We start from the raw sequence: 56,455 nt of genomic DNA on the forward strand, positions 1-56,455 counted from the left end.
GAGCGGCGCACCCTCCACCTGTTCGACGTGCGCACGCCGGAGGAGTATGAGGCCGGCCATCTGCCGGGCTTCCACCACGCAGCGGGCGGCCAGCTCGTCCAGGCGACGGACGAGTATGTCGCGGTGCGCGGCGCCCGCATCGTGCTGGCCGACGACCCGGCGGGCGGCGGCGGCCCGCGCGCCGACATGACCGCCTCCTGGCTGGCGCAGCTCGGCTGGGAGGTGCATGTGCTGGAGGGCGACGTGGCGTCGCTGGGCCGCGAGAGCGGCCCCGACCGCCGCCGCCTGCCCCCGGTGCCGGAGGCCGGGGCGGAGGCCGTGGCGCCGCGCGACCTGCTGGCCCTGCTGGAGAACGGCGAGGCGGCGGTGATCGACATCGCCCGCAGCCCGCGCTACCGCGCCGGCCATATTCCGGGAGCGTATTTCTCGACCCGCGCGCGTCTGGGCGGCACCATCGCCCGCCTGCCGAAGGGCGTGCGCCCGGTGCTGACCTGCTGGGACGGCACGCTGACCCGCTACGCCGTCGCCGACTTCCCGCCCGGAGCGGTCCCGCTGCTGCTGGAGGGCGGCACGAAGGGCTGGGTGGCGGCCGGACTGCCGCTCAGCACCGGGCTGGAGCGCTTGGGGCCGGAGCCGGACGACGTCTACAAGCGTCCCTACGAGGGCACCGACAACAGTGCCGCCGCCATGCAGGGCTACATCGACTGGGAGCTTGAGCTGGTGGACCAGCTGAAGCGCGACGGCGCCCACAATTTCCGCGTCATCTGACGAACTCCGCAACGGGACACGCCATGACCATTTCCACGCGCTTCTCCGCGCTGGGCCGCCGAGCGCTGCTCGGCTCCGCGCTGCTGCTCGCCGTCGGCTTCACCGGCCTGACACCCGCTCCCGCGAAGGCGGAAGCTACGGAGGTCCGCTTCGCCCGCAACCTCGGCCTCGGCTACCTGCCGCTCTACGTCATGGAGGATAAGGGGCTGGTGGAGAAACACGCCCGCGCCGCCGGCCTGGGCACGGTGACGGTCCGCTACACCCCGCTCGGCAACCCGACGACGATCACCGAGGCCACCCTGTCCGGCAACGCCGATTTCGGGGCGGCGGGCGTGCCGGCCTTCATCATCGCCTGGGACAAGACGAAGGGAAACGCCAACCTGCGCGGGCTGGCCGCCCTGAACGCCCAGCCGGCCTACCTCAACACCAACCGGCCCGAGGTGAAGGGCCTGAAGGACTTCACCGAGACGGACCGCATCGTCGTGCCGTCGGTCCGCGCCTCCTATCAGGCCATCGTGCTGCAGATCGCCGCCGAGCAGGTCTTCGGCCCCGGCCAGCACGCGCGTCTGGACCCGCTGACCGTCTCGCTGGCCCATCCCGACGGCACCGCCGCCCTGCTGTCCGGCCGGACGGAGATCACCGCTCACTTCACCAGCCCGCCCTTCCAGGACCAGCAGCTCCGCGACCCGAAGATCCACAAGGTGCTGAGCAGCTACGACGTGCTGGGCGGGCCGGCGTCCTTCAGCGCGCTGTGGACCTCCGCCGCCTTCCACGAGGCCAACCCGCGGCTGACCAAGGCGGTGCTGGCGGCGCTGGAGGACGCGGTGGCCCTCATCAAGGCCGACCCCAGGGAGGCCGCCCGCGCCTACATCCGCATCGAAAAGTCCAAGCTGGGCGAGGAGGAGGTGGCGGCGATGATCGCCCATCCGGAGGTGTCCTACGACCTCGCTCCGCGCGGCATCGGCATCTTCACCGACTTCATGGCGCGCATCGGCTCGATCCGCAACCGGCCCGCCGACTGGCGCGACCTGTTCTTCGCCGACATCCACGACCGCATCGGAAGCTGAGGGCGTTCCCATGACCCACCCCGCCTTCACCGCCCATCCGGTCTCCCCGACGCTGGGGGCCGAGATCCGCGGGATCGACCTGTCGCGGCCGCTGGACGCGGCCACCGCCGCCGCGCTGGCCCAGGCGCTGGACCGCCATCTGGTGTTGGTGTTCCGCGGCCAGACGCTGTCCGACGCGGACCTCGTCCGGGTGTCCGGCCATTTCGGGCCGCTCGACAAGGCGCCGATCACCGAGCATGGCCGGTTGCACGCGCCGGGCTTCGAGGAGGTCTACGTTATCTCCAACGTCACGGAGCAGGGCCGCCCCATCGGCGCGCTGGGGGCGGGGGAGTCGGTCTGGCACGCCGATATGACCTATCTGGAGACCCCGCCCTACGCCAGCAGCCTCTACGCGCTGGAGGTGCCGGAGGAGGGTGGGGACACCGGATTCATCAGCATGTTCGCCGCCTACGACGCGCTGCCGGAGGATCTGAAGCGGCGGATCAACGGGCTGTCGATCAAGCACGACAGCACGACCAACAGCGGCGGCTATTTGCGGCAGGGCTTCGCGCCTCCGACCGACCTCGCCACCTCGCCAGGCACCGTACACCCGCTGGTCATCGCCCATCCGGTGACCGGGCGCAAGGCGCTGCTTTTGGGGCGCCGTCCGCACGCCTGCATCCCTGGCCTGCCGCCGACGGAGAGCGAAGCGCTGCTCGACGCGGTGTGGGAGGCGGCGGTGCGTCCGGAGCTGTCCTGGCACCACCAATGGCGGGTCAGCGATCTGGTGATGTGGGACAACCGCTGGACCATGCACCGCCGCGATCCCTTTCCCGAGGACCAGCGCCGCCGCATGCACCGCACCCAGATCGCCGTCCCCGCCCTTTCCTTCCGGCAGGGTTTCGCCAGGGGTGTCACGTTCGGGACTATCCCGTCAGAAAATGCTCCAGTCCGGTGATGGCCGCCCGATCGCGATGGACGGTGGGAAGCGCGGCGGTCTGGCGCGCCGTGCGGATGCTCCGCGCCGTGGCATCGCGCCCCAGGCGAACGGCGTCCTCGATGAAGTCGTCGGCACTCCGGGCGACGGCATCGGCCATGCCGAGGCGGTCCAGCAGGGCGGCGGCAAGCCGTCCGCGCATGAAGCGGCCACGCACGGTCACCACCGGAAGCCCGGCCTCCACCGCCTGCAGGGCCGTGTTGAATCCGGAAAAGCCGATGCTGTCGAGATAGACGTCCATCACCCGCAACGTGGCGAGATACGCGTCATGGTCGAGTTGATCGGCGAAGACGCAGTGTTCCCGGCTGTCGATGCCTTGCACGGCGAAGGCCCGTTCCAGCCGGTTCTCCATGCTGCGGCTGACGCTGTCCTGGCTGTGCCGGAAGAACAGGAACCGGCTGCCGGGCACGGCGGCGGCGATGGAGGGAAACACATGGTCGTGCTGGGGCAGGTATTTGAACAGGCTCTGGCTGCACAGGAACGCCGGAGCCCCGTCGGGCAGGCCGAACCGGCCGCGGGTGACCGACACGACGGGCCGCCGGGTGGGTTCCACGTGACAGCCCAGGTTGGGCAGCCGGACGAGGCGCTCGCTGTAGAAGGCGTCGCCGTCCGGCGGCTCCAGCAGGTCGCCCGACAGGTAATGGTCGAGCGTGGGAAGCCCCGTCGTGTCGGGATGTCCCCACGCCACGGCTTGCACCGGTGCGAGGCGTAGCGCCGCGAGCCGATAGGTCATGGGTTCCATGCCGACCTCGGGGAACAGCAGCGCGTCGGGCCGGTCGGCGAGGATGGTCTCCGCCCAGCGTTCCACGGCACCGAGTCCGCGCCGGAACACCGCGCAGCGCGATGCAGCCAGGGCGGTGCATGCGTCCTCTTCCCCGGTGACGTGGTATCCCAGGAGGGTGAAGCGCTCCGGATCGAGTTGGGTGAGCCAGCCGGCCAGGATCGCCCGCCACACCGAATGGTCGTGGAAATAGGACGAGACGACCCCGACCCGCAGTCGCGTGCGGGCCGTCCGGGGGCGGCTGGATGCGTTGGACGCCTTCGGGATGGTCGGGATGCGGTTCCCGAGGCGTGCCGCCATCAGACCGGCCATGATGCCGCCATGGGTCTCCTGCAAAGCCCGGTTGTCCATGCCCTGGTAAGCCAGCAGGAAGGGCAAATGCGCGCCCGCGAGGTCGGAGGCGTTCCGCCGCGCCTCGGCTGGCGCGGTGGGGCCGATCAGCCCGTCGAGCGCGGCGAGGTGGCGTGCGTAGGCTTCCCGTCGGGACGCCAGTTCCGCCTCGTCGACGTAGACATGGCGAAGCTGCCCGATGCACAAGGCCAGCCGGCACCCGGCGTCATCCGGTGCGACCTCCACGCCCCGGGTCAGGAAGCCGGTGGCCGCAACGTCATCGCCTCGGCCAGCGTGGAGCACACCCAACGCGTACAGCAGTCCCGGATGGTTCGGCGCGGCGCGCAACCCATGATCCAACACCCGCGCTCTGTCGGGAGGGCGATGTCCGGACGACGCGCTGCCGAGCCCGAAATAGGCGTCGCCGTCGTCAGGCTGGCAGGCGATCGCCCGACGGAATGCCTCCGTCGCCGCTTCGGTGCGCCCGAGATCGGCGAGTGCCGCGCCGAGATTGACCAGCATCATCGCGGAGCCGGGCGCGAGCCGCGCGGCGCGGCGGAAGGCGATGGACGCCTGCTCCACGGCACCGACGGCGCGCAGGAGGTTGCCAAGGTTGTTGCAGGCCGCGCCATGGGTGGGGTCGAGCGCGATGAGACGGCGATAGGCCGCCGCCGCTTCCGTCGCCTCTCCCCGCGCTCGCAGCATCCGCGCGAGGGAGAAGCACAGGCCGCCGTCCTCGGGCTTCAGGCGCAGGAATTGGCGGAGCACCGACACGGCCTCATCGGTCGGGGGGCCCTGGACCAGGATCGGGGCCAGACCGGCGAGTGTATCCGGGTGGCCGGGGCGCAGCATCAGCGCCCGGCGGTGGAGCGCGGTCGCCTCGTCCACCCGGCCCAGCGCCATGGCCAGCTTGCCGAAGTTGGCGTGGAAGTCGGCGACGTCCGGAGCACTGGCGATGGCGTGGCGGATCCGCGCCATCGCCTCCAACGGGCGGCCCTCCTGCCCGTGGAGCACGCCCAACAGGTGCAGCGCGTGCGGCTGGTCCGGCTCGACGGCAAGGACACGACCGTAAAGCTCCCTGGCCTCCGTCAGTCCGCCCTGGAGATGATACTCGACCGCAAGTTCCAGCGCTTCCTGTACCGTCGCCATGGGGAACTCCCGCCCGCCTCGTCGTTGATCGGAGCCCCCTGTCCGCCACGCCGGCGATCAGGACAGGCAGAATCCGTTCGTGCCGCCTGATGAGGTGCGAAACAGGCTGGGCTGCGCTCTCCCGCTTGCGCGCACCGGACCAGGGTTTGGCCTCATCGACCCGCAGAACGGGCCGCGGTTGTGCTTGCATGGCATCGTCTTAAACCACGAGGTCACAACGGCTGTCGAACGGATTCCGGCCGGTTGCGGTGGCTTTCGCCCCCGCTTGGTCAGGGGGCCGGCGGTTGAGGGCCATTGTCGGTCCGAAGGCGCAAGATGCGCTGTCCACACCATTCTGCGAGCGTCCGGAGAGGACCGTGCATGGCCATCTGACGCGGCGATGGGTTGGAAAAGCCCAATAAAACAATTTTATAATGTCAAAATACATTTCTTACATAAAAAATTCTCAGGCTGTTGACTCATAGACTACTTGTTAAGTAGGTTTATGAGGTCGGCATTAGACACCTCCGGGCGCGGCAATTTGAATCGCAGCTTGCGCCGCGTCATCAACCGCTAAAGCGCCACGATCACGGTCGTGTGTCCTCAAGGGAGTGACCGGACATGCCAATCGTAGCCGATCCCCGCGCCAACCTCCGGCCTTCGGCCGTATCCCGTCCTGCGGGCATGGACGGTTGCCGGAACGGCTGTCGGCGCTGCTGATCGCCGCATCGCCTTCACGAACAGTCCCGGATTGCCCAAGCGCCAGTGGCGGAAGGCCGTGCCTTGCCCGCTCGCTCGCCCACGGTCCGACCGGGACCACCGCCACGCGAATGCGGGGCAAGGAAAAACGGCCGGATCGCACAGACAGAAACGCGGCGGCCGGGCTATCGAAAGGGATGATACGATGACCCAGTTCGCATCCGCCGATGCCATCGGCACCTCCATCGCCCGTCTCGACATTCGTCCCGTCGCGGGGCGCATCGGGGCGGAAATCCACGGTGTCCGGCTGTCCGGCGACCTTTCGCCGGCGACCCTGCGGGCCATCCGGCAGGCGCTGGGCCGCTACAAGGTGCTGTTCTTCCGTGAACAGACCCATCTGGACGAGGCCGGGCAGGAGGCGTTCGGTCGCCAGTTCGGCAACCTCGTGCCGCACCCGACTGTGCCGTCCCTGCCGGGCACCGCCAACATCCTGGATGTGGACGGCAGCCGGGGCGAGCGCGCCAGCTCCTGGCACACCGACGTGACCTTCGTTCCCGGCTATCCCGCCATTTCCATCCTGCGCAGCGTCACCGCGCCGGAGCGCGGCGGCGACACGCTGTGGGCCAACACGGCCGCCGCCTATGCCGAGCTGTCGCCGCCCCTGCGCGATCTTGCGGACCGGCTGTGGGCGCTGCACTCCAACGTCTACGACTATGTCGGCGACCGTCAGAGCGCGTCGGAACAGGGGCTGCACCGCTACCAGACCGTCTTCACCTCCACCCGCTACGAGACGGAGCACCCACTCGTCCATGTCCATGCGGAAACCGGCGAGCGCTCGCTGATCCTCGGCCATTTCGTGCAGCGGATCGTCGGGTTGCCGAGCACCGACTCCCGCCTGCTGCTGGAGCTGTTCCAGAACCATGTCGTCCGCCCGGAGAATGTGGTGCGCTGGCGCTGGTCCGCGGGGGACGTCGCCGTGTGGGACAACCGGGCGACCCAGCACCGCGCCGTGGATGATTACGACGAGCAGCCGCGCATCGTCCGCCGCGTCACCGTCACCGGGGAACCGCCGGTCGCCGTGGACGGCCGGCGGAGCTTCCTGCGCTCGGTCACGCCGCCGCAGTCCGCCTCCTCGTCCATCGCCGCCGAATAACCGCTTCACCGGAACCCTCTCTCCTCAGGGGAGAGGGGGCTTCGACGCGATGGCTTTCCTTCATCCCATTCTTTGCTGCATTCGATACGGAGCATCCCCATGGCCCTGACGCATGAATTTTCCCGCCGCCGCCTTCTGGCAGGGGCCGCGGCCTTCGGCGGCGGCCTGCTGCTTCCGGGCAAGGCGCCGGCCTATGGCGGGGCCAAGCCATTCTCCGGCGTGACGCTCAACGTTTCCACCTTCAACGCGCCGTTTGCCCGCATCCTGACCAAATGGTTGCCGGAGTTCGAGGAGGCGACGGGCGCCAGGGTCGTCTACGACACGCCGGCTTTTCCGGTCTACAACCAGCGCGCGGATCTGGAGCTGTCCACGGGCGGTGCTGCCTACGACGTGCTGAACATCACCTTCATCTATTCCAGCCGCTGGATCGGAGCCGGCTGGTTCACGCCGCTCGACGACTACATCCGCGATGCGAACCGCACGCCCGCCGACTGGGACGTGGAGGATTTCCTGCCGGGCCTGCGGGCGCCGGAAAGCGACAAGGCCGGGCGGCTCTACGGCATTCCCTGGACCGTGGACACCTTCATCTCCGGGGCGTCGCGCTTCGACCTGTTCAAGAACGCCGGGCTCGGCCTGCCCGACACGACGGACGAACTGATCACCGCGCTGAAGGCCGTTCACGGGAAGGAGAAGGTGGCGGGGTTCGTCACCGACAACCATTACGGCTGGACCTTCGTGCCCTTCCTCCAGGCCTTCGGCGGCAACGTCTTCCGCAACCCGCCCGATGATCTGACACCGGTGCTCGACACGCCGGAAGTGGTCGCCGCCGCGGAGTATTTTGCACGGATCCTGAAGGAGTTCGGCCCCAACGGTGTGCTCTCCTACACGGAGGACCAAGCGCTCCAGGCGTTGCAGAACGGGCGGGCCAACTATTCGGCGATTGGACAGACCTACCTGTCGCAAGTCGGCGGGCCGAACAGCAGGACGGCCTCGACCGTCGCGTACAGCCCGGTGGTGCGTGGCCCCGCCGGACGCTTCCCCGGCGTCGCCACCCACGGGCTGGGTATTCCGGCGGCCTCGAAGAACAAGGACGCCGCCTGGGCCTTCATCCAATGGGCGCTGTCCAAGAAGAACACCCGCCGCGCCATCGTGGAGGAGCGCTACGCCTCGCCCACCCGCCGCTCGGACTTCGAATCCGCGGAGTTCAAGCGGATCGCCACGGTGAACGGCTACGACCTGTCGGAGATCATCGCCTCCGCCGTCGATCTGGCGGCCAGGCAGGGGCACATGAAGTACCGCACGGTGCCGGTCTATCCGCAGGTGGACCAGCAGTTGAACAAGGCCATCGCCAACATCGTCTCCGGCCAGCTGTCGCCGAAGCAGGCCATCGAGCAGGCGCAGGCCGGCTCGATCACCGACCTGCGGCGCGCGGGCGTCGCCATCTGACCGGCGGGATGCGGGGGAGGGCACGGCCATGGCCTTTCTGAATCCGGCGCGACCGAAGGCGGAGCGGGCACCCGCCGGCTGGGAACAGACCCGTCGCCGCGCCTATCTGGCGGGGCTTCTGCCGGCGCTGGTGGTGCTGGGAGTCATCACGCTGCTGCCGGGGCTGTTCCTGCTGGGGGTCAGCCTGACCCCGCTCAGCCTCGTCAACCCCGGCACGGTGTTCGACTTCTCCGACCCGCTCGGCAACTACCGGGAACTGCTGCGGGACGGGCGGTTCCACAACTCGGTCCTGCTGCAGCTCCACCTGTCGGCGACCAGCGTCGGGCTGCAGCTGGCGGTGGGGCTGGGCGTGGCCCTGCTGCTGAACGTCCGCGCTCGCTTCTTCGAGGCGATTCGCGCCGCCTTCCTGATCCCGATGGTGCTGCCGCCCATCGTCGTCGCGCTGATCTGGAAGATCCTCTACACGCCGGACGTCAGCCCGCTGCACCGGCTGCTGGAGGAGGCGGGGCTGCCCATCGATTCCCTGATCACCGATCCGACGCTGGCGATCTGGGCCATCGCGGTGGCCGAGACGTGGCAGTGGTTTCCTTTCACCATGCTGATGGTGCTGGCGACGCTGCAGCTGATCCCGGACGAGCCTTTGGAGGCGGCGCGGATCGACGGTGCCAACCGCTGGCAGGTGTTCCGCCACATCATCCTGGCCTATCTGCGCCCGGCGCTGGTCGTCTGCGGCCTGTTCCGGCTGATCGACAGCCTGAAGGCCTTTCCGCTGATCTACGTCCTGACCAACGGCGGGCCGGGCACCGCGACGGAGGTCACCAACTATTACGGCTTCATCGAGGCGTTCAACTTCTCCTATTGGGGCTACGCCAGCGCCATTGCCGTCCTGATGCTGGGCGGCGTCTTCGCGGTGAGCTGGCTGGTGGGCCGCCTGGGATGGAACGAGGTGCACCATGACTGACGCGACGCGGGCCGCCGCGCCTTCCCATCCCCCCCGGATCGCGGCATGGCCCGGACGGGTGCGGCCGCTGCGCTGGCGGCGGCACCGCATCGGCCTGCACGCGGCGGCGCTGGCGCTGCTGCTGCTGGTTCTGTTCCCCTTCGCCTGGATGGTCCAGATGGCATTGCGCCGCCGACGCGGTGCTGGGCGACGCGGTCCTCTTCCTGCCGACGCTGGAGAATTTCATGGCGCTCTGGCAGGGGCATTTCCCGAAATCCTTCCTGAACAGCGTCCTGGTCAGCAGCCTGTCCACCGCGGCGTCGCTGGCCTTGGGCGTGCCGGCGGCCTATGTGCTGACCCGCTGGCGCTTCCGGGCGCGCCGGCGGGTGGCGCTGTGGATTCTCGCCACGCGCATGGCCCCGCCCATCGCCCTGACGATCCCCTTCTTCCTGGCCTACCGCTGGGTGGGCTTGCAGGATTCCGTGGTCGGGCTGGCGCTGATCCACATGACCTTCAACATCTCCATCGTCGTCTGGTTCATGCAGACCTTCTTCGCGGCCATTCCCCGCTCGCTGGAGGAGGCCGCCTGGATCGACGGCTGCGGGGTGTGGCAGGCGTTCCGGCGGGTCACGCTGCCGCTGGCGGCGCCCGGTCTGGCGGCGACGGCGGTGTTCTGCTTCATCTTCTCCTGGAACGACTTCTTCTTCGCGCTGATCCTGACGCGCACCAACGCCGTCACCGCCCCGGTCGCCATCACCAACTTCCTCCAGTACGAGGGGTGGGAGTGGGGCAAGATCGCCGCCGCCGGCACGCTGGTGATGCTGCCGGTGCTGGCCTTCACGCTGCTGGTGCGCAAATACCTCGTCCGCGGGCTGACCGCGGGCGGCCTGAAGGATTGAAGGAGGGAAACGCCATGGCGTCCGTGATCATCCGGGACCTCCGCAAGTCCTACGGCGGCACGCCGGTCCTCCACGGCGTGTCGGTCGACATCGCCGACGGGGAGTTCGTGGCGCTGGTCGGGCCGAGCGGCTGCGGCAAGTCCACGCTGCTGCGCATGATCGCCGGGCTGGAGGAGGCCGGGGAGGGCGAGATCCGCATCGGCGGACGCCTCGTCAACGACGTGCCGCCGAAGGACCGGGACATCGCGATGGTGTTCCAGAACTACGCGCTCTACCCGCACATGACGGTGGCGCAGAATCTCGGCTTCGCGCTGACCCTGAAGGGCGTGGACCGGGGGGAGATCGCCGCCCGGGTGGCGCGCGCGGCTGAGGTGCTGGGGCTGTCGGCCCTGCTCGACCGCCGGCCGGGCCAGCTGTCGGGCGGGCAGCGGCAGCGCGTCGCCATGGGCCGGGCCATCGTGCGCGATCCCCGGCTCTTCCTGTTCGACGAGCCGCTGTCCAACCTGGACGCCAAGCTGCGCGTGCAGATGCGGGCGGAGATCAAGGCCCTGCACCAGCGCCTGCGGACCAGCGCCATCTACGTCACCCATGACCAGATCGAGGCGATGACCATGGCCGACCGCATCGTCGTCATGCGCGACGGGCGGGTGGAGCAGGCGGGGGCGCCGCTGGACCTCTACGACCGCCCGGCCAACCGCTTCGTTGCCGGCTTCATCGGCTCTCCGGCCATGAACTTTCTCACGGGGCGGATCGCGGTGAACGGCGGCGCCTCCTTCCGGCTGGACGGCGGCCCGGCCCTGCCGCTGCCCGCGGTTCCGCCGGAGGCGGACGGACGCCCGGCGGTGCTCGGTCTGCGCCCGGAGCACGCCCTCATCGACCCGGAGGAGGGCGTCCCGCTTCACGTCGCGGTGGTCGAGCCGACCGGTTCCGAAACGCAGGTGGTGGGGCAGCTTGCCGGGCAACCCTTCGTCGGGGTGTTCCGCGAGCGCGTGGCCGCGCGTCCCGGCGACGTCCTGCCGTTGCGCCTGCCGGCCGCCTCCGCCCATCTGTTCGACGCCGGCGAGGGGCGGAGGCTGACATAAGAACGTTGACCGGTTGATACGAAAACGCGGTCAGATGGCGGCGGCGGGGAACGCCTCGTCGCCGCTGATGCGATGGCGGAACGCCCGGCTGAGGTCAGCGAGCAGCCGGTTCTTCCAAAGCTCGAACAACGGGTCGGCGCGATCGCGCGGGCGCAGCAGCGGCGGTGCCGCGACGGTCAGGACGCGGCCCGGACGGGGCTGCATCACCACGACGCGGTCGGCCAGGACGAGAGCCTCCTCGATGTCGTGGGTGACCAGGATCAGCGTCGGGCGATCATAGGCCCACAGGCTCAGCAGATGGTCCTGCAGGTCGTAGCGGGTCAGCGCGTCCAGCGCCGAGAATGGCTCGTCGAGCAGCAGGACCGAAGGCCGCCCGACCAGCGCGCGGGCCAGCGCCGCGCGCTGGGCCATGCCGCCGGACAGCTCCCGTGGCCATGCTCCGGCGAAATCGCTGAGGCCGACGCGCGCCAGCGCCTGCGCCGTGCGGGCCTCCCGCTCCGCCTTCGGCAAGTGGCGGATTCCAAAGGCCACGTTGTCACGGATGCGCAGCCAGGGCATCAGCCGCGGTTCCTGGAAGACGAAACCGATCTCGTCGCGCGGGCCGCGCACCGGCTGGCCGTTCAGCACGACCTCCCCGGCGGTCGGCGCCTCCAGCCCGGCAATCAGCCGCAGCAGCGTGCTCTTGCCGCAGCCGGAACCGCCGACGACGCCGAGGATTTCCCCCGGCGCCACCTCCAGTCCAATCCCCTCCAGCGCCAGATGGCCGTTGGGGTAGCGCTTGCTCAATCCGTCGATGCGCAGCATCGGTTCAGCCCTCCGGCTTGAAGGAATCCTGCCAGCGCAGGAGCGGGCGGGACAGGGCGGCCAGCAGCCCGTCGGTCAGCTTGCCCAGCACAGCGAAGGCGACGATGGAAGCAAGGATGGTCGCCGGCTGGCCGGTCATCTGCCCATCGGTCAGCAGGAAGCCCAGCCCTTCGCTGGCTCCCATGAACTCCGCCGCCACCACGAACATCCAGCCGAGCCCCAGCCCGGCGCGCAGCGCCAGCACATAGGCGGGCAGCGTCGCCGGCAACAGGATGCGCCACACCAACGCCGTCCCCGAGAGGCGGAAGATACGCCCGACCTCCACCAGCTTGCGGTCCACGTCCAGGATAGCGCCGGACAGGGCCAGATAGATGGGGAAGAAGACGCCCACCGCGATCAGGATCACCTTCGAGGTTTCGAAGATGCCGAACCACAGGATGAACAGCGGCACCCAGGCGATCGATGGGATGGAACGCAGCGCCTGCAGGGTAGGGTCGAGCAAGCGACGCGCCCAGGTCAGATAGCCGGTAAGCGCCCCCAGCACCGTCCCCGCCAACACCCCGAACAGGAAGCCCAGCCCGACCCGCGCCAGTGTCGCCAGCACATGGGTGGTCAGGTCGCCGGATCGCCACAGGCCCCACAAGGTGGACAGGATGCGGCCGGGCGGCGGCAGCAGGCGCCCGTTGCCCCAGCCCTGCGCCACCGCAACTTCCCAGCCCAGCGCGAGGGTCAGCGGGGCGATCAGGCCGGCCAGCCAATCCAGCCAGCGGCGGCGGGGCACCGGACCGGGCGGTTCCGGAAGGACGCCGGACACGGCGTCCCGCCGGTCCAGCGCCGGTTCGATGACGGCCACGGAACCGCCCCCCTTTACTGTGTCAGCGCCTTGGAGAAGGACGGGTCGATCAGCGCGGCGACCGCCCCCCTCACGTCCACATCGGTGCCCAGCACGCCGCTCTCCTGAAGGGCCAGACCGGCCTGGAGGATGGTGTCGGCCTGCTCCGTCCCGATGGCGCCGTGGCTGAGGTCGGTGCGCTCCAATTGGCGGGCGGCCACCGGCTCCGACAGTTTCGCCGCGGTGGCGATGGTCGTCTTCAGCTCCGCCGGGTTGGCGAGCGCGTGGGCGCGGGACTTCTCATAGGCGCGCAGCACGCGGGCGACCAGCTCCGGCTGCTGTTTGGCGAACTCCTCCCGCACGTTCAGCACGCCCCATGTGTTGGCGGCGGCGTTGCGGTAGAACAGCCGGGCGCCGTTGTCGATCTCCGCCTGGGCCATCAGCGGATCGAGTCCGGCCCAGGCGTCCACGTCGCCCTTCTCCAGTGCCAGCCGGCCGTCCTGGTGCTGAAGCAGGACCAGCTTGATGTCCTTGTCGGTCAGCTTGTGCTGGGCGAGCGTGCGGACCAGGAAGATGTGCGGGTCGGTGCCGCGGGTGACGGCGACGCGCTTGCCCTTCAGGTCCTCGACCTTCGTGATGGCGCTGTTCGGGCCGGTGACCAGCGCGGTCCATTCCGGCTTGGAATAGACGTAGACCGACTTGATCGGATTGCCGTTGATGCGGGCGATCAGAGCCGCCGCCCCGGCGGTCGAGCCGAAATCCAGGCTGCCGGCGTTCAGGAACTCCAGCGCCTTGTTGGAGCCGAGGCTGAGCACCCAGCGGACGGCGATCCCGTCCTTCTTCAGATCCTCCTCCAGCCAGCCCTTCTCCTTCAGCACGAGGCTGACCGGGTTGTAATAGGCGTAGTCGAGGCGGATCTCCGTCACCTTGTCGGCGGCGCGGGCGGTGCCCGGCAGAAGGGTGGACAGGGCGGCGGCGAACAGGGCGCCGAACATGGCGCGGCGCGGGAACAGGCTCTTCACGGTTAAGATTCTCCCTAGTGGTTTGACATTGTTATGAGAAATTCGTTCAGGGGCCGACGGGCCGGTCGCCCAGAACGGTGGCGCGGTGCATGAGGCGGCGGTGCGGCAGATAGTCGTTCACCGCGTAATGCTGGGTGGAGCGGTTGTCCCACAGGACGAGGTCGTCCGCCTTCCAGCGCCAGCGCACGGTGAATTCCGGACGGCTGATGTGGTCGAACAGGAAATCGAGGATGGCGGCGCTTTCGCGGTCGCTCAGCCCGACGATGCGTGAGGTGAAATTCTCGTTCACGAACAGTGCCTTGGCGCCGCTCACCGGATGGACGCGGACCACCGGGTGGGTCACCGGCGGGTGGCGGTCGCGGGCCGCGCGCCAGCGGGCGTGGGTCTCCGGATCGCTGTTATGCCGCCATTCGGGGAAGGACTTGGTGAAGTCGTGCAGCGCGGTCAGCGGGTCGAGCAGATGGCGCAGCGGTTCCGACAGGCCGTTGTAGGCGGCGATGTTGCTGGCCCACACGGTGTCGCCACCGCTGGGCGGGATCAGCTTGCCCGACAGCGCCACGATGGCCGGCGGCGTCTCGATGCAGGTCACGTCGGTGTGCCAGACGTCGTTGTCCGTCACGTTGTGCGGCCCGGTGTCGAGCACCATGATCTCCGGCTGCTTGGGCACGTTGGGATAGACGGGGTGGACATGCAGGCTGCCGAAGCGGGCGGCGAAGGCGCGCTGTGCGGCGGGCGTCAGGGGTTGATTCTCGAAAAACAGCACCTGATGGGTGACCAGAGCGCGCTCCAGCGCGGCGGCCTCCGCGTCGCTCAGCGGGTTGGCGAGGTCCAGCCCCTCCACCCGCGCGCCGATGGCCGGGCTGACGGGGGTGATGGACAGGCTGGACAGAGAAATGTCGGGCATGGCGGTTCCCCGGATGGCAGAGATGGGAGAGGAAGAATCAGGCGTCGGGCGGCACCGGCTCCACCGCCGGCAGGCGGGCCAGCGCCTTCAGCGTGTCCTCGGCGACCCCGAAATTGCGGACATAGGAGGTGGCGGCGCTGCGGTGGGGTTGAAAATCCCAGGGCGTGTGGCGCCCGGTCAGCAGAACCTTGTGGACGAACAGCCGCCGGTTCTGGCTTTCGATCACCGCGCGGCGCAGGGCCGGCGCGTTCCAGCGCCGCGCGACGGATGCGGCCAGATCGGCCTTGATGGCGGCGAGATCGCGCGCGCCGGCGCGGTTGACCAGTTCCTTGGGGTCGGCCTCCAGATCGTAGAGCTGCGGCGGGTCGCCGTCACAGGCGATGTATTTGTAGCGACCGCGCCGCACCATGAAGGCGGGGTTCAGCGTCCCTTCCCCCAAATACTCCGCGAAGATGGTGCGGCCGGCGCCACGCGCCGAACCGGCGAGCAGGGGCAGCAGGCTTTCGCCGTAGAACGGGTCGACCGGCAGCGGCGCCCGGCTGTCGAGCAGGTCGAGGATGGTGGGGAACAGATCGACGTGCGACACCGGGGCCGACACCCGGCGCGCCGCCCAGCGTCCCGGAGCGTGCACCAGCAGCGGCACGCGGAACGACCATTCGAAGAAGGTCATCTTGTACCACATGCCCCGTTCGCCCAGCATCTCGCCATGGTCGCCGGTGAAGACGATGATGGTGTCTTCGGCCAGCCCGGCACGCTCCAGCGCCGTCAGCAGGCGCCCGACCAGTTCGTCCACATAGCTGATGGAGCCGTAATAGGCGTGGCGCGCGGTGCGCACCCGCTCCTCCGTCAGGTCGTAGCGGTGCAGCCCGTCCATGTAATGGAGCCGCCGGCTGTGCGGATCGAGCCGCTCCGGCGGGATGGGCGGCACCGACGGCAAGTCGATTTCCGCGTGGTCGTAAAGATTCCAGTGCTCCGGCAGGCAGTTGAAGGGGTCGTGCGGATGGGTGAAGGACACCGCCAGGAGGAAGGGGGCCTCGTCTGCCGTGCGGCCGTAATCGTAGATCTTCTGCACCGCCTGATGGGCGGTTTCCTCGTCGAAGTCGATTTGCAGGCTGCGATGGCAGGGGCCGGCCTCGACCACGCTCGTCATGTGATGCGACCAGTCGTAGGCCAGCGCCCCGTTCCCCCAATCGGGCGTCCAGCCGAAATCGGCGGGATAGACGTCGGTGGTCAGCCGCTCCTCGAAGCCGTGGAGCTGGTCGGCGCCGACGAAATGCATCTTGCCCGACAGACAGGTGCGGTAGCCGGCGGCGCGGGCGTAATGCACGAAGGTCGGCACCGAGGAGGCGAATTCCGCCGCGTTGTCGAAGGCGCCGATGGCCGAGGGCAGCCGCCCCGACAGCAGCGCGAAGCGCGACGGCGCGCAGAGCGGGTAAGCGCAGTAGGCGTTGTCGAACACCACGCCCTTCGCGGCCAGCCGCGACAGGTTTGGCGTTTTGACGACCGGATGGCCGTGGAAGGGCAGGGCGGGGGCCGCCATCTGGTCGGCCATGATGAACAGGATGTTGGGGGGCCGCGGCACGGTTAAGGCACTCCGGTTCTGAAGGGCGTCAGGTCTTGCCCTTCCACGGCACCAGCCAGGATTCCAGCAGGCGCATCCCGTAGGAGAAGGCGAAGGCCCAGGCGGCGATGATGCCGATGCCGACGAACACCACGTCGGTGGCCAGGAAATGCGAGGCGGACATGATCATGAAGCCGATGCCGCGCGTCGCCGCGATCAGCTCGGCGGCGACCAGCGTGCTCCAGCCGACGCCGATGGCGATGCGCAGGCCGGTCAGGATCTCCGGCAGGGCGCTGGGCAGCACGATGGCGCGGAAGAGCTGCCAGCGCGTGGCCCCCAGCGATAGGGCGGCGTTGACCCGCTCGATGGGCAGCGACCGCACGCCGGCCTGGGCCGACAGGCAGATCGGGGCGAACATCGCCAGCGTCAGCAGGGCGATTTTCGACACCTCCCCGATGCCCAGCCAGATGATCATCAGCGGCAGATAGGCCAGAGGCGGCAGCGGCCAGTAGAACTCGATGGGGGTGTCGAGAACGCCCTTGGCCCAGCGGTTCAGCCCCATCGCCAGCCCAAGCGGGATGCCGAGCGACGCGGCGATCAGCGCCGCCGCGAGGATGCGCAGCAGGCTGGCCGACACGTGCTCCCCCAGGGTGGCGCCGGCGTAGCCGTCCTCCAGGATGGCGAGGAACTGGGCGACCACCTCCCCCGGCGCGGGCAGAAACAGCGGCGTCACCAGCCGGTAGTGCGCGACCAGGAACCACGCGACGATCAGCAGAAGGCCGGTGACCGCGCTGATCGGACCGGTCCGCGCGCCGTCCAGTCCGAAGGGCCGCAGGGCGACGGTCCGGGGCCGGGCGGCGGGGACCGCAAGGGGTTCGGTCGTCGTGCGGGCGGCGTCGGTCATTGCAGCGTCTCCGCATGGCGGGCCGCCGTGTGGTGGGGGCGGTGGACGAGGTCGCGGATGCGGTTGTGCAGGTCCCCGAACTCCGGGTCGGACAGGATGGCGCGCACGTCTCGTTCGGCGGCAAAGCGCCGGACGAAATCGAGGTCGAAGCGCGCAACGATCCGGCCGGGGCGCGGCGACATCACCACCACCGTCGTGCCGAGGAACAGCGCCTCCTCGATGGAGTGGGTGATGAAGAAGATGCGCTTGCCGGTGCGCGCCCAGACGTCGATCAGCAGTTCCTGCATCTGCTCCCGCGTCAGGCTGTCGAGCGCGCCGAACGGCTCGTCCATCAGCAGGATTTTCGGGTCGGTGGCCAGCGCGCGGGCGATGCCGACGCGCTGGCGCATGCCACCGGACAGCTCGTGCGGGGCGGCCTTGGCGAAGCCCTCCAGCCCGACGAGGCGCAGCAGCTCCGCGGCACCGTCCCGCCGCTCCCGCAGGGGGAGGCCGGCGAAATCCAGGCCCAGCGCCACATTGTCCAGCACGCTCTTCCAGGGCAGCAGCGTGTCCTTCTGGAACACCACGCCGCGGTCGGCGCCGGGACGTTCCACCGGCCGGCCGTCCAGCGTGATGCTGCCGTCCGACAGGGGAAGGAAGCCGGCGATGGCGTTCAGCAGTGTGGACTTGCCGCAGCCCGACGCGCCGAGCGCGACGACGATGCTGTTGGCGTCGATGTCCAGCGACGCGCGGTCCAGCGCGTGGATCGTCCCGGCGTCACGGCCTGGAAAGAACACACTGGCGTTCTGCACCCGGAGCATGGCGCGCCTCCCGTCCGGCCGCGCTTCAGGGCAGTGCCTTGACGTAATCCGCCGTGACGAAGCCGCCGTAGCTGGGCAGCACGGTAGAGACCTTCTTCTGCTCCTTCAGGAATTCGGCGGTTTCCTTCAGGATTCGGGCGGTACCGCTGTTCTCCCCCCCGTCCAGCCAGTCCTTGGTGGCCTGCTGCCTCGCCGGGATCAGCGACAGGTTGTTCAGCGCCGCCGCCTGATCGGACGGCGTGCCACCAAGAAGCCCGGCTAGCGTCTTGGCGTTCTGCGACTCCGGCCCCCAGGCGGCCTTGTCGTCGCGGAAGGAGACGCTGTAGCGCTCCACCACACCGGCGAAGCTCTTCAGGAAGGCCGGGTTCTCCTTGGCGAAAGCGGCGGTGGCGACCCAGGCGGTGAAGGTCGGGGCGCCGCGGTCGGCCCACCTGCCGGGAAGTCAGCAGAACCTTGCCGGTCTTTTTCAACTCGGTCAGCGCCGGGTCCCAGACGAAGGCGCCGTCCAGGTCGCCGCGGTTCCAGGCCGCGACGATGTCAGGCTGCGGGATGGCGAAAACCTGGGCGTCGCGTTCGCTCAGCTTCTCCTGCTTCAGCACGGCGAGGAGCTGGTAATGGTCGGTCGAGACCGGGGCGGCGGCCAGCTTCTTGCCCTTCAGATCGGCGGGCTTTTCGATTCCGGAGCCGTTGCGGACCACCAGCGCCTCGTCGGTGCCGGAAGAGCTGGCGAGGTAGAAGGCCTTCACGTCCAGCCCGCGGCTGACCGCGGCGGCGAAGGGGCTGGAGCCGACATAGCCGACCTGGACGTCGCCCGACGCGATGGCGGCGAAGATGTCGGCGCCGGAGTTGAATTTGCGGAAATCGATCTCGGCGCCGGTCGCCTTGGCGAAGTCCCCGTTCGCGATGGCCACCGACGACGGCAGCGCGTCGGTCTGGTAGGCGACGACGACCTTGCCGGCGGCCTCGGCGGAAACCGGCGCCAGGGAGGCCAGCGCCAGCAGGGCGATGGAAGGCAGGAACTGTTTCATGGTCGCGTATCTCCCCCGTCTTCACCCGGCTGCGGGTTCGCGCGCCGGTGAGAAAACTCTACATATGAAGAAGGGAAACAAGCAACTCTAAATGTCATATTTGTGTGTTAGTTGCTATGTACAACATAATAAAAATGTTTAATATCACTGGGATGAAGGAAATGCCTATTTCCTTCCTGGGGCGGAAGGGGGCATCAACCCGCGTGGTACCCACCCTCGGACGCAAAGGCGGTCAGCGGTCAGCGGACTGCGGTCGTTCGTGGTTTCCTGCACCTGGAGTTCCTCGGCCAGCGTATCGACCGCCCCCTGCTGCGGCGCGGTCGAATCCGTCGATGGCGCGGGTGTGCCAAAGCGTTGCGGGCGGACGGCGCCCAGCGCTCCCGCTCAGAACGCCTTGTCCTCGCCGAAGGTGACCCGATGGAGCAGGCGGTACTCGGTGTAGTCGGTCACCGCGTAATGGACGGTGGCGCGGTTGTCCCAGATCGCCACGTCGCCGTTCCGCCAGTGCCAGCGCGCCTGGGCTTCGGGCTTCTCGAACAGCCCGAACAGGAAGGTCGGCAGCGCGTCGCTCTGCTGGCGCGACAAGCCGCGGATGCGCAGGGTGAAGTTCGGGCTGACATAGACCAGCTTGCGGCCCGTGACCGGATGGGTTTGGACGACCTTATGCACCACCGGCAGATGTTCGGCGCAGGTCGGCGCGGACCTCCTCGCCGGTGGTTTCCCTGAGGTCGATTCCGTCAACCACGGCACCGATAAAGGGGTTGTAGGGCGTCAGCGTGAAGCGGCGGAAGCCGTCGGCATGAGGGGTCTTCGTCGTCATTGGGTTGTCCTTTCGCTGAGGCAGCTGACGGGAACGTTCGCTCCGAATAAACCTATCTCAGAAATAGGCAATAACGCCCCTTTGCGTTGGGTCTGAGCAATGAATTGCGCAGTCTGTGTGTCTGGCGGGGCAATGCACGCCGATGACGTGTGGATGCCAGGGTGATCGCATTTGGCCTTCATAGCCCTCTCCCTAGAGGGGAGAGGGTGGCCCGAAGGGCCTGTGAGGGGGTTGCGCATGGCGATATGTCCGGCAAAAGCGCAACCCCCTCATCCTAACTCTCTCCCCAAAGGGGAGAGGGGATTTCAAATGCAATCACCTTGGTGTGAATGCGAAGACACCTTGACACATTGTTGTGTTAAATGGAACAAGATATCCACTAAATAGATAGGGAAATCGGCGATCCGAGCAGCGGCTCGGCAACGCACGTTCCAACCATCGAACCCCAGCTACAAAACCCGAGCATAAACGAGGCATCACCATGGCTGTTTCCAGGATTGTCGCCTTGGCCGTCGCGGCCGCCATCGGCATCGGGCTGGCCGGAACCGCCACCACCTCCGCTGCTGCCGACCTGCGCATCGCCGCGCAGCCCTTTCCCCTCTATGCGCCCCTGTTCGTCGCAAAGCAGAAGAAGTGGCTTGACGAGGAACTGGCCAAGGTGGCGCCGAACTCGGCCGTCAAATGGTCGCTCTTCCCTGCCGGTCCGCCGATCAACGAGTCCTTCGCCGCCGGACAGCAGGATGTGGGCTTCGTCGGGGATACCCCGGCGCTGGTCGGCAAGTCGGCGGGGCTGGACACCAGCGCGATCGCGCTGACCTCCGACGGCCCCAAGAGCCTGGCGGTCATTGTCGGCGGCAACTCTCCCATCACCGCACCGAAGGAGTTGAAGGGCAGGAAGGTGGCGGTGACCAAGGGGTCCTACGCCCACCATCTGCTGGCGCTGGTACTGGAGCAGGGCGGCCTGACGCTCAGCGACGTCGAGCTGATCAACCTGCCGGTGGCGGAGATCCCGCCGGCCATTGTCGCCGGCACCGTCGACGCCGGCGCGGTGTGGGAGCCGATCCTGACCCGCTTCGAATCGCAGAAGGCGGTCCGCGTGCTGGCCGACGGCACTGGCATCAAGAAGGGGCTGCTGCTGATCGTCGCCGACAACGGCTTCCTCAAGAACCGGCCCGAGCAGGCGAAGGCGCTGTTGACGGCGTACAAGCGCGCCTCGGAGTTCATCACCGCCAATCCCAAGGAGGCAGCCGAACTCATCAGCGGCGACGTCAATCTGGCCCCTGACCTGCTGGTTCAGGTTCTGCGGCGGATGAACTACGACCCGGCCATCCATGACGACGATGTGGCCGAGGTCAAGAAGACCGAGCAGTTCATGCGCGCCCACGGCCTGATCAAGACCGCGGTGGACGTGGACGCCTTCTTCAACCGCAAGCTGGCGGATGAGGCGGGGCTGAAATGAGCGCCCAACTGGCCTCCGATGCGCCTTCCGCGCAGCGGGCCGGGCTGACGGCGGGGGCCGCGCGCTCCCGCCTGGGCGCCCTGGCCGGCGTCTTGTCGGGCGTGCTGTGGCGGGCTGCGCTGTATGTGGCGCTTCCCGTGGCGCTGCTGGCGGCGTGGCAGGCCGCGTTCGAGCTGGGCTACATCCGCCCCATCCTGCTGCCGCCGCCGACCAAAGTGGGCAAGGCCTTCATCGATCTGGCGGCCAGCGGCGACCTGTTCCGCCACCTGGGCGTCAGCCTGCTGCGCGTTCTGGAGGGGTTCGCCATCGCCGCGCTGGTCGGTCTGCCGCTGGGCATCGGGATCGGCCTGTCGCGGACGCTGGACCGGCTGACCGACCTGATCATCCAGCTGACCAAGCCCATTCCGCCCATCGCCTGGATTCCGCTGGCCATCCTGTGGTTCGGCATCGGCGAGGCGGGGAAGGTCTACATTATCTTCCTCGGCGCCATCTTCCCCATCCTCGTCAACACCATCGACGGCATCCGCCAGACCGACCACCGCCATGTCGAACTGGCGCGCGTGCTGGAGGTGACTCGCCGCCGCTTCATTCTCCAGGTCGTCCTGCCGGGGGCGCTGCCGAACATCATGACGGGCCTGCGCGTCGGGCTGATGGTGGCCTGGATCTGCGTGGTCGCCGCCGAGCTGATCGCCGCCTCGTCGGGCCTCGGCTACCTCATCATGGACGCCCGGCAGATGAGCCAGACCGATCAGGTGCTGGTGGGCATGATCACCATCGGCGCCATGGGCAAGCTGCTGGACATCGTGCTGCGCGCCGCCGAACGCCGCCTGATCACCTGGAAATCCACCTTCTCGGGGAGCTGACCGCCATGGTTGCCACCGCTGTCCGCAAGACGGGCGCCGATCGGGCCGCTGAACGGGCCGCCGACCGCGCCGCCAGCCTGCGCATCGGCCCGCTGTCCAAGACCTTCACGCTGAAGACCGGCCCGCTCAGGACCGAAACGGTCCAGGCGCTCAGCGATATCCGGCTCGACATTCCGGGCGGGAGCTTCGTCAGCATCGTCGGCAGTTCCGGCTGCGGCAAGAGCACGCTTCTGCGCATCATCGCCGGTCTGGAGACCAGCTATGACGGGTCCGTCACGCTCGACGGGCGGCCCATCGGCGGTCCCGGCCTCGACCGCGGGGTGATCTTCCAGGAGCACCGCCTGCTGCCTTGGCTGACGGTCGAGCAGAACATCGCTTTCGGGCTGATGAACCTGCCCAGGGCGGAGGTCGCCCGGCGGGTGCGGGAGCATCTGGAACTGGTCGGGCTGGAGGGCTTCGCCAAGGCCCACCCGCACCAGCTCTCGGGCGGCATGGCCCAGCGCGTGGCGATCGCCCGCGCGCTCGTCAACCAGCCACGGGTGCTGCTGCTGGACGAACCGTTCGGCGCGCTGGACGCCCTGACCCGGATACAGATGCAGCAGGAGATCCTGCGCATCTGGGAGGCGCAGCGCACGACCATGGTCCTGGTCACCCACGACATCGACGAGGCCGTCTTCCTCGGCGACGAGGTGGTGGTCATGTCGTCGCGGCCCGGCACCATCCGCAAAAGGCTGTCGGTCGGGCTGCCGCGCCCGCGCGACCGGTCGAGCCCGGACTTCATCGCATTGCGCAAGGAAATCCACCGCGAGTTCTTCACCTCGGCGGAGCTTCCGTTCGCCTACGAAATTTAACGGCAAAATCTGAGGGGGAACCATCATGAGCTTCTACCGCGACTTCCACGACAAGACCGCCATCGCCGACTGGAGCCGCCGCGAACGGCCGAGCTACGACAGCATCGCGGTGCGCCCGCTGTCGCCCATCCTGGGCGCCGAGGTCGAAGGCGTGGACCTGTCCAAACCGCTGAGCGACGCGCAGTTGGCCGACATCCGCAAGGCCATCGCCGACCACCTGGTGCTGGTGTTCCGCGACCAGGACATCACCGCGGAGGACCACAAGCGCTTCGCCCGCCACTTTGGCACGCTGCACCGCCATGTGCTGGGGGGTGCCCGGCAATTGTCGTCGAACGACCACGACCCGGAGATCCTGGCCTGGCGCACCGGCCCCGAAGCCCGTTACACCGCTGGCGACGCGTGGCATTCCGACGTGACCTGCGATCCCGAACCCATCTGGGGCTCCTTCCTACGCGTCACCAAACAGCCGGAGATCGGTGGCGACACCGCCTTCGCCAACATGTACCTCGCCTATGATTCGCTGTCGGAGAGGGTCAAGGCGCTGCTCGACGGCCTGACCGCGGTTCATGACGGGGGCAAGGCCTGGACGGCGGGCTATGGCGCCACGCCGCAGCCGGGGCAGACCTTTCCGTCCACCGAGCATCCGGTGGTGGCGCGCCATCATCTGACCGGGCGCAAGTACCTGTTCGTCAACGAGGCCTTCTCCAGTCACATCGTCCAGCTGACGCGCGCCGAGAGCGACGCCATCCTGGGCCTGCTGTTTCGCCACATCGAAAAGAACCTGGCCTTCCAGACGCGCATCCACTGGCGCCCTAATTCCCTGGTCTTCTGGGACAACTGGGCCACCCAACACCATGCCGTCTGGGACTACTACCCGCATGAGCGGTGGGGCGAGCGCGCCTCGGCCTTCATCGGCTCGGCGCCGCAGCCCTGACGCCAGGGACGCGCCCATGCCGCCCGCCGGTCATTCCGCGAACACGCGCTCGCGGTTCCGGCGGACGGTGGGGAGGATGATGGCGGCCAGCAGCAGGCCGGTGAGGATCAGCAGCGCGAGGCTGATCGGCTCGCGCAGGAAGACGGTCGGATCGCCGCGCGACAGGATCATGGCGCGCCGAAGATTCTCCTCCATCATCGGCCCCAGCACGAATCCCAGGAGCAGCGGCGCCGGCTCGAAGCGCAGGGCCTGCAGGACCCAGCCGAGAAGCCCGAAGACGGCCGTCGTCACGAGGTCGAACGCGCTGTTCGACACGCCGTAGACGCCGATGCAGCTGACCAGCACGATGGTGGGGTAGAGGAAGCGGTAGGGCACGCGCAGCAGCCGCACCCACAGCCCGACCAGCGGCAGGTTCAGCACGATCAGCATGGCGTTGCCGATCCACATGCTGGCGACGACGCCCCAGAACAGGTCCGGCTCGGCCTGCATGATGCGGGGGCCGGGGGTGATGCCGTGCAGCATCAGCGCGCCGATCATCAGCGCCATAGGAGCACAGGTCCTGCCGGCTCGGCATCAGCGAGCCGTGCGGGATGACCCGCCCGCCGTCGCGCTCCTGCCCAATTAGGATGCGGATGATCTCGCCGATGCCGTCCGCCAAAGCCTGGATGCCGAAGGTCAGGCGCTACTCCCCGCTGTTGACTTCAGTGCCGACGAGGCTGAAGAGAAGCCCGAGGACGATCATCGCCAGCGCCTTGACGAAGGACCCCTGCGCCAGAACGATAGCTCCGACCAGCCCGAGGACCATCAGCGAGAAATAGTCGGCCGGACCGAAGCGGATGGCGACGCCGGCCAGGACCGGCGCGAAGAAGGCGACGATCCCGGTCGACAGCGTGCCCGCGATGAAGGAGCCGATGGCGGCCACCGCCTGGGCCGGACCGCTGCGCCCCTGGCGCGCCATGGTGTGCCCGTCGATGCAGGTCACCACCGACGAGGTCTCGCCCGGCATGTTGAGCAGGATCGACGTGGTCGATCCGCCATACTGGGCACCGTAATAGATGCCGGCCAGCATAATCAGCGCGCCGGTCGGCTCCAGCGAGAAGGTGAAGGGCAGCAGGAGCGCGATGGTCAGCAGCGGCCCTACCCCGGGCAGGAGGCCCACGAAGGTGCCGAGCAGCGCCCCGGCGAAGCAATACAGTAGGTTGGCGGGAGAGGCCGCGATTGACAGCCCGTGCGCGATCCCCCCGAGCGAATCCATCATGACGCCGGTCGATCCTCTTTTAATACAGCGTCGGCCAGATCTTCAGCGGCATGCCGAGGATCCCGACGAACCTTGCCGGTGCGCGGCGTGACGCCCGCCGACGATGAGGCGGCGGTGATCGCGAAGTTCCGCGCCAACGCCGCCCGCGCGCTGTCCGAACCGGCGATGGACCGGCTCCAGTCCAGGGTTCTTGCCATCCGCGGCGTCGAGGACGCGGCGTGTCTTCTGCGGGATTGCGTGGAAAGCCGGTCAGCGGGGTGACCCCGTCCGGGACGCCGGCGGCACGCTCACCGCTGCAGCCGGTGTTCCAGCCACAGGCTGTAGCGGGACGCGGCGACGCAGACCGTCAGATAGATCAACGCCACGAAGCCGAAGGCCTCGTCGTAGAAGCCGAGCCATGCCGGGTCCTTGGCCGCGGTGCGCGCGGTGTTCAGCAGGTCGAACAGGCCGACGACGATGATCAGCGTGGTGTCCTGGAACAGGCCGATCGCCAGATTGACGATGGAGGGGATCACCGTCCGCAGCGCCTGCGGCAGGATGACCAGCCGCATGGCTTGCCAGTAGCCGAGACCCAGGGCCTGGGCGGCCTCGTGCTGGCCGGCCGGAATGGCCTGGAGGCCGGCGCGGATGATCTCGGCCAGATAGGCGGAGACGAACAGGATGATGGCGATCTGCGCTCGCAGCAGCTTGTCGATGGCCGAGCCGGCGGGCAGCATCAGCGGCAGCAGCAGGGTCGCGACATAGAGCACCGCGATCAGCGGCACGCCGCGGGTCACCTCGATGAACAGGATGGCCAGCGTCCGCACCCCGCCCATGCGGCTGCGCCGGGCAAGCGCCAACAGCACCGCCAGGGGAAAGGCCCCGACCAGACCGGCGGCCGCGAGCAGCAGGCTGACCGGCAGGCCGCTCCAGCTTTCGGTCGGCACCGCCGGTCCGCCCGGTTCGCCGGTCAGCAGCAGCACCGCGACCGCGAGCCCGCAGACCCAGAGCCCCAGCGTCGCCCGCCGCCAGAACAGCGGCATGCCGCTGACGAGGGCGAGCGCCAGCAGGATGGCGCTGGCAACCGCAGGGCGCCAGTGCCGGTCCTGGTCATAGAGGCCGAAGAGGATGTAGCGCAGCTTCTCGCCGATGAACGCCCAGCAGGCGCCGGCCGCGTCGGCGCAGCGGTCGGCCGGCCCGACCCACACCGCGTCCAGCAGGCTCCAGCGTAGCAGCGGCGGCACCGCCCAGGCGAGCAGGACGAGACAGGCAAGCGTCACCGCAGCGTTCAGCGGGGTGCCGAACAGGCTGGTGCGCAGCCGCCGCCAGCGCGGCAGGGGGTGGTTTGCCGGCGGGGTGGCCTCCAGCACACCGTCGGTCATCGCCATCCCCGGATCGCCAGCCGGTGGTTGTACAGGTTCATCGCCGCCGACACCGCGAGGTTCACCGTCAGATAGGCGCCCATCATGATCGCCATGGTTTCCAGAACCTGTCCCGTCTGATTGGCGCTGGTGTTGATGACGCTGACCAGATCCGGGAAGCCGATCGCGACGGCAAGGCTCGAATTCTTGGTCAGGTTGAGATAGCTGGAGGTCAGCAGCGGCACGATCACCCGCATGGCCTGGGGCAGCACCACCAGCCGCATGGTCCGGCCGCGCGTCAGGCCGAGGGCGCGGGCCGCTTCCCATTGTCCGGCCGGCACCGCCTGGAGTCCGCTGCGCACGATCTCCGCGATCATGGCGGCGGCGTTGACCACCAGCCCGACCAGCAAGGCCGAGAATTCCGGGGACACCGTCGTTCCGCCGCTGAAGTTGAAACCGGACAGTTCCGGAACCTCGATCCGCAACGGCACGCCCGACGCCAGCAGCAGGGAGACGGGCAGGCCGCAGGCCACCGCCGCGACCGTCATCCCCGGCAGGCCCCCCCGGCGTCCGGCGCGCCGGTGCAGCGCGGTCCCGGCGAGGGCGAGCACTGTCCCGAGGACGGCGGCGGCGAGCACCCATCCCGCCGCCCGACCGTCGGCGAAGGCCGGCAACTGGATGCCGCGGTTGCACAGGAATACTCCGGGCAGCGGGTTCAGCGCCTGGCGTGGGGCGGGAAGGGCCTGGAAGGTGGCGCTCCAGAAGAACAGCTGCAACAGCAGCGGGGTGCTGCGGATCAGCTCGACATAGCCCTGGACCAGTCCGGACAGCAGCGCATTGCCCGACAGCCGCGCCACCCCGAGCAGCACGCCCAGGACGGTCGCCGCCAGGCAGCCGACCGCCGCGACCTTGACGGTGTTCAGCAACCCGGCCAACAGGGCCAGGGCGTAACTGTCCTGCGGCCGATAATCGATCGGCGCCTCCCCGATCTCGAATCCGGCCGGGTGTTCGAGAAAGGCGAAGCCCGGCGTGATGCCGAAGCGCTCCATGTTCGCCAGCGTGTTGGACACGAGAAGGAACCCGCCGAACAGGACCAGCGCCAGGATGGTCGCCTGAAGGGCGCTGCGGCCACCCCACCACAGGGTGACCGCGGCAATGGGGCCGGAGCGCACCGGGCCTCTCAGCGGAAGGGCGGGGCGTAGAGAAGCCCGCCCCGGGTCCACAGCGTGTTGTGGCCGCGATCCAGCCCGACCTTTGTCGCCGGTCCGACGTTGCGCTCGAAGATCTCGCCGTAATTGCCCAGGGTCTTGATGATGGTGTAGGCGAATTTCGGGTCGAGCCTGGCGGCCTCGCCCAGGCTGGGATCGACGCCCAGGAAGCGGCGGATCGCCGGATCGCCGCTGGTCAGGAAGCTGTCGACGTTGGCCTGGGTGATCCCCAACTCCTCCGCTTGGATGGTGGCGTAGACCGCCCAGTTGACGATCTCCAGCCATTGGTCGTCGCCATAGCGGATGGCCGGGGCGAGCGGCTCCTTCGAGATGCGTTCCGGCAGCAGGACATAGTCGTCGGGCTTCGGCAACTGAGTGCGGGTGATCGCCAGATCGGAGGCGTCCTGGGTCAGCACGTCGCAGCGGCCGCTGGCGAAGGCCTTCTGGTTCTCGGCGGTTTCCTCGATCACCACCGGTTTGAAGGCGATCCCGTTCTGCCGGAAGAAGTCGGTGATGTTGAGTTCGCCCGTGGTTCCGGTCTGGACGCAGACGGTGGCGCCGTTCAGGTCCTTGCCCTTGCTCACCCCCAGCTTCTTCGGCACCAGAAGGCCCTGGCCGTCATAGAAGACCACCGGACCGAAATGGAAACCCAGCTTGGTGGCGCGGGTGAAGGTCTGGGTCACTCCCGACAGCAGGATGTCGAATTCGCCCGATTGCAGCGCGGGCAGGCGTTGCTGCGGCGAGGAGGAGACGAACTGGACCTTGTCCGGGTCGTTGAACACCGCGATGGACAGCGCCCGTCCGAAATCGACGAAGAAACCCTGCCAGCGGCCGTTGCTGTCGGGCGCGAAGAAGCCGGGCTGGGTGCCGACGCCGACCTTGATGCTGCCGCGCGCCTTGATCGCGTCGAGCGTCGGGCCGGCCGCGGCGGCGCCGGTCATGGCGAGCCCGATGGCGAGGCCGAGCGCCCCGGTGATCAGGGCGCGCGCCAACGAGCCGCGTCGCGTGGTCGGACGTGAGGGAAAAGGGGACTGGGAAGGATTGTGCATGGTGGTTTCCCGCAATGATCTTTGTTGTTTTGCGCAAGGGGCCGGGGGGCCGGGTCGGACTTGGAGCCCGGCAATTGGCCATGGTTCGGGGGTGTCGGTTCCCAGGGCGCCTCGGACCACCGATTGGCCGGGACCGGACAGCGCTTATTCCCTAATCTGATTGTAGGAAATTTGGGCTGTCAATAAGATTGTTGAAAATTATAAAACTACAAAAACCTAAAGTTATAAATACTGTTTATAGCGTCATAAACCCATAAATCATGTAGACAATTTGTGATCGACGGGCAATGATGCCTGAGAGCCACGGTTTCCGCGGGGTGTCGGCACCCCGGAGAAGCCGCTCCGCCATTGCCCTGGAACGACGTCATGGCCAACCACCCAACAGCCCGTCCGGCCTCCGCTTCCGCAGCGTCCGACTCCGGAACGGTCTGGGTTCCGCTTCCCGAAGCCATGGGGATCTGTGCCGGAGCGGAGTGCCAAGCTTTCCACACTCCGGCCGGCGGACTCTGGGCGCAGATGCGCGGCGCTTGGCTGAAGGCCCGCCGCACCGGCTGAGCGTACCGTTCCCGAATCCACGGCTCCCGATCCTTCCGTTCGCTGCACGCAAGCGGGCGTTCCCGAACGCATGTCCGCAAAGGAGACCTTTGTGACCACGACCACCTCTCCGGCCAACCGGCCGCCGCTGCCGCTTTTCGATCTCGCGCGTCTGGACGGCGGCGGCGCCGATCGCGCCCTGTTCCTGTCGGAGCTGCGCGCGGCCATTCGCCGTTTCGGCGCCTTCTACGTGACCGGACACGGGGTCGATGCGGCCTTCCTTGACGCGGTCTTCGACCTGTCGCGCGGTTTCTTCACGCTGCCGGAGCGCGACAAGCTGTCCATCGAGATGGTCAACTCGCCCCATTTCCGCGGCTACACCCGCGCCGGTTGGGAGCGGACTCGCGGCCGCGCCGACTGGCGCGAGCAGCTGGACATCGGGTCCGAGCGGGAGGCCCTGCCCTGGGGGCCGGGGGCGCCGCCCTGGGTCCGCCTGCAGGGTCCCAACCAGTGGCCGGACGCCTTGCCGGAACTGCGCCCGGCCGTGCTGCGCCTGCAGGACGAACTGACGGCGGTGTCGCGGCGCCTGCTGTCGGCCGTGGCGACCGCTCTGCGCCTGCCGGAGGATGCCTTCGCGCCGATCCTCACCGACCGGCCGACCCAGCTCATCAAGCTGATCCGCTATCCAGGCCATGACGCTGTGGAGTCGGATGACGGGGAGGGGCAGGGTGTCGGGCCGCACAAGGACAGCGGCCTGCTGACTCTGGTGCTCCAGCACCGCCAGAGCGGTTTGCAGGTCGAGACGGACGGGGGCTGGGCCGATGTCCCGCCGCTTCCCGGCACCTTCGTGGTCAACGCCGGCGAACTGCTGGAACTGGCGACCAACGGCTATTTCCGCGCCGCGGTGCATCGGGTGGTGACGCCGCCGGCGGGGGTGGACCGGCTGTCGACCGCCTTCTTCCTGGGGGCCGGGCTGGACGTCCGCGTGCCGGTGCTGCCGCTGCCGGACGATCTGGCCGCCGAGGCGCGCGGGCCGGAGCAGGACCCGCTGAACCCCCTGTTCGCGTCGGTCGGCGAGAACACGCTGAAAAGCCGCCTGCGCTCCCACCCCGACGTGGCGCAGCGCCATTACGCCGATCTCGTCGGCATCCCTGCCTGAACGTCATCCCCCCACACAACGCCGAAGAGGGAGCACTCCCGATGACCGACCGTTCGCCGCGTTTCGAAACCTTGGCCGTTCATGGCGGCGCTTTCCGTGCCGATCCCGTCACCGGGTCCGTCGCGGTGCCGATCCATCAGACGACCTCCTACCAGTTTCAGGACACTGCCCACGCCCAGCGCCTGTTCGCGCTTGAGGAGCTGGGCAACATCTACAGCCGCGTCACCAACCCGACGGTCGATGCGCTGGAGCAGCGGCTTGCCGTTCTGGAGGGCGGGGCGGCGGCGGTAGCGGTGGCGTCCGGCCAGGCGGCATCCTTCTATTCGGTGCTGAATCTGGCGCAGGCCGGCGACAACATCGTCACCTCGACCGACCTCTATGGCGGCACCTGGAACCTGTTCGCCAACACGCTGAAGCAGGTCGGCATCGAGGCGCGCTTCGTCGATCCGGCCGACCCGGAGAATTTCCGCCGCGCCACCGACGACCGCACCCGCGCCTATTACGCCGAGACGCTGCCGAACCCGAAGCTGAACGTCTTCCCGATCCGCGAGGTCGCCGACATCGGCCTGGAGCTCGGCGTGCCGCTGATCGTGGACAACACGGCAGCCCCGCTGACGGTGCGGCCCTTCGAGCATGGCGCGGCGGTGACGCTCTATTCGGCGACCAAATACATCGGCGGCCACGGCACCACCATCGGCGGCGTCCTGATTGATGGCGGCACCTTCCCGTGGGAGGCCCACGCCGCCCGCTTCCCGCTGCTGACCCAGCCCGATCCCAGCTATCATGGCGCCATCTGGACGGAAGCCGCAAAGCCGCTCGGCCCCATCGCCTACGCGTTGCGCGCCCGCGTCACCCTGCTGCGCGACATCGGCGCGGCGCTCAGCCCGCAATCGGCCTTCCAGCTGATCCAGGGTCTGGAGACGCTGCCCCTGCGCATCCGCCAGCACAACGCCAACGCCATCCTCGTGGCGAATCACCTGAAGGCGCACGCCAAGGTGACGTCGGTCATCTTCCCCGGCCTTCAGGAGGGCGAGGCCCGGCGCCGGGCGGACGCCTATCTGAAGGGCGGTTACGGCGGGCTGGTCGGCTTCGAGCTGGCCGGCGGTGCGGAGGCGGGCCGGCGGTTCATCGACGCGCTGAAGCTGTTCTACCACGTCGCCAACATCGGCGACGCCCGGTCGCTCGCCATCCACCCGGCCACCACCACCCACTCCCAGCTGTCTGCGGAAGACCAGCGCGCCAGCGGCGTGACGCCCGGCTACGTCCGCCTGTCCATCGGCATCGAGCATCCGGACGACATCATTGCCGATTTGGAGCAGGCGCTGGCGGAGGCGTGAGGGTCGCCTCCCGATAGCCCACAGAACGCGCGGATCACGGCCGGCACGTCCCTTCATCGGGCGTGCCGGCCGAAATTTTTACAGGCGTGCATATTTCTGTATGCGTACAAACACTACTGTGTAAGTATGTTTATTGTAACATAAAGCGAAACAGAGACGTGAAATATCGGTTTCGGACCCGCCGCGGACGCTCAGCCCGCCGCTTCGTCCGCACGACCGATCAGCCCCGGAGGTTTCCGATGGCCAACGCGCCCGGCGCTCCCGCCAACCCATCCGCTTCATCTCTTGAGTTCGACGCCCACCTTGAGGCCGACGTCCTCGTTCTGGGCGGCGGCCCCGCCGGCACCTGGGCGGCTATCGCCGCCGCAACCGCCGGTGCCCGCACCATCCTGGCCGACAAGGGCTTCTGCGGCACGTCCGGCGCCACCGCCGCGTCGGGAACCACGCTGTGGTACGTCGACCCCGACCCGGCCAAGCGCGCGGCGGCCAAGGCGGCGCGCGAGGGGCTCGGCGGTCATCTGGCCGATCACGGCTGGATGGACCGCGTGCTCGACCGCACCCACGCGGCGGTCGGGCAGCTTGCCGACTGGGGCTATCCCTTTCCGCGCGACGCCGACGGGCGGGACCACCGCGTGTCGGTGCAGGGGCCGGAATACATGCGGCTGATGCGCCGCCGGGTGAAACAGGCCGGCGTGACCATCCTCGACCATTGCCCGGCGCTGGAACTGCTGGTCGATGACGGCGGCGCCGTGGCCGGCGCGGCCGGTGTGCGGCGGCAGAAGGGCGGACGCTGGGCCGTTCGGGCGAAGGCGGTGGTCATCGCCACCGGCGGCTGCGCCTTCCTCAGCAAGGCGCTCGGCTGCAACGTGCTGACCGGCGACGGGCTGCTGATGGCGGCGGAGGCCGGGGCCGACCTGTCGGGGATGGAATTCTCCAACGCCTACGCCATCGCCCCGGCCTTCGGGTCGGTGACCAAGACCTTGCTCTATCAGTGGGCCAGCTTCACGCGGGCGGACGGCGAGGTCATTCCGGGCGCCGCCTCCAAGGGGGGGCGTTCGGTCATCGCGCGGGTCCTGGCGACCGAGCCGGTCTACGCCCGCCTCGACCGGGCCGAACCGGAGCTGTGGGCGGCGATGCGCCACGCCCAGCCGAACTTCTTCCTGCCCTTCGACCGCGTCGGCATCGACCCCTTCACCCAGCGCTTCCCGGTGACCTTGCGGCTGGAGGGCACGGTGCGCGGCACCGGCGGCCTGCGGCTGGTGAACGAGACCTGCGCCACCGCCGTGCCCGGCCTGTTCGCCGCGGGGGACGCCGCGACGCGCGAGCCGATCTGCGGCGGCTTCACCGGCGGCGGCAGCCACAACGCGGCTTGGGCGATGTCGAGCGGCCATTGGGCCGGGCAGGGGGCCGCCGACCATGCCCGCGCCCTGGGGAATGGGGCTCGCACGCTGCGGCGGGCCGGTGGCGCCGGGCTGCGCGAGGGGCGGGGCGGGGCGATCGACGCCGCGGCGCTGACCCGCGCCGTCCAGGCCGAGGTGTTCCCCTACCACATCAACTATTTCCGCACGGAGGAGGGGCTGACCGGCGCGCTCGCCCGGCTGGACCGGCTGTGGAGCGACGCGGCCGGAGCCGCGCCATCCTCGGCCGACGACTCCCTGCGCGTGCGGGAGGCCGCGGCGATGCTGGCGACGGCCCGCTGGATGTACCGCTCGGCGCTGGGGCGCACGGAATCGCGCGGCATGCACCGCCGCCTCGACCATGCCGCCCTCGATCCGGCGCAGCGCCATCTGCTGACGGTCGGGGGGCTGGACGAGGTCCACGTCTCCGCCCGTCCGGCGCCGCTCCATCCAGATCCGGTTGGGGCGAAGCGGGAGCTGGCCGCATGATCGAGCTGATCAGTCCGACCCGCTGCACCGGCTGCAACATCTGCGTGTCCATCTGCCCGATGGACGTGTTCCAGGCAGCCGGCGGGGGGCGCTCCGATGGAGCGGCCCCCGCCATTGCCCGGCAATCCGATTGCCAGACCTGCTTCCTGTGCGAAGCCCATTGCCCCGACGATGCCCTCTATGTCGCCCCCGACGCCGAGACGGTGACGGGGATCGCCGAAGAGACGGTGGTCGCCGCCGGCCTCTTCGGCAGCTACCGCCGCGTCATCGGCTGGAGCAACGGCCATCGCGACAACCGTTCCGCCGACCAGACCTTCCGGCTGCTGGCGCCCCATTGAGCGCCCGGCCGCACCCGACAGGAGCTTTCAGATCATGACTGTGTTCGATCCATCCGCTGTACGCCTCAGCCGTCGCCGCCTGCTGGCGGGCGCGGCGGTGACCGCCGGCGCCGTGACTGCCGGCGCATTCGCCGCCGCACCGCTGTGGGCCGGCCCCGCGCGCGCAGCGGCGGCCAAGGCGACGCTGGCCTACGGCAGCACCGGCTACACCTGGGCGGTGCCCTTCGTCGCCGAGGCCGCCGGCACCTGGGCCGAGGCTGGCTTCGACATCAACACCATGGAGTTCGAGAGCGGGCGCGATTCGATGCAGGCGCTGCTCGCCGGCTCCGCCGATTTCTCCGCCTCGACCGACACGCCGGTGGTGTTCGCGGTGCTGCAGGGGCTGCGCCCGCTGATCCTGGTGAATTACAGCCGCTATTCGCGCGACATGAAGATCGTCGTGCGCAAGGACGCCGGCATCGATCCGGCCAAGCCGGCCAGCCTGAAGGGCCGCCGGATCGCCACCCGCGTCGGCACGTCCGGGCAGTACATGCTGGCGAAGTATCTGGAGTTCGCCGGGCTGGCGCAGAGCGATGTCGAGGTCGTCGACCTCACCCCGAACAACATGACCTCCGCCCTGGTGCGCGGCGACATCGACGGCTTCGCCTGGAGCAGCCAGTCCGCCGTGGTGGCGGAGCGCCAGTCGGGCGGCAAGACCGCGGTGATGACCCAGGACGGGCTGGAGAGGTTCTTCCAGAGCCATCAGCTCCTGCTGACCACGGAGAAGGTGGTGAAGGAGAAGCCGGAGCTGGTCGCCGGCGCCATCAAGGCGCTGCAGGCGGCGGAACGGCGGATTCACGCCGACGGCGGCTGGGCCGACCTGATCGCGCGGCGCATCCACACCCCGTCCAAGGAGATCCTGGAGGCGACGTCCGAATTCACCTTCAAGATCGCCTTCGACGACCGCTTCCTCGACGATCTGGTGGCGGAAGCGGAATGGGCCATCGCCGCCGGCCTCGCCAAGCGCCCGGCCGGCGACCTGCGCGCCCTGTTCCGCGGCCTGATCGTCGACTCGCCGCTGAAGGCGGTGGCGCCCGACCGGGTCACCCTCACATGAGCGGGCCGCTGATCGCTTTCGACCGCGTGTCGCAGATCTACGCGGCCCGCGACGGGTCGCCGGTCTGGGCGCTGCGCGACGTGTCGCTGACGGTGGAGGCCGGCGAGTTCGTCTGCCTGATCGGCCCGTCCGGCTGCGGCAAGTCTACGCTGATCCACCTGCTCGCCGGTTTCCTGACGCCGACTTCGGGGGACGTGCGCTTCCGCGGCCGGCCGCTGGCCGGGCCGGGGCCGGAGCGCGGCGTGGTGTTCCAGGAATACGCCCTGTTCGCCTGGATGACCGCACGGCAGAACGTCGAGTTCGGCCTGCGCATGCAGCGCGTCTCCGCCCCCATCCGGCGCCGCCGGGCGCTGGAGGCGCTGGACCGGGTCGGGCTGCGCCACGCCGCCGACCGCTACCCGCACGAGCTGTCGGGCGGCATGCGCCAGCGCGTCGCCGTCGCCCGCGCCCTGGTGGTGGAGCCGGAGGTGGTGCTGATGGACGAGCCCTTCGCCGCCGTCGACGCCATGACCCGCACCACCCTGCAGGAGGACCTGCTGCGGCTGTGGCGGGAAACCGGGGTGTCGGTCCTGTTCGTCACCCACAACATCGACGAGGCGGTCTTCCTCGCCCAGCGGGTGGTGGTGATGGGGGCCGGGCCGGGCGTCATCCGCGAGGATCTGACGGTCGATCTGCCCTATCCGCGCGACCGCGGGTCGGCGGACTTCGGCCGGGAATACGCCCGCATCGCCGCGGCGCTGGCCCGCGGCAGCCGGAAAGCCGGCGAGACCGACGGCGAACGGAGGGCCGCGTGACCGCGACGACGGAAGGCATGATCGGCAATCGCCGCGCCACCCCCCGGGGCTCGGTAGCGGAGACGCCGTCCGACGGCGCCGCCTTCGCCGAAGAGTTCCGCCGTGCCCACCGCCGCGGCCGGCGTCGGGCGGCGTGGCTGCGCGCCCTGCTGAACGTGACGGGCATCCTGCTGTTCCTGGCGGTCTGGGAGGCGGTGCCGCGGCTCGGCACCTGGGTCAACCCGGTGCTGCTGCCGCCGCCGTCGGTGGTGTTCGACACCTTCGTCCCGATGCTGCTGTCCGGCGAGATTCCGGCCAACATCCTGGTCAGCCTGCGCCGGGCGGCGCTCGGCTTCGCCATCGCGACGGCGACCGGCGTGACCGCCGGGCTGCTGACCGCGCGCATCGGCCTGCTGCACCATGTCAGCGAGCCGATCCTGCACGGATTCCGCTCCGTCCCCTCCATCGCGCTGGTGCCGCTGTCGGTGCTGTGGTTCGGCATCGGGGAGGGGTCGAAGGTGGCGCTGGTCGCCTGGGGCAGCTTCTTCCCGATCTGGATCACCACCTTCATCGGCGTGCGCGATGTGCCGGCGGCCTATCTGCGCTCCGCCGCCTGTCTGGGGGCGGGACGGCTGGCGACGCTGCTGCTGGTGGTGTTGCCGGCGGCGCTGCCGATGATCCTGGCCGGCTTGCGCCAGGGCATTGCCGTCTCGCTGATCCTGCTGGTCGCCGCCGAGCTGTCGGGCGCGCGGGAGGGCATCGCCTACATGATGTCCACCGGCCACCAGATGTTCCGCGTCGACATCATGCTGATCGGGCTGGTGCTGCTCGGCACCTTCGGCTTCATCGCCGACCGCCTGTTCGTGGCGCTGATCCGCCGCCTGTTCCCCTGGTACACCACCGCCTCCTGAGGGCTGCCGATGAGCGAACCGACCCTGATCCTGCGCAACGCGCGGACCATCACCTTCGATCCGGCAAGGCCGCGCGCCAGCGCGGTGGCGCTGGCCGGCGACCGCATCCTCGCCGTCGGCGGGGAGGAGGTGGCCGGGCTCGCCACCGCATCGACCGAGGTGATCGACCTCGGCGGGGCGACGCTGATCCCCGGCTTCAACGACGCCCACGCCCATATGGAGCGTGAGGGGCTGAAGCGCCTGCGCCCCTCGCTGGCCGGCGCGTGCAGCGTTGGCGACATCCTGGAGCGGGTGCGGGCGGCGGCGGCGGAGACGCCGCCCGGCCAGTGGATCGTCACCATGCCGATCGGCACGCCGCCCTTCTTCTTCGACGGTGCCGCCAGCCTTGCGGAAGGGCGGCCGCCGGACCGGCACGAGCTGGACCGCGCCGCGCCGGATCATCCCGTCTACATCCCCGGCCTGTTCGGCAACTGGGGCAAGCCGCCGGGGCACAGCGTCCTGAACAGCCGGGCGCTGGCGCTGAACGGCATCACCGCGGCGACCGTACCGACCTGTTCCGGCGTCGAGATCCTGAAGGACGCCGACGGCGAGCCGACCGGAGTCATCGTCGAGCGCAACAGCCGCCCGACCGTCGAGTTCGACCTGCTGCCGGCCGTTCCCCGCTTCGGCTTCGCCGAACGGCTGGAAGGGGTGCGGCGGTCGCAGCGGCTCTACAACGCCCAAGGCACCACCAGCGTTTACGAGGGGCACGGCTCGGCGCCGCAGACCATCTCGGTCTACCGCCGCCTGTGGGAGCTGGGGGAGCTGACGGTGCGGGTCGGGCTGGTGGTCAGCCCAAGCTGGGCCGACATCGCCGAGGCGCGGCGCGCCATGCGCGACTGGCTGGCCCACGCCCGCGGCGCCGGGCTGGGCGATCCCTGGCTGAGGCTGTCGGGTGTCCACATCGCCTATGGCGGCGATCCGGCGGTGGCCTGCTGCGCCCGCGCCAACCTGCCCGACACCGGCTGGTCGGGCTTCGTCGAACAGGCGCTGACACCGGCCGACTTCCGCGAGGCCTGCCTCCTGGCCGCCGAGCACGACCTGCGCCTGCACACCATCGTCAGCGACAAGCTGCACGAGGTGGTGCCGGTGCTCGAAGCGGTGAACGAACGCCACAGGCTGTCCGGGCGGCGTTGGGTGATCGAGCACATCGGCCGCGCCCGGCTGGCCGACCTGGAGGCGCTGAAGCGGCTCGACGTGCTGGTGACGACGATCCCGACTTATTTCCTGTGGAAGGGCGGGGCCGCCTATCTGGACGAGCCGGACGGTGGCGATCTGGTGGTGCCGCACGCCCATCTGCTGCGGCTGGGCATCCCGACCGCCATCGCCACCGACAACATCCCGTACGACCCCTTCTTCACCCTGTGGACGGTCTGCAACCGGCGCGAACGGACCAGCGGCCGGGTGATCGGTCCCGACCAGCGGCTGGACGCCAAGACGGCCCTGCGCCTGTTCACCGTGGCGGGCGCCGCCCTGACCTTCGACGAGGGTTGGAAGGGGCCGCTGCGCGCCGGCTTCGCCGCCGACCTCGCCGTGCTGTCGGAGGACCCCACCGCCATCGACCCGGACCGGCTGCGCGACCTGCGCTGCCGCCTGACCATCGCCGGCGGGCGGATCGTCCATCGCGAGGGGGTATGAGCGGGCCGGAACCCTTGCGGATCGTCATCGTCGGTGCCGGCGTCTCGGGCAGCGGCGTGGCGGCCGGGCTGGTGCGCGCGGGTGCCGCGGGCGGCTTTTCCGCCGTGGTGGACCTTGTGGACCCGCGGCCGTCGCTCGGCGCCGGCCTGACCTACGCCCCCGGCGGGGACCCGCGCCACCGGGTGAACGTGCCCTCCGTGCGCATGGTGGCGGCGACCGGCCGGACAGGGGAGGAGGGCGCGGAGGAGGATTTCCATCGCTGGTGCCTGGAGCGCGGCGTGCTGGAGGCCGATCCGGCGGGCTGGTCGGAGGGGCTTCACTACCCCGCGCGGTCGGAATTCGGGCGCTACCTCGACGAACGGCTGCGGTCGCTGTTCGCCGCACCCGGATCGGTGCGGGTGACCCACCGCCGCGACCGGGCGGTCGCCGCCCATCGCCGTGGGACGTCCCACGGAACGGGGTTCGTGGTGGAGATGGCCGGCGGCACGGCGACGGAGGCCGACGCGCTCGTCCTGTGCACCGGAAACCCGCCCCCCGAACTGCCGGGCGTGCTGGCGGCGCTGGGCGGACACCCGCGGGTCATCGCCGATCCCTGGGCGCCGGGCGCCCTCGACGGCGTTGCGCGGGACGACCGGGTGCTCATCGTCGGCACCGGCCTGACCATGGGGGACGTGGTGGCGACGCTGCTCGGCCGCGGCCATCGCAGACCGCTGACCGCCCTGTCGCGCCACGGGCTGGTACCGCGCCCGCGCCCGGCCCAGGCCACGTCCTGGACCGACTTCACCGCCGATCCGCCCACCCGCGTCCGCGACCTGCTGCTGCGCGTGCGCGCCGCGGTCGCCGCCGCCCAGCGGGCGGGGCGGCCCTGGACCGACGTGCTGGAAAGCGTGCGTCTCCAGAACGGAGTCCTGTGGTCCGCTCTGCCGCTCGACGAGCGGCGGCGCTTCCAGCGCCATCTTTGGGTCTGGTGGGACGTTCACCGCTTCCAGGCGGCCCCGCAGGTCGCCCGTCTGGTGGAGGAAGCGCAGGCGGCTGGGCGCCTCGCCGTGCTGGCCGGCCGGCTGGTCGCGGCGAGCGCCGGGGAAGACGCCTCGGGTGGCGACGGGTTGTGGGTCGTCCACCGGCCGCGCGGCGGGGATGGTCTGGTCGGGCGGAGCTACGATGCCCTGGTGAATTGCACCGGTGCCGGGCACGGCGCCTCCTTCGGCCGCAACGCGCTGCTGGCCAGCTTGGCCGCCCAGGGACTGATCCGGCCGGACCGGCTCGGTTCGGGTGTCGAGGTCGATGAGCGCGGCCGGGCGCTCGACGCCGGTGGCCGACCGGTTCCCGGCCTGTTCGTCGTCGGGCCGCCGACCCGCGGCAGCCTTGGCGAGGTGGTCGGCGCGTCGGAAATTGTTCCTCATGCGCTGACCGTCGCCGAGGCTCTGACGGGGCTGCGCCACGGCCGCGACCAGCCTCCGCCCGAATAGCCCCGTCAGATCGTGTATTCGGGTTCGGGCAGGCTCATGTCCATTTCCACCGCCGGGGCCTGACCGGAGGTGGACCAGCCGACGACGCGGGCGGGAACGCCGGCCACCGTGGCGCTGGGCGGCACCGGTTTCAGAACGACGCTGCCGGCGCCGACCTTGGCGTGGCGCCCCACCTCGATGTTGCCCAGCACCTTGGCCCCGGCGGCCAGAAGCACGCCGTCGCGCACCTTCGGATGGCGGTCGCCATGCTCCTTGCCGGTGCCGCCCAGCGTGACGCCCTGGAGGATCGACACGTCGTCGCCGACCACGGCGGTCTCGCCGATCACCACACCCGTCCCATGGTCGATCAGCACGCCGCGCCCGATGGAGACGGCGGGATGGATGTCCACCGCGAACACCTCCGACACCCGGCTTTGCAGGAAATGGGCGAGGTCGCGGCGCCCCTACGCCCACAGCCAGTGGGCGGCGCGGTGCCATTGCAGCGCGTGGAATCCCTTGAAGTAGAGGAAGGGCGTCAGAAGGCCGTCCGCGGCCGGATCGCGGGTCACGATGGCCGTCAGGTCGGCAACCGCCGCCGCGACGATGCCGGGATCGCCGGCATGGGCCTGCTCGGTGATGTCGGCCAGACGCTCGGCCGGGATGTACCAGTCGCCCAGCTTGCGCGCCAGATGCCCGCCGAGCGCGGAGGCGAAGCCGTCGTGCGACAGCACGGCGATGTGGATGAAGCTGCGCAGCAGCGGATCGCCGTCCGCCGCGGCCTCCGCCTCGGCGCGCAGACGCGCCCACAGGGCCGCCCGTTCCCGGTCGGCGTCGGTCTCGAATCCAGCGTGGTTGGCGGGGGCCTGGGCGAAGCGGGCGGGGGTGACGATGCGGCCCATGGGGCGTTTCCTTCCGGTCAGTGGCCGCGCCGGACCAGCGTGTGGCGGATGCGGTGCAGGGCGGCGGTCAGCGCGTCGAGGTCCTCGCAGGTGTTGTAGAAGGCCAGCGACGGACGCACCGTGCTCTCCACCCCGAAGCGCCGCAGGATCGGCTGCGCGCAATGATGGCCGGAGCGCACCGCAATGCCTTCCCGGTCCAGCGCCCGGCCCACCTCCTCCGTCCGGCAGCCGTCGAGAACGAAGGAGAGGACGCCGGCCTTCTCGCGCGCCGTGCCGATCAGCCGCAGGCCGGGAACGGTCGACAGGCCGGCGGTGGCGTACTCCAGCAGGGAGTGCTCGTAGGCGGCGATGACCGGCATGTCGATGCGCTCGAGATAGTCGATGGCCGCACCTAGCCCCACCGCGTCGGCGATGTTGCCGGTTCCGGCCTCGAACCGCATCGGGGCGGGCTGGTAGACGGTCTTCTCGAAGGTCACGTCGGCGATCATGTTGCCGCCGCCCTGCCAGGGCCGCATGCCTTCCAGAACCTCTTGCCGGCCGTAGAGCAGGCCGATGCCGGTCGGACCGAACATCTTGTGGCCGGACAGCACGAAGAAGTCGCAGCCCAGCGCCTGCACGTTCACCGGCATGTGGGACACGGCCTGCGCCCCGTCCACCAGCGTGACCGCCCCGGCGGAGCGCGCCATCGCCACCATCTCCGCCGCCGGGGTCACGGTGCCGAGCGCGTTGGACACCAACGTGAGTGACACCAGGCGGGTGCGCGGGTTCAGCAGCCGGGCGTACTCGTCCAGCCGGATCTGGCCGTCCTCGTCCACCGGAACCACCCGCAGCCGCGCCCCGGTCTCGGCGCAAAGCTGCTGCCACGGCACGATGTTGGCGTGATGCTCCAGCCAGGTGACGACGATCTCGTCGCCCTCGCGGATGTGCTGGCGGCCCCACGCCTTGGCGACGAGGTTGATCGCCTCGGTCGCGCCGCGGGCGAAGACGATTTCGTCCGTGTCGGCGGCCCCGACGAAGCGGCGGGCCTTCTCGCGCGCCTCCTCATAGGCGTCGGTGGCGCGGGCGGCCAGAGCGTGGGCGGCGCGGTGGATGTTGGAGTTCTCCTCCGCGTAGAAGCGGGCGAGCCGGTCGATCACCGCCTGCGGCTTCTGCGTGGTGGCCGCGTTGTCCAGCCAGATCAGCGGCTTGCCGTGTACCGTCTGGTTCAGGATCGGGAAGTCGCGGCGCGCGGCGCGCGGGTCGAAGGCTGGGCTGGCGGGCAGCGGCAGATCCGGCACCTGCTCGGCGCGCAACTGCACCGACAGGGTGCCGACCTCCACCAGAAGGCCAGGGGCCGCGGGAACGGCGGAAGGGGCGGCGGAGGGCAGAGTGGCAGGGGGTGGGGCGGCGCCGTGACCGACCGCCGCGTCGCGCCCGCCGTCGAGGAAATAGGGCGCGCCGGAGGGCAGGGGCGAAGCGCCCGCGACCGGCGTGGAGGGAACCGTGGCGGTGCCCGGCAACGGTGGCACCAGCGACAGGGCGCCGCCCAGCGAATGCAGGATCGACCCCAGCCCGCCGTCGCCGGTCGCCGGCGGCACGGCGGGCGCCGTGGGCCGGAGCGAAGGGGCGGGGGAGAAGGACGGGTTGGCCGCAGGACCCGGCTGCGGCGCTGCGGGCAGCGGTCCCGGCGCCTGCGCCGCCGACAGCCCGGACGGCGGGGCCACGGCGGGCGCCGGGCCGGAGGGAAGGGCCTGGAAGAACTGGTTCGCGAGACGCCCGATCAGAGCGATGTCCGGCAATCCCGCCTCCGGCCCGCCGAACCCCGCCGCCGGTGGCGGCGGGGTCGGGGCGGCGGCGTCAGGCGTAGTCATAATAGTTGCCGACATGGACATCCTCCAGCACGCCGATGGCATCCTCGGTCAGGATCGCGGCCGAGCAGTAGAGCGAGATCAGGTACGAGGCGATGGCCTTGCGGTTGATCCCCATGAAGCGCACCGACAGGCTGGGCGCCACCTCGCCGGGGACGCCGGGCTGGAACAGGCCGATCACGCCCTGCTTCGCCTCGCCGGTGCGCAGCAGGAGGATGCTGGTGCGGCCTTCGGGCGTGACGTGCAGCTTGTCGCTGGGGATCAGCGGCAGACCGCGCCAAGTCAGGAAGGGTGAGCCGTGCAGGGTGACCGTGGGCGGCGGAACGCCGCGGCGGGTGCATTCGCGCCCGAAGGCGGCGATGGCGCGCGGGTGGGCCAGGAAGAAGGCCGGCTCCTTCCACACCTTGGCGATCAGCTCGTCCAGATCGTCGGGGGTGGGCTGGCCCTTGCGCGTCTTGATGCGCTGACCGGGGGCGGCGTTGGTCAGCAGGCCGTACTCGGCGTTGTTGATCAGCTCGCTCTCCTGGCGCTCCTTCACCTTTTCAATCAGCAGGCGCAGCTGCTCCTGAATCTGGTCGATCGGATGGCTGTAGAGGTCGGAGACGCGGGTCTGCACGTCGAGAACGGTGGTGACCGCGTTCAGCGAATATTCCCGCGGGTTCTCGTCGTAGGGGACGAAGGTTTCCGGCAGATCGGCGTCGTTGCGCGGGCTGCACTCCACCTCGGTCCGCACCTGCCCCTGGGGATCGACGACCCGGTTCAGGCGGTAGATGCCGGCCTCCACCGGGGTCCAGGGCAGGAAGGACACCAGCCAGCGCGGCGTTATGCCCGACCACTGCGCCCGTGTCTTCGTGGCGTTGGCGAGCTGGCGGGCCGCCTGCTCGTTCAATGTTCGGCGCAGCTCGGTGTCTTCGGACATGAAATCGGCTCCTTGAGAAAGGCGGCGGGAGGAAAACGGCAGCCGGCGCCATGCACCGCCTCCGGGGAATCGGCGGTTTGCGGACGCGGGAATGAAAGGTCGATGGGCGGGAGCGGAAAGCCCGGCTCGGCGAAACGGCCTATGGGATGGCGCCGGCCCGCCGAAGGTGGATATGACCATGCATGGCTTTCGCTGCAGCCTCAAGCATTGGTAGCGGCGCGGCTGTCGATTGGTCCGCTATAACAGACAAGCCTCCGTTCGATTGGGCGAAGACGCGACGAAAGGAGTTTCGACGGATCGCAGGGGGGTCTGGATGTTAATTTCCTATTTTATACATAGATAATGCGGGCGACCATCATCGTTTTCGCCTGCGGACCGTCCTGTTATCTCCGCGAGTCTTTTGGGCAATTGGCTGGAACCCTCATACGACCTGCAAGATTTCCACGAACCGCAATTCACAGATGGGGCATTCGCCCCGTAGTAAGCACGAATGGATTCTGTTGTATATGAGGGCGGCGCGGTCAGATAGTGTTAAATCTATTTAATTAGTAGGCAATCCGCGTTATTCTCCCTTTTCCGCAGGGACTATCCTGCGCAATGAGGGAACGAGCCGTGAGCGCCGCGAACGACGACTGCGCGTCCAGCACACCGGAATCGGCGATCCCCGCCGCTCTCGGCCGCAATCTGAGACGGTTGCGCACGCGCCAGGGCCTGTCTCTGGAGCGGTTGGCCCGACTGTCCGGCGTCAGCCGGGCGATGCTCGGACAGATCGAACTGGGACGGAGCGCCCCCACCATCACCGTGCTGTGGAAGATCGCCCGCGCCCTGGACGTGACGCTGACGGCGCTGACCCGGCTGGACGGGCGGAGCGATGTACTTCTGATGCGGGAGGATCAGGCGCGCAGCTTCATCTCGCCGGACGGGTTGGTGCGATCGCGGTCCCTCGCGCCGCCGGGGGAGGGGCGGGGGACCGACTTCCTTGAAATCCGCCTGCGGCCGGGGGGCTGCGAAACCGGCGGTGGCGTCTCCTCCGGCGCCAGCATCAATCTGGTGGTGGCGGAGGGGGCCGTGGAACTGTGCGTCGGCAAGGGATCGCACCGTCTCGCGGCCGGCGACGCCGTCCTGTTCGAGGCGGAACGGACCTACCAGTGCCGCAACGCCGACGATGTGGAGGCCCGGCTGTTTCTGGTCCTTTCGCACGGAGAAGGCTAAGGGCGGAGCCCAGGCCGTGGAACCCGCTTGCCCATATTTTACATATTCATGGGCGGGGCCATGGATTTTCCCCAAAAATCTTCTGGAAATTCATGTGCGGGTGTGAATAAACTCAATTTACCTAGTATGAAAATAGATAATCAAGGCACGGAAATCCCATGGCACTACCGAGTTCGCTCTCGGACGCCGCTGCACCCGATGCAGAGCGGCTCCTGGGGCTGTACGCCACGATGCAGCGGATTCGCCTCTTCGAAACGTTGGCCGACGAGGCCCACAAGGCTGGGCAGGTGGCGAGCTACATCCATCTGTCCATCGGGCAGGAGGCCATCGCCGCCGCGGTCGGGGCAAATCTGCGCAAGGATGACGTGCTGACCAGCACGCACCGCGGCCACGGCCACACCATCGCCAAGGGCGCCGACCCGCTGGCCATGTTCCGCGAGCTGTGCGGGCGCGCGGGAGGCACCTGCGGCGGCAAGGGCGGATCGATGCACATCGCCGACTTCGCGGTTGGCATGCTGGGTGCCAACGGTGTCGTGGCCGCCGGGCTGCCCATCGCGGTCGGCGCCGCCCACGCCATCGCGCTGAAGGGCGAGGACCGTATCGCCGTCTGCTTCTTCGGCGACGGCGCCACCAACCGCGGCCCCTTCCTGGAGGCGCTGAACTGGGCCGCCGCCTTCCGGCTGCCGGTGCTGTTCGTCTGCGAGGACAATGGCTATGGCGCCACCACCCGTACCGGCAGCGTGTCGGCGGGCGGCGGCCCCGGCTCTCGGGCGGAAAGCCTGGGCATCCCGGTCACCGTGGTGGACGGCAACGACCTCGCGGCGGTGGACGTGGTGGCGGCGGTCCTCGTCCGCGCCGTCCGCGACGGCGGCGGGCCGCAGTTCCTGCATGCCCGCACCTACCGTTTCCGCGGCCACACCTCCAGCGATCCGGCCACCTACCGCGACGCGGCGGAGGTGCAGGCGCAGCTTGCCAGCAACGACCCGATCCGCCGCGCCGCCGCCACGCTGGCCGAACTCGGCGTGACGCCGGACGTGCTGGAGCGTGTCGAGCGCCACGAGCGCGAGGCGCTGGCCGCCGCCCTCGCCACGGCTCTGGACAGCCCCTGGCCGGACCTCCGCACCGCCTTCACCGACGTACAGGACATCGGAGCGCCGCAATGAGCCGCCTGACCTACCGCGAGGCGGCGCGCCTCGCCCTTGCCCACGAGCTGGCCGCCGACCCCGCCGTCTGGACGCTCGGCGAGGACATCGGCCGGGGCGGCGTGTTCGGCCAGTACCAGGGGCTGCAGGCCGAATTCGGGCCGAGCCGCGTCGTCGACACGCCGATCTCCGAGGCCGCCATCATGGGCGGTGCGGTTGGCGCCGCCCTGCTCGGCACCCGTCCGGTGGTGGAGATGCGCTTCTCCGACTTCGCGCTCTGCGCGGTGGACGAGCTGGTTAATCAGGCGGCCAAGGCGCGCTACATGTTCGGCGGGCAGGCCCGCGTGCCGCTGGTGGTGCGCCAGCCGGTCGGGCTGTGGAGCAACTCCGCCGCCCAGCATTCGCAGTCGCTGGAATCCTGGTACGTCCATATCCCTGGCCTCGTCGTGCTGGCCCCGGCGACCCCCGCCGACAATTACGGGCTGCTGCGCGCCGCCATCCGTTCCGACGACCCGGTGGTCCATCTGGAGCACAAGGACCTGTGGTCCGCGGAGGGCGAGGTACCGCTGGACGGCGAGTGGGAGGTGCCGATCGGCGTCGCCCGCCGCGTGCGCGAGGGTCGCGACGTGACCGTCGTCACCTGGTCCGGCGGCGTCCGCATCGCCGAAGAGGCCGCCGCCGTGGCCGAGACGCAGGGTGTATCGCTCGACATCCTCGACCTGCGCAGCCTGTGGCCGTGGGACCGCGGGGCGGTGCTCGAGTCCGTCGCCCGCACCGGGCGGCTTCTGGTGGTGCACGAGGCGGTCGAGGTGGCGGGCTTCGGCGCGGAGATCGCCGCCACCGTGGCCGACGCTCTGTTCGGCGCGCTGAAGGCGCCGGTGCGCCGGCTGGGCGCCCCGCGCATCCCCGTCCCCTATTCCCCGGCGCTGGAGCCGGCCAGCCGGATCACCGCCCCGGCGGTCGCCGCCGCGGCCGCCGGTCTGGTCTCCTGGCGCTCCTGACCCCATTCCCCTCTTCGGAGTTCCTGTTCATGCTGACGAGAACGCGCCCCCTGCTGGCCGCCGCGCTGACCCTGTTCGGCGCGCTGGCCGTCCTCTCCGCGCCCGCTGAAGCGGCCGAGTACAAGAGCGAATACAAGCTGTCGGTGGTCGGCAGCCGCCCCATCCCCATCGCGGAGGGGGCCTACCGCTGGGCCGATCTGGTCACCGAGAAGACCAAGGGCCGCATCACCGTGAAGGTCTATCCCGGCTCAAGCCTCGTCGGCGGCGACAACACGCGGGAGTTCACCGGGCTGCGCCAGGGCTCCATCGACCTGCTGGTGAACTCCACCATCAACCTGTCGCCGACGGTGAAGGAGGCCAACCTCTTCTCGCTGCCCTTCCTGTTCCCGGACAGCAAGGCGTTCGACGCGGTGGCCCAGGGCGAGCCGGGCAAGGCCCTGTTCGGCATCCTGGAGTCCAAGCAGGTCGTGCCGCTGGCCGTGGGTGAGAACGGCTTCCGCGCCCTGTCCAATTCGAAGAAGCCGGTGCGCACGCCGGACGACCTGAAGGGGCTGAAGGTCCGCGTCGTTGGCTCGCCCATCTTCAACGACATTTTCATCGCGCTGGGCGCCAACCCGACCCAGATGACCTTCGCCGACCTGCAACCCGCCCTGTCCACCGGCGCCGTGGACGGGCAGGAGAATCCGGTCAGCCTGTTCCTCGCCGCCAAGCTCTACGGCCTGAACCAGAAGTATCTGACGCTGTGGAACTACATCGCCGACGCCGGGCTGTTCATCGCCAACAAGGAGGTGTGGGAGAGCTGGACGCCGGAGGACCGCGCGCTCGTCCGCGAGGCAGCGTTGCAGGCCGCCGCCGAGTTCACCGCCCTGTCACGCCAGGGACTGACCGCCGAGGACCGCTCCGCCCTGACCGCTCTGGCCTCCCACGGGGTGCAGGTGGTGACGACGGAGCAGACCGACGTGGAGGCCTTCCGCAAGGCGACCCGCCCGGTCTACGAGAAATGGACGCAGACGGTCGGCGCCGACCTCGTGCGCAAGGCCGAGGAGGCCGTGGCGAAGAGCCGCTGAGAACCGCCATGGCCGAACCCACGTCAACCTCCGCTCCCGCTCCCGACATGCCCCGCGTTCCCCTGGCGGTCGAGGAGGCGCTGGCCGCCGCCGCCATCGCGGTGATGGGGCTGATCACCTTCGCCAATGTGGTGACGCGCTACACCACCAACGTCTCGCTGGCCTTCACGGAGGAATACGCCATCGTCCTGATGGTGGCGATGACCCTGCTGGGCGCCTCGGTGGCGGTGGCGCGCGACCATCACATCCGCATCGGCTTCCTGATCGACCGGTTCGGGCCGCGCGGGCGGCTGCGGGCGGAGCTGCTGGCGCTCGGCGTCACGGCGCTGGTGTTCGGCGCGCTGGTCGTGCTGGGCACGTTGATGACCATCGACGAGTACCGGTTCGAGATTTCCTCGCCCGGTCTCGGCGTGCCGCAATGGCTCTACACGCTGTGGCTTCCGCTGCTGTCGGCGGTGGTCACCCTGCGGGCGCTCGGTCGGGCGGTGCGGGTGGTGCGGCGGCCGGAGATCCTGCGGGCGGGGGCCGGCGAGCCATGATCCCACTGTTGCTGTTCGCCGGCTTCTTCCTGCTTTTGTTCCTCGGCGTGCCCATCGGGGCGGGGCTGGCGTTCGCCGGAGCGGTTGCGATCGCGCTGGAGGGATCGGGCTTCCTGTCGCTGTCCACCACGGTCTACACCGGGGTGGCGAAGTACCCGCTGCTCGCCATTCCGATGTTCGTCCTGACCGGGCTGATCTTCGAACGGTCGGGGGTGGCGGCGCGTTTGGTCGCCTTCGCGCTGGCGGTGGTCGGCAAGCGGCAGGGGGCGCTGCCGGCGGTCGCCATCGTCGTCGCGATGTTCATGGGCGGCATCTCCGGTTCCGGCCCGGCGACCTCCGCCGCGGTCGGTGCCGTGATGACCGCGGCCATGCTGAAGGAGGGCTATCCCCGCGCCTTCACGGCCAGCGTCATCGGGGCCGCGGCGGCGACCGACATTCTGATCCCGCCGTCCATTGCCTTCATCGTCTACAGCATCCTGGTGCCGCAGGCGTCGGTTCCGGCCCTGTTCGCCGCCGGGATCGTGCCGGGTATTCTGGCCGGGCTGGCGCTGATCGTGCCGGCGGTCTGGCTGTCGCGTCGCCACGGCTTCGGCGAGGTCGCGCGGGAAGGCGAGACGCGCCCGCCGTTCTGGCCCGCCTTCCGCGAGGCGGTGTGGGAGCTGATGGCGCCGGTGGTCATCCTCGGCGGCCTGCGCGGCGGGCTGTTCACCCCGACCGAGGCGGCGGTGGTCGCCGCGGCCTACGGCCTGTTCGTCGGATTCTTCGTCTACCGCACCCTGACCCTGCGCGACCTCTACGGCCTGCTGGTCGAGGCGGCGGAGGTGTCGGGGGTGATCCTGACGGTGGTGGCGCTGGCCGGCGTCTTCGCCTGGGCGACCGCGACGCTCGGCATCATCGACCCGGTGGCGCGGGGCATCCTGGCGCTGGGAATCGGCGAATACGGCGTGCTGGCGTTGCTGATCGGGGTGCTGGTGGTGATCGGGATGTTCCTGGACGGGGTGTCCACCTTCCTGATCCTGCTGCCGATCCTGGTGCCCATCGCCAACCACTTCCATTGGGATCTGGTGTGGTTCGGGGTGATCCTGACCATGAAGCTGGCCATCGGCCAGTTCACGCCGCCGATGGCCGTTAATCTGATGGTCACCTGCAAGATCGCCGGAACCACCATGGAGGCGACGGTGCGCTGGGTCGGCTGGCTGATCATCGCGATGCTCGTGGCGCTCGCCCTGGTCGCCGCCCTGCCGCAGCTCGCCCTGTGGATCCCCCACACGCTGGGTTACGAGTGAGGCGCACATCATGAGCGAAGCGAAGGCCGGACGTCTGGCCGGTAAAGTCGCCCTGGTATTCGGTGCCGGTTCCTCCGCCCCCGGCTGGGGCAACGGCAAGGCGACGGCGGTCGCCTACGCCCGCGAGGGCGCCCGCGTGGTCGCCGTGGACAAAGTGGCGGAGGCCGCGGAGGAGACCGCCGCCCTGATCGCCGCGGAAGGCTTCGCGGCGCTGGCCGTCACCGCCGACGTGACGAAAGGGCCGGAGGTCGCGGCGGCGGTCGAACGGACACTCGCCGCCCATGGCCGCATCGACATCCTGCACAACAACGTCGGCATCACCGAGCCCGGCGGGCCGGTGGAGACCAGCGAGGAGAGCTGGCGCCAGGTGCCAGCGTGTTGCATCGAGGCGAGGGGGGCAGGAGATCGCCCCATTCCCACCATTGATCAGGCGACACGAATGGACTCCGGGCGTCCAAGGTCGCGCATGCAATTGAGGACCTCGGCAGCGATGGCGACCTCAGTGACCTGCGCCTTGACGGTATGGAAACGCAGTCCATCACCGATGACCTGCTTCCAGCGCCCGATCTGGCCCTCCACGCGAGCCCTTCGGTTATACGCGCTGTCCCGCTGCCAAGCCATGCGGCCCGTCACGGCGATCGCCTGAATGTGGCGGTCGCGCTGAATGGGCGCAGTTGCTGCCATGTCGCTGAGAACGGCGTCAGCCCGAGGCGGCGTCACGACCGCGGCTTGGGGATGCCGCTCGTGCACGGTCGCGTAGACCGCCGTTCGATCGTAAGCACCGTCGCCAGTGAAGGAGGCCACCGGGTCCGTGATTTGGTCGAGCAAGGGCCCGACCTGGGCGGCGTCATCCACCTCGCGGCCGGTCAGCGTGGCCGCAACGATCCGACCACTCGCCGCGTCCATGCCGATGTGCAGTTTCCTCCAGGATCGCCGCTTCCTGGTCCCATGCTTTTCGTTCAGCCACTCGCCCGGCCCACACAGCTTCAGCCCGGTGCTGTCCACCAGCAGGTGAAGCGCTCCGCCGGTCGGACGCGCCTTGCTGGGCAGCGTCACCGTCCTGGCCCGCCGTGCCATGGTGGAATGATCCGGCACCGGCAGATCGATCCCCGAGCAGGTGCAGGATTGAGCCGATGAGACCTTCGCTCTGGCGTAGCGCCAGATGGAAAACGGCGCGCAGCATCAGCGCCGTCGTGATCGCGAGGTCCGAGTAGTTGGGCTGCCCGCCCGGAGTGGTCCGGGGCGCAGCCCTCCAGCCCTCGATGGCTTCGTTGCTGACCCATACCGTAAGGCTGCCACGTTGGCGTAGCGCGGCATCATATTCGGCCCAGTTCGTCACCTTGCGTTTGGGCCGAGGAATGCGATGGCGACGAGCGGCGTTGGCCTTGTGCGGCATGATAGGGAACCTGAACACAAACGGCGGCTCTGCCTATGCCAGCACGCCCATCCGTGCAACACGCTGCTCCGTGCGCCAACACTCCAGCGGGACGCACTCGACCGCTGGTTCCCGGCTCGTCATCCCAAGGTGAGCCGGGAATCTCTTTCGATCGGCAGGCCTGGACGCGCGCTGTGGACAAGAGGCGGAACCTCTGCGGGATTCCCCTTAGGAAGGCGCCGGATGGTCGCCTCTGGCGCGATCCATGATACTGCCTGTCGCACGACTAAGATGGCGCAACCGTTCTGCTGCGGCCCGCGTCGAAGAGATTTCGAAGAGATTTCGCCGAGGAGTTTCCCCATGGACATTTGCGTGAAGCAGGCATGGCTTCGCCGGTTGGACGCCGAGTGTGCGCCCGATCCCGGCGATCAACCGCGTGAGGACGCACCGCGCGGGGCACCGGATGGATCGGAGGGAGGGCGAACGCCCCGCTTTCGAGACGCCGCCGTCATGCCGGCCGGCTGCGGCGTCGCCCGAGCACCGCTGCACATCGACGACGCTGCGTAACCCGGTGCCCCGGCTCCGGCGCACGTTCGTCCGTTCAACCTCGTCGCATCCGTAGACATGGGAGTCCATGGTGGCATCCTCGGAAATCTTCGGGAAAACGCGACGCGCCTGGGACGCCTTGACGTTCTACCAGCGGTTCGAGCAGATCGTCTGCCTGATCCTGACGTTTCTCATCGCCGTCATCATCGCCGCCGCCCTTTGGCACCTCACGGTGCGGATCGTCCTGTTGGTCCTCCTCGACGCTGTGGATCCGGCCAACCAAGCGGTCTTCCAGAACGTCTTCGGCATGATCATGACGGTGCTCATCGCGCTGGAGTTCAAACACTCCCTGCTGGGCATCCTGGAACGCCGGCAGAGCGTCATCCAACTCCGGACCGTTGTGCTGATCGCGCTCCTGGCGTTGGTGCGCAAGTTCATCATCATCGATGCCACGAAGACCGAACCGGCCACTTTGATGGGGCTGGCCATCGCCGTGCTGGCGCTGGGCGGGGTGTACTGGATGGTGCGCGAGCAGAATCCCCGGGAAAGCGAAGCCGATGCCGGCGATTCCGAACCGGCATCGCGGTTCCCGGGTGAATGATCTTGGCCCGCCGCTTCGGGGAGAGGGATATGCGCCTGGACATTGGGCCGTATGCCTACCGGCTGCTCGTTACAATTCTCTTCGCAGGATTTTCCCTTTTCCTGCTGCGGATCGTCGATGTCCTTCTCCTGGCGTTCGCGGCTGTCCTGCTGGCGGTTCTCCTGCGCGGGCTCGCCGACTGGATCGGGCAACGGCTTCACCTGTCCTCGGGGTGGGCGCTGGCTCTCGCCATCCTGGTTCTGGTCGTCGCGATCGGCGGGAGCGTCTGGCTTTTCGGCCGGGAGGTGTCCGCCCAGGTCGACCAGTTGACGGGGATCCTTCCGGAGGCCTGGGACAAGGTGCGGAAGCGCCTGCAGGACCACGCCTGGGGACGGGGGCTGCTCCGGCAAATCCAGGACCTGGACGTCCGCACGCTGTCCGAGGGCGTCGTCAGCAACGTCACGTCCGTCGTGATGACGACGCTCGGCGCCCTTGGCAACTTTCTGCTGGTCGTGGCCGGCAGCGTCTACCTTGCCGCGCAGCCGGGGCTCTACCGCGACGGTGTGGTCGCCCTCGTCCCGCGCGATGCCGAACTTCGGACACGGGAAGCCCTTGACGGCGCAGGATACGCGCTGGGCCAGTGGCTCAAGGGGCAGGTGATCGCGATGGCGACCATCGGGATCCTGACCACGCTCGGCCTCTGGCTTCTCGGCGTCCCATCGGCGCTTGCGTTTGGCCTGCTCGCCGGACTGGCGGAGTTCGTTCCCCTCGTGGGGCCGATCGCTTCGGCGATTCCGGCCCTGCTGGTCGCCTCGTCCTCGGGGCTGGGCACGACGCTCTATGTTTTGGGGCTGTATGTTCTCGTCCAGCAGATCGAGAGCAATGTGGTAACGCCGCTGGTCGCGCGGAAACTGATCTCCATCCCGCCCGCGCTCACCCTGTTCGCCGTCGTCGCCATGGGGCTGGCCTTCGGGGCGCTGGGCTTGCTGCTGGCCTCGCCGCTGACGGTGGTCCTCTTCGTGTTGGTCCGCAAGCTCTACGTCCAAGCCGCGCTCGGCAAGGGCGAGCACGCCGGCGTGGTGGACGACCGCTCCCGCTAAAGCGGATTGCAATCCGCTTTGGACCGCGACGGCGGTCCCGGCCGTACATGCGGCCGAAGCCCGCCTCTGGCGGGAACATCGTTCCCGCTGGCGGCAGGCGGATGCCATCGGCATCCGCTGAGAGCCGGCAAGTGAGGCGATGTGAATCCAAAGCGAACGGAGGTTCGCTTTAATGGGCGATCACCAGCGGCACCGGGGCATCGCGCAGGAGACGGTAGGTGGTGCCGCCAAGCAGCCACTCGCGCAGACGCGAGTGGCCGTAGCCGCCCATGACCATGAGGTCCGCCCCCAGTCTCCCCGCTTCCTGGATCAGGGTCGCCGAGACGCCGCCGAGGTTTGCGGCGCGATGCAACTGGGCTTCGATGCCGTGGTGCTTGAGGTAGGCGACGGCGTCGGCTCCGGCCGTGGCGTTCTGGCCGGGCGGCTCCCGGTCGACGACGATGACGGTCACAGCCCGCGACTCGTGCAGATACGGCAAGGCCTCGGCCATGGTGCGCGTGGCTTCCCGGCTGCCGTTCCAGGCGACGAGGGCGTGATCGAAGCCGTTGTGAAACGGCTTCTGACCCGTGGCAACGAACAGGTGCCGTCCGGAACCGAAGAGAACGCCTTTGTCCAGGCCTTCGGTTGGCCCGGAAGAATCGGCCGCGCCCAAGCGCAGGGTCACGAAGGCATCGGCCGTGCGCGCCTCCCGGGTGGCGACCGTCGCGACATCGCCGGCGAAGAGATCGAACCGGCGCAACTCGGCCGGTCCGTTCACCTCGGCCAGACGGTGCCGGAGCATCGCCTCCGTCGTGTCACCGGCCTCCCGTGCCTGTTGCATCAGCCGAGCCCAGAACTCGGCATCGACACCCTCCACGGTTGGAAGGGGCGTCAGGATGTTGAGGAACAGACCGACGATGCGGGCGTCGAAGAGTTTGGCCATATCCTCGGCAGCGGCGAGGCGCACATCGTCGCCAACCGTTCCGTCAAGACGGACCATCGCCACCTTGATCATCGCGGCCTCCCGGCTTATCGGTGAGCCGGCACCCGGAACATCGGCTGCCGGCATCGTTTCCAGCATGCACAGGTACGGCAGCCTGTCCTTGATGGTCGTCAACATCGGCTGGTTTTTCCCCAAACGCGAACTTGTTGACGGCCATCAACGCGCTACGGTTGCCCTGCGTCATAATCCGCTGCCGACGCTGGATGACCGCCGTGCCGAGGCTTGGCGCGCCGAGCGGCCCTCCGGTGAGCCGAGGGGCGCACCTCCAGGTCGAGAGAGGATCCATGTCCATCAAAGACATTCTCGTCCATGTCGACCCCGCTCCGGTCAGCGCTGGCCGCCTCCACCTCGTCGCCGATCTTGCGCGCCGGTACGGGGCGCACATGATCGGTGTGGGCTTGGGGGACACCACCGCGGAAGGGATTTTCCGGACGACGCTGCAAGGGGAGAGCTTGGCGGGCGAGTGGCGTCCGACGACGGGGACGGAGGAGTCGCTGGCGTCGTTCGTCACCCGCCATGCCCGCGCCGCTGATCTCGTCGTGCTCGGGCAGTACGCTTCCGATCTGGGCGTGGTCCTGGATTCCCCGGAGGATGTGATCCTCGCCTGCGGCCGTCCCGTGCTGATAGTGCCCTGCGCCGGTCGCTTCGAGCGGGTTGGCGCCACCGTTCTGATTGCCTGGAACGGCGGCCGGGAGTCCATGCGCGCCGTGCACGACACGCTGCCGCTGATGGGGATGGCGGCGGCAGTGACCGTCCTGTCCGTCGATCCGGACCCCGACGAGGATTGGGGCACCGACGACGTGGTGCAGCATCTCGTCCGTCATGGCCTGAACGCCAAGGCCGAAACGCAGTCGCTGATCGACCTCACCCCGTCCGAAGCGGTGTTGTCCCGTGCGGCCGACCTCGGAGCCGATTTCATAGTCATGGGCGCCTACGGACACTCGTGGGTGCGCGAGGTGATCCTCGGCGGGATGACGCAGGAAATCTTGTCGACCATGACCGTTCCGGTCCTAATGGCACATTGACGGTTCGAGCCTCGGGACCGTTACCGAAAGCCGACCGTATTCGTGCGCCTCGTCGATGTCGTCAAGGGGCACCACGGCAGGGCGGCGGAAGAGACTTGGCTGCGCACAGGTTTCAGCCAGGTCGGTTGGTGTTCGTCTTTTGATGTCGGCAACATGATCGATGGCGTTCTTGCGGCACGCAGCGATTCCGAGCCGGTAGAAAACGTCGGTCCCCCGTTTCTGTTTCCGGAAATCGCCCCTTCGTCGGGATTCGAGTGACCTGGACCGTTCGACGTCGTTGTGAATGACGACGTTGGTGACGAAGCGGGCCGCCGCGGTTCACGGCTCCTCACCACTCTGCACTCAAGGTGTTGAGTGCATTGGGCGTTCCAAAACGCTTCATGTAGGGATTCCGCCCAAGACTACGAAACTCGTCGGGACAGTTGATGGCGAATGACAGAAAGTTGATGACCGTCAAGGCGGCAAAATGATGCAGAGGCATAATCAGTCTCGCATGCGCCCAATCGATCGTTGACACGGGAGCCTTTGACTGTGTCGGGGCTGGTTCGTGCGAACCGTGGCGACCCTTTTACCCCCAATGGGCCGAATCAAGCAGATGGCGGAGGGGAGCATGAGGAGCGACAGCGACGTCAAGCGGGATGTGGAATTTGAAATCCGCTGGACCCCGGCTCTTGATCCGACGGACATCGGGGTGGCGGTGAAGAACGGTGTCGTCACGCTGACCGGCTTTGTCCGCAGTTACCTCGAGAAGTTCGAAGCCGAGAAGGCGGTGAAGCGCGTGTCTGGCGTCGTTGGGGTGGCGAACGATCTCGAGGTGCGCATTCCCAGCGGCGAGGAGCGGCCGGATCCCGAGATCGCGCGCGACGCGGT

Annotated in this window: 48 protein-coding genes and 6 pseudogenes (2 of these 54 running past the window's edge); 34 read left to right on the forward strand and 20 right to left on the reverse strand. The window is 69.0% G+C overall.

The genetic code is table 11. From position 1 onward, the window contains the following. The 3 genes in view from H1Q64_RS26020 to H1Q64_RS26030 are tightly spaced (at most 23 nt apart) and all read left to right on the forward strand, a layout consistent with a single transcriptional unit that may run on beyond the window. On the forward strand, positions 1–768 hold the end of the coding sequence (locus H1Q64_RS26020; protein WP_237906754.1) for a rhodanese-like domain-containing protein. 837 nt of this gene lie to the left of the window's left edge; the window shows 768 of its 1,605 coding nt (coding positions 838–1,605); the start codon falls outside the window, past its left edge; the stop codon is at positions 766–768. 23 nt (positions 769–791) lie between these two features. Further along, positions 792–1,835 carry an ABC transporter substrate-binding protein gene (locus tag H1Q64_RS26025; RefSeq protein WP_237906755.1) on the forward strand — a complete coding sequence of 348 codons (1,044 nt, stop codon included), beginning with the start codon at positions 792–794 and terminating at the stop codon, positions 1,833–1,835. Between the two features lie 10 nt (positions 1,836–1,845). Further along, positions 1,846–2,772, forward strand: a complete 927-nt coding sequence (locus H1Q64_RS26030) for a TauD/TfdA dioxygenase family protein (protein ID WP_237906756.1) — start codon at positions 1,846–1,848, stop codon at positions 2,770–2,772. Here H1Q64_RS26030 and H1Q64_RS26035 read toward each other — a convergent pair. Then, on the reverse strand, positions 2,741–5,071 hold the full coding sequence (locus tag H1Q64_RS26035; protein ID WP_237906757.1) for a tetratricopeptide repeat protein: 2,331 nt from the start codon (positions 5,069–5,071) through the stop codon (positions 2,741–2,743). The genes H1Q64_RS26030 and H1Q64_RS26035 overlap by 32 nt on opposite strands. 883 nt (positions 5,072–5,954) lie before the next feature. On the opposite strand from H1Q64_RS26035, the gene H1Q64_RS26040 reads away from it, so the two are divergent. From H1Q64_RS26040 to H1Q64_RS26060, 5 genes and pseudogenes are all read left to right on the forward strand, one after another. Further along, on the forward strand, positions 5,955–6,902 hold the full coding sequence (locus tag H1Q64_RS26040; RefSeq protein WP_237906758.1) for a TauD/TfdA dioxygenase family protein: 948 nt from the start codon (positions 5,955–5,957) through the stop codon (positions 6,900–6,902). Positions 6,903–7,001: 99 nt separating this feature from the next. Continuing rightward, entirely contained in the window at positions 7,002–8,348 is a 1,347-nt protein-coding gene (locus tag H1Q64_RS26045; protein WP_237906759.1) for an ABC transporter substrate-binding protein, read from the forward strand. Between the two features lie 28 nt (positions 8,349–8,376). Further along, positions 8,377–9,309, forward strand: coding sequence for a carbohydrate ABC transporter permease (locus tag H1Q64_RS26050; protein ID WP_237906760.1), 933 nt, complete (start codon positions 8,377–8,379; stop codon positions 9,307–9,309). Further along, positions 9,302–10,187 (forward strand): annotated as a pseudogene (locus H1Q64_RS26055) (carbohydrate ABC transporter permease). The gene H1Q64_RS26050 and the pseudogene H1Q64_RS26055 overlap by 8 nt, the downstream one beginning before the upstream one ends. A gap of 14 nt (positions 10,188–10,201) precedes the next feature. Further along, positions 10,202–11,269: an ABC transporter ATP-binding protein gene (locus H1Q64_RS26060; RefSeq protein WP_237906761.1), complete on the forward strand. Its 1,068-nt coding sequence runs from the start codon at positions 10,202–10,204 to the stop codon at positions 11,267–11,269. 30 nt (positions 11,270–11,299) lie between these two features. On the opposite strand, the gene H1Q64_RS26065 is transcribed toward H1Q64_RS26060, so the two are convergent. The 10 genes and pseudogenes from H1Q64_RS26065 to H1Q64_RS34020 all read right to left on the reverse strand — a co-directional run bounded on the left by H1Q64_RS26065 (position 11,300) and on the right by H1Q64_RS34020 (position 19,944). Then, entirely contained in the window at positions 11,300–12,073 is a 774-nt protein-coding gene (locus H1Q64_RS26065; RefSeq protein WP_237906762.1) for an ABC transporter ATP-binding protein, read from the reverse strand. A gap of 4 nt (positions 12,074–12,077) precedes the next feature. Next, positions 12,078–12,854: an ABC transporter permease gene (locus tag H1Q64_RS26070; RefSeq protein ID WP_237907198.1), complete on the reverse strand. Its 777-nt coding sequence runs from the start codon at positions 12,852–12,854 to the stop codon at positions 12,078–12,080. Between the two features lie 86 nt (positions 12,855–12,940). Continuing rightward, positions 12,941–13,900 carry an aliphatic sulfonate ABC transporter substrate-binding protein gene (locus H1Q64_RS26075; RefSeq protein ID WP_237907199.1) on the reverse strand — a complete coding sequence of 320 codons (960 nt, stop codon included), beginning with the start codon at positions 13,898–13,900 and terminating at the stop codon, positions 12,941–12,943. A 73-nt stretch (positions 13,901–13,973) separates the two neighbouring features. Beyond that, on the reverse strand, positions 13,974–14,831 hold the full coding sequence (tauD, locus tag H1Q64_RS26080; protein ID WP_237906763.1) for a taurine dioxygenase: 858 nt from the start codon (positions 14,829–14,831) through the stop codon (positions 13,974–13,976). Positions 14,832–14,868: 37 nt separating this feature from the next. Continuing rightward, positions 14,869–16,383: a choline-sulfatase gene (gene betC, locus H1Q64_RS26085; protein WP_237907200.1), complete on the reverse strand. Its 1,515-nt coding sequence runs from the start codon at positions 16,381–16,383 to the stop codon at positions 14,869–14,871. 58 nt (positions 16,384–16,441) lie between these two features. Further along, on the reverse strand, positions 16,442–17,296 hold the full coding sequence (locus tag H1Q64_RS26090) for an ABC transporter permease subunit (RefSeq protein ID WP_237906764.1): 855 nt from the start codon (positions 17,294–17,296) through the stop codon (positions 16,442–16,444). Continuing rightward, entirely contained in the window at positions 17,293–18,096 is an 804-nt protein-coding gene (locus H1Q64_RS26095; RefSeq protein WP_237906765.1) for a taurine ABC transporter ATP-binding protein, read from the reverse strand. The genes H1Q64_RS26090 and H1Q64_RS26095 overlap by 4 nt, the downstream gene beginning before the upstream one ends. Before the next feature lie 25 nt (positions 18,097–18,121). After that, positions 18,122–19,124, reverse strand: a pseudogene (gene tauA / locus H1Q64_RS26100) (taurine ABC transporter substrate-binding protein). Positions 19,125–19,508: 384 nt separating this feature from the next. Beyond that, positions 19,509–19,796 (reverse strand): TauD/TfdA family dioxygenase, encoded by a 288-nt coding sequence (locus H1Q64_RS26105; RefSeq protein WP_330874589.1) that lies wholly within the window; start codon positions 19,794–19,796, stop codon positions 19,509–19,511. After that, a complete protein-coding gene (locus H1Q64_RS34020) occupies positions 19,786–19,944 on the reverse strand; it encodes a hypothetical protein (protein WP_330874591.1) in 159 nt (52 codons plus the stop codon). The genes H1Q64_RS26105 and H1Q64_RS34020 overlap by 11 nt, the downstream gene beginning before the upstream one ends. Before the next feature lie 481 nt (positions 19,945–20,425). On the opposite strand from H1Q64_RS34020, the gene H1Q64_RS26110 reads away from it, so the two are divergent. From H1Q64_RS26110 to H1Q64_RS26125, 4 genes are read left to right on the forward strand one after another with little or no spacing between them, the layout of a single operon-like run. Beyond that, on the forward strand, positions 20,426–21,403 hold the full coding sequence (locus H1Q64_RS26110; RefSeq protein ID WP_237906767.1) for an aliphatic sulfonate ABC transporter substrate-binding protein: 978 nt from the start codon (positions 20,426–20,428) through the stop codon (positions 21,401–21,403). Then, positions 21,400–22,266 (forward strand): ABC transporter permease, encoded by an 867-nt coding sequence (locus tag H1Q64_RS26115; RefSeq protein WP_237906768.1) that lies wholly within the window; start codon positions 21,400–21,402, stop codon positions 22,264–22,266. Before H1Q64_RS26110 ends, H1Q64_RS26115 begins: the two co-directional genes overlap by 4 nt. Positions 22,267–22,271: 5 nt before the next feature. Next, positions 22,272–23,117 carry an ABC transporter ATP-binding protein gene (locus H1Q64_RS26120; protein WP_237906769.1) on the forward strand — a complete coding sequence of 282 codons (846 nt, stop codon included), beginning with the start codon at positions 22,272–22,274 and terminating at the stop codon, positions 23,115–23,117. Between the two features lie 25 nt (positions 23,118–23,142). Beyond that, complete coding sequence (locus H1Q64_RS26125) at positions 23,143–24,051, forward strand: TauD/TfdA dioxygenase family protein (RefSeq protein WP_237906770.1); 909 nt, start codon at positions 23,143–23,145, stop codon at positions 24,049–24,051. Positions 24,052–24,081: 30 nt separating this feature from the next. Here H1Q64_RS26125 and H1Q64_RS26130 read toward each other — a convergent pair. Continuing rightward, positions 24,082–25,306 (reverse strand): annotated as a pseudogene (locus H1Q64_RS26130) (tripartite tricarboxylate transporter permease). 75 nt (positions 25,307–25,381) lie between these two features. Here H1Q64_RS26130 and H1Q64_RS26135 point away from each other — a divergent pair. After that, complete coding sequence (locus H1Q64_RS26135; protein ID WP_237906771.1) at positions 25,382–25,570, forward strand: hypothetical protein; 189 nt, start codon at positions 25,382–25,384, stop codon at positions 25,568–25,570. Positions 25,571–25,596: 26 nt separating this feature from the next. Here the strand turns inward: H1Q64_RS26135 and H1Q64_RS26140 are convergent, their stop codons facing one another. From H1Q64_RS26140 to H1Q64_RS26150, 3 genes are read right to left on the reverse strand one after another with little or no spacing between them, the layout of a single operon-like run. Further along, entirely contained in the window at positions 25,597–26,670 is a 1,074-nt protein-coding gene (locus H1Q64_RS26140) for an amino acid ABC transporter permease (protein WP_237907201.1), read from the reverse strand. After that, a complete protein-coding gene (locus H1Q64_RS26145; protein ID WP_237906772.1) occupies positions 26,667–27,821 on the reverse strand; it encodes an amino acid ABC transporter permease in 1,155 nt (384 codons plus the stop codon). Before H1Q64_RS26145 ends, H1Q64_RS26140 begins: the two co-directional genes overlap by 4 nt. 8 nt (positions 27,822–27,829) lie before the next feature. Continuing rightward, entirely contained in the window at positions 27,830–28,798 is a 969-nt protein-coding gene (locus H1Q64_RS26150; RefSeq protein WP_237907202.1) for an amino acid ABC transporter substrate-binding protein, read from the reverse strand. Between the two features lie 733 nt (positions 28,799–29,531). On the opposite strand from H1Q64_RS26150, the gene H1Q64_RS26155 reads away from it, so the two are divergent. The 9 genes from H1Q64_RS26155 (at position 29,532) to H1Q64_RS26195 (ending at position 40,086) form a co-directional block, all read left to right on the forward strand. Next, complete coding sequence (locus H1Q64_RS26155; protein ID WP_237906773.1) at positions 29,532–30,599, forward strand: isopenicillin N synthase family dioxygenase; 1,068 nt, start codon at positions 29,532–29,534, stop codon at positions 30,597–30,599. A 41-nt stretch (positions 30,600–30,640) separates the two neighbouring features. Continuing rightward, entirely contained in the window at positions 30,641–31,936 is a 1,296-nt protein-coding gene (locus H1Q64_RS26160; protein WP_237906774.1) for an O-acetylhomoserine aminocarboxypropyltransferase/cysteine synthase family protein, read from the forward strand. A 239-nt stretch (positions 31,937–32,175) separates the two neighbouring features. Then, positions 32,176–33,822, forward strand: coding sequence for an FAD-binding protein (locus H1Q64_RS26165; protein WP_237906775.1), 1,647 nt, complete (start codon positions 32,176–32,178; stop codon positions 33,820–33,822). Then, positions 33,819–34,160, forward strand: a complete 342-nt coding sequence (locus H1Q64_RS26170; RefSeq protein WP_237906776.1) for a 4Fe-4S dicluster domain-containing protein — start codon at positions 33,819–33,821, stop codon at positions 34,158–34,160. The genes H1Q64_RS26165 and H1Q64_RS26170 overlap by 4 nt, the downstream gene beginning before the upstream one ends. Before the next feature lie 34 nt (positions 34,161–34,194). After that, positions 34,195–35,256, forward strand: coding sequence for an ABC transporter substrate-binding protein (locus H1Q64_RS26175; RefSeq protein WP_237906777.1), 1,062 nt, complete (start codon positions 34,195–34,197; stop codon positions 35,254–35,256). After that, positions 35,253–36,050 carry an ABC transporter ATP-binding protein gene (locus H1Q64_RS26180; protein ID WP_237906778.1) on the forward strand — a complete coding sequence of 266 codons (798 nt, stop codon included), beginning with the start codon at positions 35,253–35,255 and terminating at the stop codon, positions 36,048–36,050. The genes H1Q64_RS26175 and H1Q64_RS26180 overlap by 4 nt, the downstream gene beginning before the upstream one ends. Then, on the forward strand, positions 36,047–36,940 hold the full coding sequence (locus H1Q64_RS26185) for an ABC transporter permease (protein WP_237906779.1): 894 nt from the start codon (positions 36,047–36,049) through the stop codon (positions 36,938–36,940). The genes H1Q64_RS26180 and H1Q64_RS26185 overlap by 4 nt, the downstream gene beginning before the upstream one ends. A 9-nt stretch (positions 36,941–36,949) precedes the next feature. Then, on the forward strand, positions 36,950–38,617 hold the full coding sequence (locus H1Q64_RS26190; protein ID WP_237906780.1) for an amidohydrolase: 1,668 nt from the start codon (positions 36,950–36,952) through the stop codon (positions 38,615–38,617). Beyond that, positions 38,614–40,086 carry an FAD/NAD(P)-binding protein gene (locus H1Q64_RS26195; RefSeq protein WP_237906781.1) on the forward strand — a complete coding sequence of 491 codons (1,473 nt, stop codon included), beginning with the start codon at positions 38,614–38,616 and terminating at the stop codon, positions 40,084–40,086. Before H1Q64_RS26190 ends, H1Q64_RS26195 begins: the two co-directional genes overlap by 4 nt. A gap of 5 nt (positions 40,087–40,091) precedes the next feature. Here the strand turns inward: H1Q64_RS26195 and cysE are convergent. From cysE to H1Q64_RS26210, 3 genes and pseudogenes are all read right to left on the reverse strand, one after another. Next, positions 40,092–40,964 (reverse strand): annotated as a pseudogene (cysE, locus tag H1Q64_RS26200) (serine O-acetyltransferase). Between the two features lie 17 nt (positions 40,965–40,981). Continuing rightward, the gene (locus tag H1Q64_RS26205; protein ID WP_237906782.1) at positions 40,982–42,814 is read right to left on the reverse strand and encodes a family 2A encapsulin nanocompartment cargo protein cysteine desulfurase; all 1,833 of its coding nucleotides are present in this window, start codon (positions 42,812–42,814) and stop codon (positions 40,982–40,984) included. After that, positions 42,801–43,730 carry a family 2A encapsulin nanocompartment shell protein gene (locus H1Q64_RS26210; protein WP_014242416.1) on the reverse strand — a complete coding sequence of 310 codons (930 nt, stop codon included), beginning with the start codon at positions 43,728–43,730 and terminating at the stop codon, positions 42,801–42,803. The genes H1Q64_RS26205 and H1Q64_RS26210 overlap by 14 nt, the downstream gene beginning before the upstream one ends. 612 nt (positions 43,731–44,342) lie before the next feature. Here H1Q64_RS26210 and H1Q64_RS26215 point away from each other — a divergent pair. The 7 genes and pseudogenes from H1Q64_RS26215 to H1Q64_RS26245 all read left to right on the forward strand — a co-directional run. Beyond that, on the forward strand, positions 44,343–44,942 hold the full coding sequence (locus H1Q64_RS26215; RefSeq protein ID WP_051658531.1) for a helix-turn-helix domain-containing protein: 600 nt from the start codon (positions 44,343–44,345) through the stop codon (positions 44,940–44,942). Between the two features lie 158 nt (positions 44,943–45,100). Next, positions 45,101–46,105, forward strand: a complete 1,005-nt coding sequence (locus H1Q64_RS26220) for a thiamine pyrophosphate-dependent dehydrogenase E1 component subunit alpha (RefSeq protein WP_237906783.1) — start codon at positions 45,101–45,103, stop codon at positions 46,103–46,105. Continuing rightward, on the forward strand, positions 46,102–47,085 hold the full coding sequence (locus H1Q64_RS26225) for an alpha-ketoacid dehydrogenase subunit beta (protein WP_237906784.1): 984 nt from the start codon (positions 46,102–46,104) through the stop codon (positions 47,083–47,085). Before H1Q64_RS26220 ends, H1Q64_RS26225 begins: the two co-directional genes overlap by 4 nt. A gap of 29 nt (positions 47,086–47,114) precedes the next feature. After that, positions 47,115–48,152: a DctP family TRAP transporter solute-binding subunit gene (locus H1Q64_RS26230; RefSeq protein WP_237906785.1), complete on the forward strand. Its 1,038-nt coding sequence runs from the start codon at positions 47,115–47,117 to the stop codon at positions 48,150–48,152. 8 nt (positions 48,153–48,160) lie between these two features. After that, positions 48,161–48,691: a TRAP transporter small permease gene (locus tag H1Q64_RS26235; protein ID WP_237906786.1), complete on the forward strand. Its 531-nt coding sequence runs from the start codon at positions 48,161–48,163 to the stop codon at positions 48,689–48,691. After that, positions 48,688–49,977 carry a TRAP transporter large permease gene (locus H1Q64_RS26240; protein ID WP_237906787.1) on the forward strand — a complete coding sequence of 430 codons (1,290 nt, stop codon included), beginning with the start codon at positions 48,688–48,690 and terminating at the stop codon, positions 49,975–49,977. The genes H1Q64_RS26235 and H1Q64_RS26240 overlap by 4 nt, the downstream gene beginning before the upstream one ends. 10 nt (positions 49,978–49,987) lie before the next feature. Further along, positions 49,988–50,341 (forward strand): annotated as a pseudogene (locus tag H1Q64_RS26245) (SDR family NAD(P)-dependent oxidoreductase); the annotation flags it as partial. 62 nt (positions 50,342–50,403) lie between these two features. On the opposite strand, the pseudogene H1Q64_RS26250 reads toward H1Q64_RS26245, so the two are convergent. Then, positions 50,404–51,373: pseudogene (locus H1Q64_RS26250) on the reverse strand (IS5 family transposase). A gap of 613 nt (positions 51,374–51,986) precedes the next feature. Here H1Q64_RS26250 and H1Q64_RS26255 point away from each other — a divergent pair. After that, on the forward strand, positions 51,987–52,499 hold the full coding sequence (locus H1Q64_RS26255; protein ID WP_237906788.1) for a phosphate-starvation-inducible PsiE family protein: 513 nt from the start codon (positions 51,987–51,989) through the stop codon (positions 52,497–52,499). Between the two features lie 29 nt (positions 52,500–52,528). Beyond that, positions 52,529–53,578: an AI-2E family transporter gene (locus tag H1Q64_RS26260; protein ID WP_237906789.1), complete on the forward strand. Its 1,050-nt coding sequence runs from the start codon at positions 52,529–52,531 to the stop codon at positions 53,576–53,578. A gap of 169 nt (positions 53,579–53,747) precedes the next feature. Here the strand turns inward: H1Q64_RS26260 and H1Q64_RS26265 are convergent, their stop codons facing one another. Continuing rightward, entirely contained in the window at positions 53,748–54,677 is a 930-nt protein-coding gene (locus H1Q64_RS26265) for a universal stress protein (RefSeq protein WP_237906790.1), read from the reverse strand. Positions 54,678–54,844: 167 nt separating this feature from the next. Here H1Q64_RS26265 and H1Q64_RS26270 point away from each other — a divergent pair, with 167 nt between their 5' ends. The 3 genes from H1Q64_RS26270 to H1Q64_RS26280 all read left to right on the forward strand — a co-directional run. Further along, complete coding sequence (locus H1Q64_RS26270; protein ID WP_237906791.1) at positions 54,845–55,585, forward strand: universal stress protein; 741 nt, start codon at positions 54,845–54,847, stop codon at positions 55,583–55,585. Between the two features lie 42 nt (positions 55,586–55,627). After that, positions 55,628–55,843 carry a hypothetical protein gene (locus tag H1Q64_RS26275; RefSeq protein ID WP_237906792.1) on the forward strand — a complete coding sequence of 72 codons (216 nt, stop codon included), beginning with the start codon at positions 55,628–55,630 and terminating at the stop codon, positions 55,841–55,843. Between the two features lie 352 nt (positions 55,844–56,195). Further along, positions 56,196–56,455 carry the 5' portion of a BON domain-containing protein gene (locus H1Q64_RS26280; RefSeq protein ID WP_014197826.1) on the forward strand. It continues 394 nt past the right edge of the window, so only the first 260 of its 654 coding nucleotides appear in the window; the start codon lies at positions 56,196–56,198; the stop codon falls past the right edge of the window.

It is taken from the genome of Azospirillum brasilense, from assembly GCF_022023855.1.
In the GTDB taxonomy this organism is placed as follows: domain Bacteria; phylum Pseudomonadota; class Alphaproteobacteria; order Azospirillales; family Azospirillaceae; genus Azospirillum; species Azospirillum brasilense_F.

Bases quoted from the DNA above. Each gene is read 5' to 3' on its own strand.
- H1Q64_RS26190 (WP_237906780.1), top strand. From the start codon at position 36,950: ATGAGCGAACCGACCCTGATCCTGCGCAACGCGCGGACCATCACCTTC.
- H1Q64_RS26035 (WP_237906757.1), bottom strand. From the start codon at position 5,071: ATGGCGACGGTACAGGAAGCGCTGGAACTTGCGGTCGAGTATCATCTC.
- H1Q64_RS26210 (WP_014242416.1), bottom strand. From the start codon at position 43,730: ATGTCCGAAGACACCGAGCTGCGCCGAACATTGAACGAGCAGGCGGCC.
- H1Q64_RS26140 (WP_237907201.1), bottom strand. From the start codon at position 26,670: ATGACCGACGGTGTGCTGGAGGCCACCCCGCCGGCAAACCACCCCCTG.
- H1Q64_RS26040 (WP_237906758.1), top strand. From the start codon at position 5,955: ATGACCCAGTTCGCATCCGCCGATGCCATCGGCACCTCCATCGCCCGT.
- H1Q64_RS26220 (WP_237906783.1), top strand. From the start codon at position 45,101: ATGGCACTACCGAGTTCGCTCTCGGACGCCGCTGCACCCGATGCAGAG.
- H1Q64_RS26150 (WP_237907202.1), bottom strand. From the start codon at position 28,798: ATGACCGGCGCCGCCGCGGCCGGCCCGACGCTCGACGCGATCAAGGCG.
- H1Q64_RS26065 (WP_237906762.1), bottom strand. From the start codon at position 12,073: ATGCTGCGCATCGACGGATTGAGCAAGCGCTACCCCAACGGCCATCTG.
- H1Q64_RS26225 (WP_237906784.1), top strand. From the start codon at position 46,102: ATGAGCCGCCTGACCTACCGCGAGGCGGCGCGCCTCGCCCTTGCCCAC.
- H1Q64_RS26165 (WP_237906775.1), top strand. From the start codon at position 32,176: ATGGCCAACGCGCCCGGCGCTCCCGCCAACCCATCCGCTTCATCTCTT.
- H1Q64_RS26030 (WP_237906756.1), top strand. From the start codon at position 1,846: ATGACCCACCCCGCCTTCACCGCCCATCCGGTCTCCCCGACGCTGGGG.
- H1Q64_RS34020 (WP_330874591.1), bottom strand. From the start codon at position 19,944: ATGACGACGAAGACCCCTCATGCCGACGGCTTCCGCCGCTTCACGCTG.
- H1Q64_RS26115 (WP_237906768.1), top strand. From the start codon at position 21,400: ATGAGCGCCCAACTGGCCTCCGATGCGCCTTCCGCGCAGCGGGCCGGG.
- H1Q64_RS26125 (WP_237906770.1), top strand. From the start codon at position 23,143: ATGAGCTTCTACCGCGACTTCCACGACAAGACCGCCATCGCCGACTGG.
- H1Q64_RS26175 (WP_237906777.1), top strand. From the start codon at position 34,195: ATGACTGTGTTCGATCCATCCGCTGTACGCCTCAGCCGTCGCCGCCTG.
- H1Q64_RS26180 (WP_237906778.1), top strand. From the start codon at position 35,253: ATGAGCGGGCCGCTGATCGCTTTCGACCGCGTGTCGCAGATCTACGCG.
- betC (WP_237907200.1), bottom strand. From the start codon at position 16,383: ATGGCCGACCAGATGGCGGCCCCCGCCCTGCCCTTCCACGGCCATCCG.
- H1Q64_RS26075 (WP_237907199.1), bottom strand. From the start codon at position 13,900: ATGTTCGGCGCCCTGTTCGCCGCCGCCCTGTCCACCCTTCTGCCGGGC.
- H1Q64_RS26240 (WP_237906787.1), top strand. From the start codon at position 48,688: ATGATCCCACTGTTGCTGTTCGCCGGCTTCTTCCTGCTTTTGTTCCTC.
- H1Q64_RS26205 (WP_237906782.1), bottom strand. From the start codon at position 42,814: ATGACTACGCCTGACGCCGCCGCCCCGACCCCGCCGCCACCGGCGGCG.
- H1Q64_RS26060 (WP_237906761.1), top strand. From the start codon at position 10,202: ATGGCGTCCGTGATCATCCGGGACCTCCGCAAGTCCTACGGCGGCACG.
- H1Q64_RS26270 (WP_237906791.1), top strand. From the start codon at position 54,845: ATGTCCATCAAAGACATTCTCGTCCATGTCGACCCCGCTCCGGTCAGC.
- H1Q64_RS26155 (WP_237906773.1), top strand. From the start codon at position 29,532: ATGTCCGCAAAGGAGACCTTTGTGACCACGACCACCTCTCCGGCCAAC.
- H1Q64_RS26045 (WP_237906759.1), top strand. From the start codon at position 7,002: ATGGCCCTGACGCATGAATTTTCCCGCCGCCGCCTTCTGGCAGGGGCC.
- H1Q64_RS26160 (WP_237906774.1), top strand. From the start codon at position 30,641: ATGACCGACCGTTCGCCGCGTTTCGAAACCTTGGCCGTTCATGGCGGC.
- H1Q64_RS26230 (WP_237906785.1), top strand. From the start codon at position 47,115: ATGCTGACGAGAACGCGCCCCCTGCTGGCCGCCGCGCTGACCCTGTTC.
- H1Q64_RS26235 (WP_237906786.1), top strand. From the start codon at position 48,161: ATGGCCGAACCCACGTCAACCTCCGCTCCCGCTCCCGACATGCCCCGC.
- H1Q64_RS26095 (WP_237906765.1), bottom strand. From the start codon at position 18,096: ATGCTCCGGGTGCAGAACGCCAGTGTGTTCTTTCCAGGCCGTGACGCC.
- H1Q64_RS26195 (WP_237906781.1), top strand. From the start codon at position 38,614: ATGAGCGGGCCGGAACCCTTGCGGATCGTCATCGTCGGTGCCGGCGTC.
- H1Q64_RS26090 (WP_237906764.1), bottom strand. From the start codon at position 17,296: ATGACCGACGCCGCCCGCACGACGACCGAACCCCTTGCGGTCCCCGCC.
- H1Q64_RS26110 (WP_237906767.1), top strand. From the start codon at position 20,426: ATGGCTGTTTCCAGGATTGTCGCCTTGGCCGTCGCGGCCGCCATCGGC.
- tauD (WP_237906763.1), bottom strand. From the start codon at position 14,831: ATGCCCGACATTTCTCTGTCCAGCCTGTCCATCACCCCCGTCAGCCCG.
- H1Q64_RS26260 (WP_237906789.1), top strand. From the start codon at position 52,529: ATGCGCCTGGACATTGGGCCGTATGCCTACCGGCTGCTCGTTACAATT.
- H1Q64_RS26120 (WP_237906769.1), top strand. From the start codon at position 22,272: ATGGTTGCCACCGCTGTCCGCAAGACGGGCGCCGATCGGGCCGCTGAA.
- H1Q64_RS26050 (WP_237906760.1), top strand. From the start codon at position 8,377: ATGGCCTTTCTGAATCCGGCGCGACCGAAGGCGGAGCGGGCACCCGCC.
- H1Q64_RS26025 (WP_237906755.1), top strand. From the start codon at position 792: ATGACCATTTCCACGCGCTTCTCCGCGCTGGGCCGCCGAGCGCTGCTC.
- H1Q64_RS26255 (WP_237906788.1), top strand. From the start codon at position 51,987: ATGGTGGCATCCTCGGAAATCTTCGGGAAAACGCGACGCGCCTGGGAC.
- H1Q64_RS26170 (WP_237906776.1), top strand. From the start codon at position 33,819: ATGATCGAGCTGATCAGTCCGACCCGCTGCACCGGCTGCAACATCTGC.
- H1Q64_RS26265 (WP_237906790.1), bottom strand. From the start codon at position 54,677: ATGTTGACGACCATCAAGGACAGGCTGCCGTACCTGTGCATGCTGGAA.